Annotated in this window: 50 protein-coding genes (2 of these 50 cut by a window edge); 16 read left to right on the top strand and 34 right to left on the bottom strand. The window is 52.1% G+C overall.

The window, feature by feature from the left end; genetic code table 11:
* Positions 1-434 carry the beginning of a sigma 54-interacting transcriptional regulator gene (locus ACGG90_RS03190; protein ID WP_390405770.1) on the bottom strand. It extends 2,305 nt beyond the left edge of the window, so the window shows 434 of its 2,739 coding nt (coding positions 1-434); it begins with the start codon at positions 432-434; the stop codon falls past the left edge of the window.
* A gap of 301 nt (positions 435-735) precedes the next feature.
* Between ACGG90_RS03190 and ACGG90_RS03185 the strand changes: the two genes are divergently transcribed.
* The 4 genes from ACGG90_RS03185 to ACGG90_RS03170 all read left to right on the top strand — a co-directional run bounded on the left by ACGG90_RS03185 (position 736) and on the right by ACGG90_RS03170 (position 4,716).
* Positions 736-1,230 carry a PTS system mannose/fructose/N-acetylgalactosamine-transporter subunit IIB gene (locus tag ACGG90_RS03185; RefSeq protein WP_390405768.1) on the top strand — a complete coding sequence of 165 codons (495 nt, stop codon included), beginning with the start codon at positions 736-738 and terminating at the stop codon, positions 1,228-1,230.
* 2 nt (positions 1,231-1,232) lie between these two features.
* Positions 1,233-2,111: a PTS mannose/fructose/sorbose/N-acetylgalactosamine transporter subunit IIC gene (locus tag ACGG90_RS03180; protein WP_390405765.1), complete on the top strand. Its 879-nt coding sequence runs from the start codon at positions 1,233-1,235 to the stop codon at positions 2,109-2,111.
* Positions 2,104-2,982 carry a PTS system mannose/fructose/sorbose family transporter subunit IID gene (locus ACGG90_RS03175; protein ID WP_390405762.1) on the top strand — a complete coding sequence of 293 codons (879 nt, stop codon included), beginning with the start codon at positions 2,104-2,106 and terminating at the stop codon, positions 2,980-2,982. Before ACGG90_RS03180 ends, ACGG90_RS03175 begins: the two co-directional genes overlap by 8 nt.
* 147 nt (positions 2,983-3,129) lie before the next feature.
* Positions 3,130-4,716, top strand: coding sequence for a glycoside hydrolase family 43 protein (locus tag ACGG90_RS03170; RefSeq protein WP_390405759.1), 1,587 nt, complete (start codon positions 3,130-3,132; stop codon positions 4,714-4,716).
* A gap of 201 nt (positions 4,717-4,917) precedes the next feature.
* Here the strand turns inward: ACGG90_RS03170 and ACGG90_RS03165 are convergent, their stop codons facing one another.
* Positions 4,918-6,456 carry a multicopper oxidase family protein gene (locus tag ACGG90_RS03165; protein ID WP_390405757.1) on the bottom strand — a complete coding sequence of 513 codons (1,539 nt, stop codon included), beginning with the start codon at positions 6,454-6,456 and terminating at the stop codon, positions 4,918-4,920.
* A gap of 133 nt (positions 6,457-6,589) precedes the next feature.
* Here ACGG90_RS03165 and ACGG90_RS03160 point away from each other — a divergent pair, with 133 nt between their 5' ends.
* On the top strand, positions 6,590-6,763 hold the full coding sequence (locus ACGG90_RS03160; protein WP_390405754.1) for a hypothetical protein: 174 nt from the start codon (positions 6,590-6,592) through the stop codon (positions 6,761-6,763).
* Positions 6,764-6,765: 2 nt separating this feature from the next.
* Here ACGG90_RS03160 and ACGG90_RS03155 read toward each other — a convergent pair whose 3' ends face one another.
* From ACGG90_RS03155 to ACGG90_RS03105, 11 genes are all read right to left on the bottom strand, one after another.
* Positions 6,766-7,722 carry a beta-galactosidase small subunit gene (locus tag ACGG90_RS03155; protein ID WP_390405752.1) on the bottom strand — a complete coding sequence of 319 codons (957 nt, stop codon included), beginning with the start codon at positions 7,720-7,722 and terminating at the stop codon, positions 6,766-6,768.
* Positions 7,703-9,568, bottom strand: coding sequence for a glycoside hydrolase family 2 TIM barrel-domain containing protein (locus tag ACGG90_RS03150; RefSeq protein WP_390405750.1), 1,866 nt, complete (start codon positions 9,566-9,568; stop codon positions 7,703-7,705). The genes ACGG90_RS03155 and ACGG90_RS03150 overlap by 20 nt, the downstream gene beginning before the upstream one ends.
* A 93-nt stretch (positions 9,569-9,661) precedes the next feature.
* Complete coding sequence (locus tag ACGG90_RS03145; protein ID WP_390405747.1) at positions 9,662-10,468, bottom strand: AraC family transcriptional regulator; 807 nt, start codon at positions 10,466-10,468, stop codon at positions 9,662-9,664.
* Between the two features lie 90 nt (positions 10,469-10,558).
* Positions 10,559-11,686, bottom strand: coding sequence for a glycoside hydrolase family 88 protein (locus tag ACGG90_RS03140; protein ID WP_390405746.1), 1,128 nt, complete (start codon positions 11,684-11,686; stop codon positions 10,559-10,561).
* Positions 11,687-11,700: 14 nt separating this feature from the next.
* Positions 11,701-12,390: a hypothetical protein gene (locus tag ACGG90_RS03135; RefSeq protein WP_390405744.1), complete on the bottom strand. Its 690-nt coding sequence runs from the start codon at positions 12,388-12,390 to the stop codon at positions 11,701-11,703.
* A gap of 89 nt (positions 12,391-12,479) precedes the next feature.
* Complete coding sequence (locus tag ACGG90_RS03130) at positions 12,480-13,355, bottom strand: carbohydrate ABC transporter permease (protein ID WP_390405742.1); 876 nt, start codon at positions 13,353-13,355, stop codon at positions 12,480-12,482.
* An 18-nt stretch (positions 13,356-13,373) separates the two neighbouring features.
* Positions 13,374-14,282 carry a carbohydrate ABC transporter permease gene (locus tag ACGG90_RS03125; protein WP_390405739.1) on the bottom strand — a complete coding sequence of 303 codons (909 nt, stop codon included), beginning with the start codon at positions 14,280-14,282 and terminating at the stop codon, positions 13,374-13,376.
* 127 nt (positions 14,283-14,409) lie between these two features.
* Positions 14,410-15,684, bottom strand: coding sequence for an ABC transporter substrate-binding protein (locus ACGG90_RS03120; protein ID WP_390405736.1), 1,275 nt, complete (start codon positions 15,682-15,684; stop codon positions 14,410-14,412).
* Between the two features lie 85 nt (positions 15,685-15,769).
* A complete protein-coding gene (locus tag ACGG90_RS03115) occupies positions 15,770-17,560 on the bottom strand; it encodes a DUF2264 domain-containing protein (protein ID WP_390405734.1) in 1,791 nt (596 codons plus the stop codon).
* Positions 17,557-17,949, bottom strand: coding sequence for a hypothetical protein (locus tag ACGG90_RS03110; protein ID WP_390405732.1), 393 nt, complete (start codon positions 17,947-17,949; stop codon positions 17,557-17,559). The genes ACGG90_RS03115 and ACGG90_RS03110 overlap by 4 nt, the downstream gene beginning before the upstream one ends.
* A 231-nt stretch (positions 17,950-18,180) precedes the next feature.
* The gene (locus ACGG90_RS03105) at positions 18,181-19,224 is read right to left on the bottom strand and encodes a LacI family DNA-binding transcriptional regulator (protein ID WP_390405730.1); all 1,044 of its coding nucleotides are present in this window, start codon (positions 19,222-19,224) and stop codon (positions 18,181-18,183) included.
* A gap of 223 nt (positions 19,225-19,447) precedes the next feature.
* Between ACGG90_RS03105 and ACGG90_RS03100 the strand changes: the two genes are divergently transcribed.
* The 5 genes from ACGG90_RS03100 (at position 19,448) to ACGG90_RS03080 (ending at position 24,157) form a co-directional block, all read left to right on the top strand.
* Positions 19,448-21,088: a hypothetical protein gene (locus tag ACGG90_RS03100; protein WP_390405728.1), complete on the top strand. Its 1,641-nt coding sequence runs from the start codon at positions 19,448-19,450 to the stop codon at positions 21,086-21,088.
* Positions 21,089-21,149: 61 nt separating this feature from the next.
* Positions 21,150-21,938, top strand: coding sequence for a hypothetical protein (locus tag ACGG90_RS03095; protein ID WP_390405727.1), 789 nt, complete (start codon positions 21,150-21,152; stop codon positions 21,936-21,938).
* A gap of 47 nt (positions 21,939-21,985) precedes the next feature.
* The gene (locus tag ACGG90_RS03090; protein WP_390405725.1) at positions 21,986-22,978 is read left to right on the top strand and encodes an aldo/keto reductase; all 993 of its coding nucleotides are present in this window, start codon (positions 21,986-21,988) and stop codon (positions 22,976-22,978) included.
* A 145-nt stretch (positions 22,979-23,123) separates the two neighbouring features.
* Positions 23,124-23,234, top strand: coding sequence for a putative metal homeostasis protein (locus tag ACGG90_RS03085; RefSeq protein WP_390405724.1), 111 nt, complete (start codon positions 23,124-23,126; stop codon positions 23,232-23,234).
* Between the two features lie 74 nt (positions 23,235-23,308).
* A complete protein-coding gene (locus tag ACGG90_RS03080; protein WP_390405850.1) occupies positions 23,309-24,157 on the top strand; it encodes a metal ABC transporter solute-binding protein, Zn/Mn family in 849 nt (282 codons plus the stop codon).
* Here ACGG90_RS03080 and ACGG90_RS03075 read toward each other — a convergent pair whose 3' ends face one another.
* From ACGG90_RS03075 to ACGG90_RS03040, 8 genes are all read right to left on the bottom strand, one after another.
* Positions 24,158-25,366: a glycoside hydrolase family 28 protein gene (locus ACGG90_RS03075; protein ID WP_390405722.1), complete on the bottom strand. Its 1,209-nt coding sequence runs from the start codon at positions 25,364-25,366 to the stop codon at positions 24,158-24,160.
* 159 nt (positions 25,367-25,525) lie between these two features.
* Positions 25,526-26,218 (bottom strand): L-ribulose-5-phosphate 4-epimerase, encoded by a 693-nt coding sequence (locus ACGG90_RS03070; protein WP_390405720.1) that lies wholly within the window; start codon positions 26,216-26,218, stop codon positions 25,526-25,528.
* A gap of 9 nt (positions 26,219-26,227) precedes the next feature.
* Positions 26,228-27,637 (bottom strand): L-arabinose isomerase, encoded by a 1,410-nt coding sequence (araA, locus tag ACGG90_RS03065; RefSeq protein WP_390405718.1) that lies wholly within the window; start codon positions 27,635-27,637, stop codon positions 26,228-26,230.
* Between the two features lie 11 nt (positions 27,638-27,648).
* On the bottom strand, positions 27,649-29,226 hold the full coding sequence (locus tag ACGG90_RS03060) for a xylulokinase (RefSeq protein WP_390405716.1): 1,578 nt from the start codon (positions 29,224-29,226) through the stop codon (positions 27,649-27,651).
* 235 nt (positions 29,227-29,461) lie between these two features.
* On the bottom strand, positions 29,462-30,532 hold the full coding sequence (locus tag ACGG90_RS03055; RefSeq protein WP_390405714.1) for a substrate-binding domain-containing protein: 1,071 nt from the start codon (positions 30,530-30,532) through the stop codon (positions 29,462-29,464).
* Positions 30,532-32,715, bottom strand: a complete 2,184-nt coding sequence (locus ACGG90_RS03050; protein WP_390405711.1) for an alpha-galactosidase — start codon at positions 32,713-32,715, stop codon at positions 30,532-30,534. Before ACGG90_RS03050 ends, ACGG90_RS03055 begins: the two co-directional genes overlap by 1 nt.
* Positions 32,716-32,842: 127 nt before the next feature.
* A complete protein-coding gene (locus tag ACGG90_RS03045; protein WP_390405709.1) occupies positions 32,843-33,469 on the bottom strand; it encodes a sugar O-acetyltransferase in 627 nt (208 codons plus the stop codon).
* Entirely contained in the window at positions 33,466-34,263 is a 798-nt protein-coding gene (locus ACGG90_RS03040) for a Cof-type HAD-IIB family hydrolase (RefSeq protein WP_390405707.1), read from the bottom strand. Before ACGG90_RS03040 ends, ACGG90_RS03045 begins: the two co-directional genes overlap by 4 nt.
* A gap of 457 nt (positions 34,264-34,720) precedes the next feature.
* Here ACGG90_RS03040 and ACGG90_RS03035 point away from each other — a divergent pair, with 457 nt between their 5' ends.
* On the top strand, positions 34,721-35,626 hold the full coding sequence (locus tag ACGG90_RS03035; RefSeq protein WP_390405704.1) for a LysR family transcriptional regulator: 906 nt from the start codon (positions 34,721-34,723) through the stop codon (positions 35,624-35,626).
* On the opposite strand, the gene ACGG90_RS03030 is transcribed toward ACGG90_RS03035, so the two are convergent.
* The 13 genes from ACGG90_RS03030 to dnaA form a co-directional block, all read right to left on the bottom strand.
* Positions 35,627-37,042 (bottom strand): MFS transporter, encoded by a 1,416-nt coding sequence (locus tag ACGG90_RS03030; RefSeq protein WP_390405702.1) that lies wholly within the window; start codon positions 37,040-37,042, stop codon positions 35,627-35,629.
* 109 nt (positions 37,043-37,151) lie between these two features.
* Entirely contained in the window at positions 37,152-38,252 is a 1,101-nt protein-coding gene (locus ACGG90_RS03025; protein WP_390405700.1) for a DUF3800 domain-containing protein, read from the bottom strand.
* A 937-nt stretch (positions 38,253-39,189) separates the two neighbouring features.
* Positions 39,190-39,426 (bottom strand): 30S ribosomal protein S18, encoded by a 237-nt coding sequence (rpsR, locus tag ACGG90_RS03020; protein ID WP_225049327.1) that lies wholly within the window; start codon positions 39,424-39,426, stop codon positions 39,190-39,192.
* Between the two features lie 24 nt (positions 39,427-39,450).
* Positions 39,451-40,023 carry a single-stranded DNA-binding protein gene (gene ssb / locus ACGG90_RS03015; RefSeq protein ID WP_390405697.1) on the bottom strand — a complete coding sequence of 191 codons (573 nt, stop codon included), beginning with the start codon at positions 40,021-40,023 and terminating at the stop codon, positions 39,451-39,453.
* A 39-nt stretch (positions 40,024-40,062) separates the two neighbouring features.
* A complete protein-coding gene (gene rpsF / locus ACGG90_RS03010; protein ID WP_390405695.1) occupies positions 40,063-40,359 on the bottom strand; it encodes a 30S ribosomal protein S6 in 297 nt (98 codons plus the stop codon).
* 139 nt (positions 40,360-40,498) lie between these two features.
* Positions 40,499-41,203 (bottom strand): MgtC/SapB family protein, encoded by a 705-nt coding sequence (locus ACGG90_RS03005; RefSeq protein WP_390405692.1) that lies wholly within the window; start codon positions 41,201-41,203, stop codon positions 40,499-40,501.
* A gap of 437 nt (positions 41,204-41,640) precedes the next feature.
* Positions 41,641-44,244: a DNA gyrase subunit A gene (gene gyrA / locus ACGG90_RS03000; protein ID WP_390405689.1), complete on the bottom strand. Its 2,604-nt coding sequence runs from the start codon at positions 44,242-44,244 to the stop codon at positions 41,641-41,643.
* 298 nt (positions 44,245-44,542) lie between these two features.
* Entirely contained in the window at positions 44,543-46,504 is a 1,962-nt protein-coding gene (gene gyrB / locus ACGG90_RS02995) for a DNA topoisomerase (ATP-hydrolyzing) subunit B (protein WP_390405686.1), read from the bottom strand.
* Between the two features lie 18 nt (positions 46,505-46,522).
* Complete coding sequence (gene recF / locus ACGG90_RS02990) at positions 46,523-47,641, bottom strand: DNA replication/repair protein RecF (RefSeq protein ID WP_390405684.1); 1,119 nt, start codon at positions 47,639-47,641, stop codon at positions 46,523-46,525.
* On the bottom strand, positions 47,638-47,853 hold the full coding sequence (yaaA, locus tag ACGG90_RS02985; RefSeq protein ID WP_390405681.1) for a S4 domain-containing protein YaaA: 216 nt from the start codon (positions 47,851-47,853) through the stop codon (positions 47,638-47,640). Before yaaA ends, recF begins: the two co-directional genes overlap by 4 nt.
* Before the next feature lie 194 nt (positions 47,854-48,047).
* Positions 48,048-49,373, bottom strand: a complete 1,326-nt coding sequence (locus tag ACGG90_RS02980; protein ID WP_390405678.1) for a hypothetical protein — start codon at positions 49,371-49,373, stop codon at positions 48,048-48,050.
* A gap of 137 nt (positions 49,374-49,510) precedes the next feature.
* The gene (gene dnaN / locus ACGG90_RS02975; protein WP_390405675.1) at positions 49,511-50,650 is read right to left on the bottom strand and encodes a DNA polymerase III subunit beta; all 1,140 of its coding nucleotides are present in this window, start codon (positions 50,648-50,650) and stop codon (positions 49,511-49,513) included.
* Positions 50,651-50,826: 176 nt separating this feature from the next.
* Positions 50,827-52,182, bottom strand: a complete 1,356-nt coding sequence (dnaA, locus tag ACGG90_RS02970; protein WP_390405671.1) for a chromosomal replication initiator protein DnaA — start codon at positions 52,180-52,182, stop codon at positions 50,827-50,829.
* 613 nt (positions 52,183-52,795) lie between these two features.
* On the opposite strand from dnaA, the gene rpmH reads away from it, so the two are divergent.
* From rpmH to mnmE, 5 genes are all read left to right on the top strand, one after another.
* Positions 52,796-52,936: a 50S ribosomal protein L34 gene (gene rpmH, locus ACGG90_RS02965; protein ID WP_003568442.1), complete on the top strand. Its 141-nt coding sequence runs from the start codon at positions 52,796-52,798 to the stop codon at positions 52,934-52,936.
* A gap of 858 nt (positions 52,937-53,794) precedes the next feature.
* Entirely contained in the window at positions 53,795-54,151 is a 357-nt protein-coding gene (rnpA, locus tag ACGG90_RS02960; protein ID WP_390405654.1) for a ribonuclease P protein component, read from the top strand.
* Positions 54,152-54,184: 33 nt separating this feature from the next.
* Entirely contained in the window at positions 54,185-55,021 is an 837-nt protein-coding gene (locus ACGG90_RS02955; RefSeq protein WP_390405652.1) for a YidC/Oxa1 family membrane protein insertase, read from the top strand.
* 564 nt (positions 55,022-55,585) lie between these two features.
* The gene (jag, locus tag ACGG90_RS02950; RefSeq protein ID WP_390405650.1) at positions 55,586-56,323 is read left to right on the top strand and encodes an RNA-binding cell elongation regulator Jag/EloR; all 738 of its coding nucleotides are present in this window, start codon (positions 55,586-55,588) and stop codon (positions 56,321-56,323) included.
* Positions 56,324-56,427: 104 nt separating this feature from the next.
* Positions 56,428-57,671, top strand: the 5' portion of a protein-coding gene (gene mnmE / locus ACGG90_RS02945; protein WP_390405648.1) for a tRNA uridine-5-carboxymethylaminomethyl(34) synthesis GTPase MnmE. It continues 178 nt past the right edge of the window; only the first 1,244 of its 1,422 coding nucleotides appear in the window; its start codon is at positions 56,428-56,430; the stop codon falls past the right edge of the window.

Below are 57,671 nucleotides of genomic sequence, written 5' to 3'. Positions count from 1 at the left end.
TTGGCTAAATGGCTTTTGCCGACACCGGTACTGCCAGACAAGATGAAAGGCAAGCCATTAGGCGGATAAGCCAAGGCGGTAATGATCCGCTCGATGTCTTCTTTCATGCTTTGGTCGCTGCCAATGAACGACTTGAAGACATTGTTATGGCTGATCTGTTCATGCGCCAACTCATCTAAGGAAGCATACACATCCAGCTTTGGCACAAAGAATTGCGCGGCAAAAGCCTCCCGATCGGCAAAGTACGTCGGCCGCGACTTGATTTGAATAACAGTGCGCTGCTTAAGCAGCTCATTTAAGTACTGACTGGTGGTGTTGCGACTAAGCTGAACCGTCGCTGCGATTTGTTCGGTGGTGATGCGTGTGAGATCTTGTAAACTCGACGCCGCTTGTGTTTCCCGCCGCACTTCTTCTTGAACTGCTGTGATTGCCATGGCGTCCTCCTTCGACACATTTAAATTCTAGCAATATTCTGTCGAGGCCATGATAGCATTTATTTACTGATTCACAAAGTTTTTTCTGCAAGCGATGCCATATTTTCTTGATAAAGCCTGTCGCATCAACGATTGCCAATTACTCGCCGCATCTTGGCATTCTTTTTGCTTATTTCTTCATGCAAGCTTACTCACGAGCAGCACTGATGTGTCGACAGAACTTGGCATCAAAGTTGCTTATGAGTAAATGTAGGCGGTTACGCCAGCAATCATTATTGATACTCACATTGGAGGCATACATATGATCAGTATGGTACGAATCGACGATCGCTTGATCCATGGTCAAGTGGCCGTACGTTGGTCCAAAGAACTTGGAATCAGCAGGATCATCGTGGTCAGCGACACCATCGCAACCAACGAGATCCAGAAAAGCGCACTGCAAATGGCAGCACCATCTGGCGTCAAAGCAGCAATTATGCCCTTAGCCAAAGCGGCTAAGACTTTAAATGATCCGCGCGCCAAGAACTTAAAGATCTTAGTCCTAAGCAACGAGCTCAAATACATCACAGACCTGCTGCCACTGTTAAACGACAAGAACCCACGGCTCAACATCGCCAACTATGGCCGCATCGGCGGCGCATTAAGCGATAAGCAGAAAATTACGGACACGGTTTATCTCACCAATGATGATAAGAAACGGCTTGAACCGTTGTTTGCCAACGGCCAAGACTTCACCTATCAACCATTGCCAGAAGACGAACCGCAATCTCTCAAAACCTTGATTGGAGGTAATTGATCATGCTCGTTAACGCGTTAATTGTCGGCTTCGTTGTCGCCTTTGCGAAGTTCTTCGACTGGTGGTTCTCATCCATGCTGTCACGACCGATCTTCGTCGTCGCCTTGTTAGGGGTCTTGCTTGGCCATCCTAAAGAAGGAATCATCTTAGGCGCTCAGCTGGAACTGATCTTCTTAGGGAATGTCTCTTTAGGCGGCGTGATGCCGACTGACTTCACCTTAGGTTCAATCTTCGGCGCCGCTTTTGCGATGACTTTGGGATCCAACTTGAACACCGCCATCGCCTTGGCCGTACCAATCTCCATGCTGGGCACGTTATTGTACACGGTGATGAAGATGGTCATCACCGCCTTAGTCCCACGCTTTGAGAAACTCATCAAAGAAAAGAATATCAAAGGTTTCAACCGCCTATGGTTCTTTCAGATGTGCGGCTATGAACTGGCTTACTTCCTGCTTGGTTTCATCGTGATCATCGCTGGTTCTGGCGCAATCAAAGCCTTAGTTGCGAACATTCCGGCTTGGGTCCAAAGCTCCATGACCGTTGCTTCGACGATGTTGCCAGCGATTGGCTTGGCCTTGTTGCTTAAGATGCTGTGGAACAAATCGCTGGCTCCGTATTACTTCTTGGGCTTTGGCATGGGCGCATTCTTCTTATATGACAAAGCCACAACTGGCACGATCGCCAAGCATGCCGTAACGCTTGCTTACACTTCGACGAAATCTTTGACGCTGGTTCAAATCGCCTTCTTCGGCTTCATCATCGCCGCTTTAGTGACGATGAGCGAATTGCACAAGCAAAAGAAGCTCGACGATCAACAATCAAATCAAAATCACAGCTCCAAAGACGATGATGATGAAAGTGAGGACTTCTTCAATGACTAATCAACCTGCTACTACCGATAACGGTAAGATCAGCTACAAACTGACCAAACAAGAACGTAAAGTCATGTGGAAAATGTTCTGGCGCAACAACTACCTGATGTTTTGTACCAGTTACACGAAGCAGCAAGGAATCACCTTTTCCTGGATTATGGAACCTTTCTTGGAAGCGATCTATGGCAAAGGAACTGATGAATTCTACGCTGCCATGGCCCGTCACCAAGACTTCTTCAATGTTAACACTGGGATGAACGGCTTTATTTCCGCCTTGGTCTTAACTATGGAAGAAGAAAACAAGTACGCCAAAGATCATGGCGAGGCCTTCGACGAATCTTCGATCACCGCCATCAAAACGGCCTTGATGGGTCCCTTAGCTGGGATCGGTGATTCAATTTACTTATCTGTGATCCGCGTTGTTGCCACTGGGATCGCCTTGGGCCTTTCTGAACAAGGCAACATGCTTGGCCCGATCTTGTTTCTGCTGGTTGCCAATGTACCAAACACGTTGATCCGCTGGTACGGCCAAGTGCTCGGCTACAAAGCCGGCGGCAACTTCATTTCCAAAGCGATGAAAAACGGCACCTTCGCTGCCATCACTAAAGGCTGCACAGTCTTGGGCTTAATCATGACCGGCGCGATGACCGCGCAATTCGTCACCTTCACCACCACCTTCAAGGCCAAGCTCGGCGGCGGCCAAGTCTTCGACTTGCAGAACGTCTTAAACACGATCATGCCAGGTCTGCTGCCACTTGCTTTGACCATGATCTGCTTTGGTTACTTGCGCAAGCATAACCGTCCAGTACTCGCAATTGTCGTGGTCTTCGTGGTTGCCGTTATCTTAACGGTGCTGGGGATCACTGGTGGTGCGGCATAAACAGGATCTTCGAATCATTAGTAAAGTCGTGCGCTGAGCACGGCTTTTTGTTCACCCCAAGCCTGCTGATCACCCGCTGTACACCGCCGCAATCTGGCATTATTCTTGCTTGTATGGTGATGTGCACATCTGAAAGGTGGTAACACAATGTCCAATACTTATACCAATCCGATCCTGCCTGGCTTTAACCCTGATGCCTCGATCCTGCGTGTCGGCCACGATTATTACATTGCGACTTCAACTTTCGAGTGGTGGCCTGGCATCGAAATCTATCATTCAACTGATTTAATCAACTGGGCACTGATTGCTGAACCAGTTTCTCGGACCAGCCAAGTGAATTTATTTGGCAACTATAATTCTGGCAGCCTCTGGGCGCCGGCTTTGAGTTGGTGTGCCGGTAAATTCTATTTGATCTATACCGACGTTAAAACCACCGGCACCTTCAAGGACACCTTGAATTATCTTATTGAAGCGCCTGATATTACTGGTCCATGGAGCGAACCGGTCTTCTTGAATGCCAGCGGCTTTGATCCGGCGTTATTTCATGATGACGACGGCAAACATTATTTAATGAACATGTTATTCGATCACCGCCTCGATCACCCTAATTTTGCCGGCGTCGTGTTGCAAGAATACGATTTGGCGCACCACCAACTCGTTGGCCAGCGCCACCGCATTTTTCAAGGGACGCAGTTGGGGGTAGCAGAAGGACCGCAGATGCTCAAGCGAGATGGGTATTACTATCTGATCTGCGCCGCTGGGGGCACCGGTTACTCTCACGCCGCGACTATTGCCCGTTCGAAAGATATCGGAGGACCGTATGAAGTCGCGCCTAACACGCCGCTGATGACCACTAAACCACACCCTGACAGTCCCTTGCAAAAGTGCGGTCACGTCAGTTTGGTGCAAGTTAGCCAAGCTGAATGGTATGCGACTTTTATCACTGCGCGACCGCTTAAACTGCAACGCGGCATGTGCCCTTTGGGTCGAGAAACCGGTTTGACACCGCTGGTTTGGCACAACGGCTGGCCGTATCTGGCTAACGGCAGTGAGGTGCCAGACGTGATCAATCCATTACCATCGATTGCCCATGGTGTCACGCAGCGCCGAGACTACTCAGAAGCCACAGACTTCACAACGGTTAAGACGATTCCCTCAAGCTTCAAATCATTGCGCGGCCCAATCGGTATTCATGCTTTGTTGACGCCTGAAGGGCTGCGGCTCAAAGGCGGCCAAAGCCTCACCAGCCTTCATCAACAAAGTCTGCTGGCGCGGCGGTGGCAGCATTTTCAATTCATCGCTGAAACTGAAATGACTTTTGCGCCGCAAAGCTTTCAACAAATGGCTGGTTTGGTGTTATTCTATGACACTGATAACTGGTTTTATCTGTATGAAAGCGCCGATGAACAAACCCAGCAGCGCTTCTTGCGCGTGGAAGTCAATGCCGCCGGGCAAGCGCGTTATGCCTCCCCTGCTGTGCCGCTCACGACAGCGCGCATTCAGCTGCGCGCCTGCGTGGATCATGCCCAAGCACAGTTTTTCTACCGTCAAGCGCATGACTCGTGGCAGCCGATCGGCACGGTTCTGCCGGCAGATCAGCTGTCTGATGACTGGATCAAAGCCCAAGGCAAGCTGGCCTTTACCGGCGCAATGGTCGGCATCTGCGCCCAAGATCTCAATGATCACACAAGTAGCGCAACATTTGCCAATTTTACCTATCAAGAAATGCACTAACCACGAAGCCAGTCAAGCATATCCTTACAGGATGTTCTTGCCTGGCTTCGTGATCGTTAAAATTGTTTCACGTGAAACAATTGGCTTTATCCCAGTCACATCAAAGGTTTGATGAGTCCTGGGCCCTTTTAAGATCACCAAAAAAGCGGCTTTGCCCACCTGAAGTTCAGGGGCCAAGCCGCTAATTTTGATTGGGGAAAACTACATCTTCATGCCCATCTTCTTATATGAATCCATCCCTGGCATCCACATGGTCATGGGATCAACGCCGCGCTCCTTGGCGAAGGCGTTCATCAAAGTCTCCATATCCATGAGCTTGTAAGTCGGCATTGGCTTGTTTGGATCATACGACTGGATCTGAGCCATCATGCCGCCGTCTTCGTGCTCGATGATGTGGCAGTGATACATGTAGACGCCTGGCAAATCAAAGCGCACCAAGATGCGCACGGTTTCGCCTGGATTGACGCCAACTGTGTCCTTATAGCCGTGCTCATTAGGATAAGGGGCCCCGCCATTGCGGGAAATCACAAGAAACTGAGTCCCGTGCACATGGAAGGGATGGACCATGCCGCCGTCCATGGTGTTGGTATTGGTGATGTCCCAGTATTGGGCAAGCCCGATCGGTTGCGTGGCATCGATGCGCTGCATGCTGAACTTCTTGCCGTCAATGGCCACCGCCTCGTCCATTCCAGACATGACGATCTTGCGCACCGGCGTCGTCTTAAGCACTTGAGGTGCGTGAATGTCGAGCAAGTGCTCAGGCAGCGCGCTGTGATCCGGTTTGAAGGCGTGAATCCGAAACTTGACGATCGGCACGTCATCGGAAAACAGCGTCACAACGTCGCCTGCTTGATAGTCCTTGAAGTCAACAATGATCTCGGCGCGCTCGGCACAAGTCAGCATTAGATGCGTGAGGCGCACCGGCTCAGGCAGCAAGCTGGAATCGCTGGCGATTTGCGTAAAGGCCAAGTCGTCGGAAAAATGCAGCCGCCATTCACGCCGGTTGGCCCCATCCAGAATACGCAGGCGCAACTTTTGCGTGGTGACGTCAAATACCGGATTCACGGTACCGTTGATCATCGCCGTTGGCCCTTGCACGCCGTCTGGATCGTAATCGGCTTGATAGTCCCACTGATTGTCTTCGTGAAAACGCCGGTCTTGCAGCACCAGCGGAATGTCGTCAACCCCATACGTCCGCGGCAGCGGCAAGCTGGCTTCATGCTGGTCGCGCACGATCACCATCGCCGCTAAGCCATGCCACACCTGTTCTGCAGTTGAAGGACACGGATGGGCATGCAGCCAAGTTGTCGCAGCCGGCTGATCAAGGGTAAAGTCGATTTGTTTGCTTTCGCCAGGATAAACCGGCGCATGGCAGCCGCCATCAACATATGGCCCAGACACCGAAAGCCCATGCCAGTGAAACGTCGTCAGCTCATCAAGGGAATTCTTCAAGGTCACATGAATGTGTTTACCCACTTCAAAAGCCAAAGTCTGACCCAATAGCGCCGCATTGTAGCCCCAAGTCTTAGTTTTCGCACCAGGCAATAGCTGTGTTTCACCTTTTTGAGCTTCCAATGTGAACCAGACGTCTGTATCTGTTTGCCGATCAGGTTTAAGCAGCGGCGGGATCGTCAACTTGGACTCTGGCGCGTCAGCCACGACCAGCGGGACATAGCCGCCATCATGGATGTTGTACGCCGGTTCATCGAAAAAGTAATCTTCATACACTTGTTGTGCCATTATTATTCCCCTTTCTCAGCCAGTAAGGATTTTTCGCCTTACCTAAGTTCTTCCTCATTTTAACACTTTCACCCTTGCAAGCGGTGTAAAATAGAATCGTTACAATGAGTATGAGATTTGGGGAGGATTTAGCATGTCGAAAATTTTTACTTGGTTAATGTTGTTGGCCAATGTCGGCTTGGTGTGGATGGTCTTCGCCACCAACTTGAGAATGAATATGGTGGCCATGACCCACGCCATGTGGCTGATGGCGCTCATCATGCTCGCTGATTCGCTTATGGCCGTGTACATGATGTATAAGAAGTAGCATCAGCCCACCTTGAACCGGAAATCGATTGCCTCTTGCCCGTCGATGCGATAAGGCGCAGTGACATCAGCGCCCCATGAATCGATCCCACCGACGCCGCGCACAGCCCCGTATATGGTCAAAACCGTGCGATGTACCGGCGGCAGTTCGCTGTGATGCGTTGCGTTCTCCAACTCTTCTGGCAGATAAGGCAAACATGAAAAGGCAAAAGGCTGATCATCTGCCGCCCACTGCAAAGTAAACGGGGCTGCATCGCGGTCTGCGTTGTTTAACGTGCGCTGGCGCGTAATCGTTAATGCTGTGGTTGCCATATGCATGCCGCAGTCTTGCGGCACCAAGTATGGGGTGACCGGTAACCCTGCCACGTGATATGTCCCGGCAACGCCACCGGCCATCCGGTCTGGATAAGTCTCGCCAGACAAACCGGTATAATCAAACCCCAGCGCTTCTGTTGGCATCACCCACCGCAAGCCAAAACACGGCAGCTCTGGCAACCCAGCGCCACCTGCATAATGCACCTGTACTGCCAAGTCGCCTGGTACAGTCACCGTATATGCCACTGTCACAGTTGTTTGCGGAATCGTCAGGGTCGTGAACAAATACGCCAGCGTCACCATTGTTGCATTTTCTTGGCCAGTTTGATGGTTATTGACCGGTGGGATCGGCAATTCAGACAAGGTTGTCCCATCAACCGTGATCGTCGGAGCGGCAACATCGATAAACTGATCGGCCCCTAGCCATTGAATGGCCCGTTTGGGGAAACCATTCCCGCGATCATTATCGGTAGTGGCTCGCCAGAAAGCCGGCTGCGGTGCGCGATACAGCCACTCTTTGCCATGATCGCGCAAGGAGATCGGTCCCCCTTTGGCATATGAGAACAAATATGTGCGCGGGCCACAAGTCACGCCTAAGCCGCTGTCGCCATAAACCAGTGCTAATTTATTTGGTGTATCGGCCATAATAATAAGCCACCTCCTGCATCGCGGGCTTCTCTTGGCGGTTGGCAAACAACAACCCGTCGCCAGAGAATTCCCAATCCGTTGGACGATCATCAAAGTCGCCGCCATAGTCGAACTCAGTTTGCTTGGTCACAGGATCGACCACCACCAAAGCTTGATCAATAAAGTCCCAAATAAAGCCCCCGGCAAACCCTTTGTACCGGTCGATCAACGCCATGTAATCGGCCATTCCGCCTAAAGAATTGCCCATATCATGCATGTACTCACATAAGATGAATGGTTTTCTGGCCCCTTGTGCGAAATACGCCGCAATGTCTTCGGGTTTGGTGTACATTTGACTTTCAAGATCTGAGATCTGCGTTTCAAACTCGCGCCGGTGCACCACACCTTCATAATGCACCAAGCGCGTATCGTCATGCGTCTTGAAATAACGGTTCATCGCAGCGATCCCGGTACCGGCAAAGGATTCATTGCCCAATGACCACCATAGGATGCTGGGATAATTCTTGAAGGTTTGATAATTGCTGCGGGCGCGATCGACCACCGCCGCTTCCCATTGCGGCAAGTCGCCTGGCACGTTGTAAGTGGGCCAGGTGCCGTGGGTTTCCAGATTGGTTTCGGCCATCACATAGATCCCCGCTGCGTCACACAACGCGTACCATACTGGCTGATCTGGATAATGACAAGTTCGCACCGCATTGATGTGGTTGCGTTTGAAGGTTTGGATATCTTGGTGCATCTCGGCTAAGCTGACGCAGCGCCCGCCAGTCGCACTCCATTCATGGCGGTTGACTCCGGTAATGATCAAACGCTTATGGTTTAAGTACATCACCCGATCTTTGATCTCAATGCGCCGAAAGCCGAACTGCTGCGGCACAACAGCCAGCAAGCGCCCTTTGGCATCTAACGTCTCGATATAAGCGATGTATTGATAAGGGTCATCATGATCCCACAAATGCACCGAAGCAAAATCGAAACCGTTAAAATGCATCGCAGCCAAAGCCGGTTGCCTTTGTTCACCTATTACCGTTCCTGCGGCGTCTTGCACCACCACCCGTACCGTTGACCCAGCCGCAACTGGCGCCAAGCGCAGATCCAGCGCTAATTGACCTGTTTGCAGATCCTCTGCCAGCTGAGGGCGCAGCTTAATGTCTTGGATCTGCGTAGGCGCGCTTGCCCATAACGCCACCTCGCGGAAAATCCCGAAGAAGCGAAAGAAGTCTTGATCTTCCAGCCAAGAAGCCGTGCTGCGCTTAAACACCACAACAGCTAAACCGTTCTCGCCAGAATGCAAATATGGCGTCAAATCAAAAGCGGATGGGGTAAAGCTGTCTTCGGCGTAACCGACAAACTGCCCATTGCACCAAACATACAGCGCAGTTTCAACACCGCCAAAGCGCACCTGTACCGGGAGATCTAGAAAGTTATCAGGCAAAGTGAATGATTTATAGTAACAACCCACGGGATTATCAGGCGCATCAGAAAACTTGCCCACGCCCAAATCGGTGGCCCCGTTAACGAAAGCCGGTCGCCGATAGATTCTGCCATCCCAAGGGTATTGGGTGTTCACATAATTCTTCTGCGCATGATCAGCCAGTTCGATATGTTGCGGCACCTGAATCGTGGTAAAGTCAGCTCTTGGTGCACTAGGCTGTACCCAATCCCAAGTCAACTGGGTTGGATCTGGCAGCAATTGAAACGCCCAAGTCCCATTTAGCGACTGCTTGAAACTAGATGTGCCGTCAAATTCTGCATAATCGGCATACCATTGGTGATCGCTGACTGCCGGCAGTTGATTAACGCGAAACACTTGCGGGTCATCAAGCCACGTAAGTTGTGGTTGCATTGTATCGCTTCCTCTTCATTTTGACTCAACGATACCACGCTGCTGCCGGCAAAACATGACCCAAAGTGCGCACAAAATACCACAAAATGAAACTCAATCGTACAGTTGCCGAAATTGCTTCGGCGTGACGTGTTCACTGCTTTTGAATTGGGCAATAAAGTAACTGACTGTGGCAAAGCCGACTGCTTGGGCCACTTCACTCACGCTTAACTCTGGCTGATTCAACAGCAGTTCCTTGGCATGACGCACCCGCACCTGCGTCAATAGCCGATGCGGCGTCACGCCATAATAGCGGCGAAACACTGCGGTGATATATTGTTGGCTGTAATGCGTTAATGCGACAAAATCCGCATTACTCAACGGTGTCGCATACTGTGCTTCGATCAAGGCTTTGATTGGTGTGATGATCGCCGCGGCCACTTGCGGCTCAACGGTCTGGCCAAGCTGTGCTTGTTTGATCAACAAGAGAAACTGGTATACCAATGCCGAACTCGCATATCGCGCAGTCGGCGCCGCAGCTTGCATGGTGGGTGCATTGGTGCGAATGAAGCCTTCCAGCACTGGCGATAATACCGGCACAAACAAGTATTGCCGCACCGCTAATGTCGTTAATAACGCCTTGACTAAAGCACCACCGAAAGTAAAATACGCCGTTTGCCAATCCGGCGTTAATGGGGAATAGCTGTGCGGTACCCCGGCATTGATTAAGATCCCAGCATGCGGCGCCAAGGTGAAGCGATTGCTGCCGACTTGCACTTCACCTGTACCTTGTTCAGTTTGCAGCCAATGAACATACGGGTAACCGTTAGCCCGATGCATGGCGTCTTGGGCCCATGCGTAACCGACGCTGTCAACAAACAGCGGCAAGCTTTGATCTGGTGTCTGGAACAAATAGCGCATTTGCTTCACCTCCCTCACCAAGATTACCACGAATGCATAGAAAAATCGTTACCAGCATTATCTTGCCGGTAACGATCATCATAAATTGATCTACCACAGATCAAGGGCTTGATTGGTCAACTTCATCAACGCTTCGATAAAGAAATAATCGCCATACACAATCGGATACTCATGCGTTGGCTCGTTATATTGTGCTGAACAATGGGTCAAGAATGCGTCATGCTCAGGGTCCCAATCCACCCCTTCATTAGCCAATGTTTGCAACAAGCGCAGCGCGGCATGCGTGTAAACTGCCGCATCTGCTTGCGGCAGATAACCGGCTAAACTCAACAACCCAGACGCGGCGATCGCAGCGGCTGATGAATCTTCAAGCGCCGGTGTTTTCGGCTGCCGGAAGTCGATTGGAATATGGCCATTGGCTGGTATGTTGGCAATAAAGTAATTGGCGATTTGCTGCGCAGTTGCCAAGAAGCTGGCGTCTTTGGTATAGCGATAACTCAAGGTGAAGCCATAGATCCCCCAGGCCTGCCCGCGCGTCCAACTGGAACCATGCCCATAACCTTGCCCTCCTTGGGATTCAAGGTATTCCCCTGTGGCTGGATCAAACACCACAATATGCTTCACCGAACCATCAGGGCGCACCATGTTGGTTTGGGCCATTTGCGCGTGGGCAATGGCGATTTGCTTAAAGCGCGGATCTTGTTCTTCGGCACTGGCCCAATAAAGCAGCGGCAGATTCATCAAACAATCAATGATCGCCAAGTTGGCCCGATTGTTGCCGGATTCGTCGTTCCAAGCGCGAATATAATGCCCCGCCAAATTGAAGCGCCCGGCCATGTTATTCGCCGCTAGTAACGCGCGGTTATGCGCCACTGGATCATGGTCTTGGCGATAATGTGCCACTGCCGTCAATGACCACTTAAAGCCATTATCATGGTCAAGTTTCTGGGCGTTGTGTAAGTTGTGATCGAGGTGATCTTCAACTTTAATGGCGCTGGTTTTATAAATCACCTCGCCAGACAAGGCGTACAGCTGCCACAACAACCCGCCCCAGAAACCATTGGTCCACCAGTAAGGATCAACTTGGCGCATGTCGATATAGTGATGATCTGCGTCTGTGGTATACGGGATAATATCGGGATTACGCGCCATCACGGCGGTCATTTTAGCTTGCACCCGCGTTAAGGCGGCATGCGCAAATGCCTGAGTCTCTGTCATCTTCACTTACTCCTTCAATTCACTTCTTTAGGATGCTTCTGCCAAAGCTGCAACTTACCCAAAAATTCGCAGTTTAAGTAGATCAACAGCAGCAACAAAGCTGGCGTGACCACCATGCCAAATTGCGGCTTGATGATCATCAATGTCGGTACCGCGGCGATCAACACCGCGTTAAGCGCCGCAATATACCAGCGTTTAACCAAGTAATACACCGCTAACTTGAACACCGCACGCTTAGTTGCTTCAGGATTGCGCACCTGCAAGTAAAGCAAATTCACCACTAAACCCAACACTGTGATCAATAACACGGTCAAAAGCGGCATCAAGAACTTGCCCAACTCCGGGTGAATGATGTTCCACGCCATATCAGTGACGAGGATGATCACCGCCAACAGCGTCGGTACCCAATACGCCAAGCCGCGCGTAAAGTACTTGATCAAATAGCGCGCATAATCTTTAGCCGGGGCGAGCCCTTTCTTAGCGATAAAGTCATCGACCACTGCCAGCCCTGCAAGACTGGCACTGCCAAAGGGGATCAACGCGATCAGAAAGAATGGTAAATTGCGCACATCGACTGCCAGAAACAACGCACACATCACCAGCGGCAAGTTGGTTAAGGCAAACAAGAGGCTTACCGTCAGCCCATCATAGGCCCAGTTCATGACCTTCATAAACGGGTTGTTAAGAAAATCGTGCTGCTTCATGATTTACCTCCTGTGGCTGGCGTATTTTGTCATACAACGTGTGCAATATTACTGTTATGCTGTTACATCCAATTGATCCGGTGCCTTCATCAGTTCTTCATCCCACTGGTGGCGATCCCTTGCACGAAGTATTTCTGCAACAGGATAAATACCGCCGCTACTGGCAGGATCGATAACACCGACGCCGCCATGATGTAGGCATATTGGGTATCATATAACCCGACGAACATCTTCAAGCCTAACTGCAGCGTCTTGTTTTCCGTTGAAGACAAGTAGATGAATGGGCCCATGTAGTCGTTCCAAGTGTTCACGAAGGTGATGATCGTCAAAGATACCAAAGCCGGCTTGGTCAAAGGCAAGATAATGCGCCGGTAAATGCCCCATTCAGATAAACCATCGATGCGGGCACTTTCACACAAGGAATCAGGGATACTTTCGTAGTATTGCTTCATCAAGAACACCCCGAAGGCATTGAAGGCCTGCAATAAGATCAACGACATCAAGGTATCAGTCAAATGCAGCTTACGCATCATGATGAATTGCGGGATCATGTAAGATTGCCATGGCACGGCAATGGTGCCGATATACATCAGAAACAAGGTGTCGCGGCCGCGAAAGTGCATCTTAGAGAAGCCATATGCGGCAAAACTTGACGTCATCAGTTGAATAAAGGTGATCACGACACTTAAGATGATCGTGTTCTTAAAGAATGTGGCCAAAGGGATCTGACTCCAAATGATCGAATAATTCTCCGGGTGCCATTCTTTAGGGATCCATTTGATTGGGACGGTGAACACGGCGTTATTGGTCTTGAACGACGCGCTAAGCATCCACAGAAACGGGATCAAGGTCAGCAGTGCTAAAGCGATCAACAGCAGGTATAAACCGACTTTGCCTAACACTGATAGTTCTTGGCGGTGCTTCTTGCGGGTCTTGGCGGCTTTGATTTCATTAGTAGCATCCATGCTCAATTCCTCCTTCCGCTATCCGCGCTTGCGTTCCCAAGTGAATTGCAGCACGGTGATACCTAAGACGATCACGAACAAGACTAAGGCGATCGCACTGGCATAACCGAAGTTGAACTTCACAAAGGCTTCAGAATAGATCTCATACACTAACACGTTGGTCGCGCGGCCAGGGCCGCCATCAGTCATGACTTGCACCAGATCAAAGATCTTGAAACAGTTGATCATCAACATAATGGTGACAAAGAAAGTCGTGGGCCGCAAACTTGGCAGCGTCACATTCAAGAATTGCTTCCACTTGCCGGCGCCATCCATTTCAGCGGCTTCATATAATTCCTTCGGCACCGACTGCAACCCAGCCAGATATAAGATCATGTAATAACCCATGAAGCGCCAAATCGACACGATGATGATCGCCGTCAGCGCCCAATCAGAACTGGTTGCCCAGCCAGGCGGGTTGGTGATGAAGTGGCGCAGGAATTGGTTGATCGGGCCCATCGTCGGGTGAAACAGCATGTTCCAAACCACGGCGATTGCCACTAGCGACGTGACATAAGGGAAGAAGAACGCAGTCCGGAAGAACTTCACCCCGGCCAGCTTCTTGTTCAACAGAATGGCCAACCCCAATGAGCAAACCAACGTCGCCGGCACCACCCCTAAGGTATACAAGAAGGTATTTTTGAATGAGATCCAGAATGTGGTATCGTGGATCATTTTGGCGAAATTGGCCAGGCCGACGAATTTCGGGGTTGCAAAGGAATCCCACGACATGAAGGCCAACACGAAGGAGAACACCACCGGGATCAAGGTAAAAATGAAGAACCCGACGAAGTTTGGTGCAATGAACGAATAGGCCGTCAAGGTGTGACGCCGCTGCAGCTTGTGGGCTTGCTTGGAGCGTGATGGATTTGAGGATGTAGCTTGCATATTAGACAGGGTGATCGATAATCACCCCTTCCTCCTCTCTATTGTTAAGACGGGTGCAGGTTGCGTCTTGGATAGAGCCGAGCAGACTCGGCTCCATTAAGACGCAATCTGAAGTTAGTGCACAGGGTTATTGTTCCTCTTCTTTGACCCGTGATTCCATGTTCTTGACCGCTTGCGTTGGTGTTTCATCACCAGTCATGATCAAGTCATGTTCTTCTTGCAAGATCTTGTCGATCGCCGGGCCGTCTTTAGCAACAGGGAATTCAACAGCAACTTTGTCTGGTTCGAAGGCTTTCTTAGACAAGCTGTCAGTCGGCATGCCTTTAACTGCGAAGTATTCTTTGTTGATGGCATCGGTCCGATAAGACGGCACGATCCCGATCTTAGCTAACACTTCGGCACCTTTCTTACCAGAAGCGAAGTCGAGGAATTCTTGGGCGATCTTTTGGTTCTTGGACTTCTTGTTGATGGCAAAAGCCGTTGGTGAGCCAAAGGTCGTGACCTTCTTAGCGCCAGTCTTTTGCGGGATCGGCGCAATGCCCCATTCAACATTGGTCTTGCCGGCATTGATATTGGACAACAAGCCGCCCATGTACCAAGTGCCCATGTACATCATGGCCGCTTTCTGATCTTCAAATTGTGATTGGTAAGTGACCTTAGTGGACTTAGCGGTACCATAGTCCATTTGGGCCTTGGCTTTTTGCAGTGCTAAAGCGTTGTCATAATATGGCTTAACAAAATCATACGACGGCTTCAATAAGTTCTTGCCATTCTGCGCTGCGGCGATGGCTTGGATCGTAGAGCGCCAAATGTGCTGGTAAGTCCCGTATTGGCCTTTGGAGCTGTCAGTCAGCTGCTTGGCATATTTCACATATTGATCCCAAGTCCAAGTGTTTGGATCTGGAATGTTGTTTTGTTTGAATAATTTCTTGTTGTAATACAAGACCCAAAAGTCGGTCCGGTAAGGCTGCGCGTAAGTCTTGCCTTTGATCTTGTACATGGCATACGTGTCTTTAGCCGCAGAAGTGTCGAGCTTCTTCAAGTGACTGGATTCGTCAACTAATTGATCACGCAAGGCATAATTGGAATAAGACAACAGGTTCTTCATGGTCAAGATATCAGTGGTATCACCAGAGGACATCATCGTGGTGACTTTCGTATCATAGTCATCTGATGGAATATCGACTTGTTGCACATCAACATTAGGATGTTCTTTCTCGAAGGCCTTGAACAATGCCCCAAATTCAGGGGTCGTGTCGTAGTTCCAAGTCGTCACCTTCAAAACCGTCTTGCCGCCTTTGGTGGTGGAACCAGTATCTTTCTTGCTATTGCCACAAGCTGCTAACGCCAACGCCGCGACGGAAACAGCGAATAATGAAGCCACTTTGCGCCAGGTTTTCATTGCATTATCCTCCAATACTTAAGGCTTGATTCGTGCCAACGACCTTTGCCCACAGTTGGGTGGGCCTTTTGACCAGCTCATCTTGTCACCCCCTTAATAAGATCGTCTTATCTAAGACTTGAACGCGGTGCTCATCCACTGTAATCACCGGCAAGGCCACCGCCTGCTTGGCGCCTGTGATCGCCGATACCAACACATGACGGCCTGGCGTGAGGTGTTGGTATAAATAAGGCAGCACCGTGCGCGGATATAACAAATTGGTATTAGGCTCTGGTTTGACCAGCCCGCCACGGGCAAAACCTGCAATGTTGGCCACTGCCACATAGCCAACTGGGCTTTGATAAGCCAGCGCCGATTCATCATAAGGCGCCTCGATTGGCGCTGAGAAGCCGCCGTCATAAGCATCAATGGCCCGCGCGGTGGTGATTTCATGCACCCGCAAATGCCAGCCGGCAAAAGGCACGATCGTTGAGCGGATCTTCACGTCTGTCCAAGGCGTCCAGTCGTGGATCACCCGATCGGCTTGAATCTCATAAGCATCATCTAAGGCTTTGCTGCGAAAATCATGATCATCTTCAGCCAGCGCTAAGCAGTTGTCATAAGCACCTTCGTAATACCAATACGTGGCTTTCGGCACAGAATTGCCAAAGCGCGTCGAATACACGAACTTGCTGTATTTGGCACAGGCGTGATTTTGATTATTGACGAACTGCCCGGCTGGAAAACTCAAGGTGTGGGTCCCTTGCTCGCTGTGTTGATACAAGGCGCGGCCGGCTTGGCTGACCACCAACCCGTCAGGTGCTTGATAAGGTACGACTGGTGCTTGCCAGAACGGATGGGTCTTGGGAGTGGCCAACAAGATGAAGGTCTTCATCGCCCAATAAGGCGACCCTGGCCCGTTATAGCCTTCTGCAAACACCAGATCTGAGTAGTGATAACCCACACTTAAAACCCCGGCGTTATCAAAAATCGGCTGGCTGAACCAAGTATGTAAATTCCGTGCCAACAAGCCTTTGATCTCGCCCCAAGGCAAGGCTTCGACATCAGCAAACACCAACGCCGAGAAGAATGCCGCTTGGGCAAAGCGATAACACAAGCTGCGGCCAAAAGGCAAAGCTTCCCCTTGTGCATCGAACCAATCGCGATAATGCTTGGCAAAAATCGTCGCGCGCTTAATGAATTCGGCGCTGCGCTTGGGATCATCTGCTTTGGCAAAAGTCGCATACAACAAGCCGTAATAATGCATCGCAAAGGCAATGTAGTAGTCGCGCTGGGTTTGGTTGCCATCAAAATACCACCCATCCCCAACATAGAAATCATCGATGCGCTGCAGATCCGCGGCGATCATCTCAGGCGAATAGGCTTGACCTAACGCCTTCAGCGCCAAGTTGACCAAGACCCGAAAGAAATGCCAATTGTTATCCGGCAAGGTATGGTCATTGGCTTGGCGCAACCAAGCTGCTAATTGATCCACTGCCGCTGAGCCAAGCTGCGTTTGCACCGCTTCGGTGTTCAACAAGATCGTGGTGGCTAAAGCCGCCATTTCCACGATCAGCTGATCGTTATCGGTGATATCGCCCCAATATGCCGCGTCGCTAGGATCTGTGGCATGTTGGATCCCTGCCAGAAACTGCGGCCAATACACATTATCTGGATGGGCATGCGTGAAGGCACCTAAGCCCCATAGCGGCCGCAAGAACGCTTCAACTTCGCGAGTACTTGCGGAATACACCGTGCCATGATCGCCTAAATGCAGCCTGCCGGTAGCCCCTAGTGCGCTTAACGCCGGCTGCAGCGGCTGCATTAAATCGTTAAACCCGCGTTCATAATCTGCCAATGCCGTCCACTGATTTGCCGCTAATCCTGCATGGATCATTGTTTTGCCTCCTGATCGATAACGTACCCTTTGACGAATCCGTAATACTCACCATATACCGTGACGGTTTGCCCTAATCGCACCGGTGTTTGCGCTTGATGGAAAACTTGGACCTTGAGCTTGCCGCGTTGTAAGACAAAGCGGTCGCCTTGGCGGATCTGAGCCGTCGCGGCATCAGTCTTAACCACTTTGCCCACCAAGCGCACATAGCTGTGAGCCGGGATCGAGGCGCTTTGATAAGCCGCTTGCGAGTAGGTCTTGGCCTTGCTGCGAATGCCTGAGGTGGTTTTTTTAGTAAAATCAGCCGCTTGGGTCTGATTTTGGTGGCTGCAGCCGGTACTGACCACCGCTAAAGGTGTTAACAGCACTGCTATCATTAATTTTTTCATACTTGTCTCCAAAATTATGAAGCGCTTTCTTACTACCCACAGAATAACGGCTCGGTGGGGTGCTGTCAATCTTTTTACTAAAATTAATTATTTTACAAAAACAAATCGGGACGCGATATGCCCTGATGCTTCTTGCAAAAGCCACCACTCGCTTGAGATGTTGACGTTACCATAAAGATATCGATGGCATTAAAAAAAGACACATTTTCATGTGTCTCTCACCTTGTTCACTTACTTGAGTTTGCGCGGCCGACCAGTTGAACGCCGCTTGATCAACTTGGTGCTTAAGGTGATGCGCTTGGCGATGGTTGGCTGATGGATCCGCGCCACCAAGGTGTCTAAGCCCACCGCACCCATTTCTTCAGTGAAGACTTTCACCGTGGTCAGCGGCGGGTCTAAATACCGCGCCATGGATAAGTCGTTGATGCCCATCACCGAAATGTCTTCCGGCACCCGCAAATGTGCCTCATGTAAGACATTGATCACCCCGACTGCCATCAAGTCGCTGCCGCACAAGATCGCCGTGGGCAGCTGCTTGCCCCATTCGTCTAACATCCGCCTGGCTAAGCTGGCGCCGGTTTGCACCGACAAGTTGGCATTCTGGTCAACCGCAAAATAACGCTCATCAAAGGCTTGATAATACCGCATCACATCGCGATACGTGTTGACCACCGGAGTTTTATACGTGCGATAGCCATACATGCTGTCGCGCTCTTCGGCCCCGATGAAGGCGATTTTGGTGTGGCCCAAGGCAAACAAATGGTCCAGTGCTTGAGTGGTCGCCTGCACGAAATCACTGTTGATGGTGTCGAAGTTCTCCAAGGGAAAGTTGGTGCCAATAAACACAGTGTTGGGGCTGACGGTTAAGATCTTGCGAATCGTCGGTTCATCAAATTTTCCGATACACAAGCTGCCTTGCACGTCATTGAGCACCGCTTCATCAGTGGTGGTGGCTTTGATCAAGTTGTAGCCCAACTCTTGGGCGCGCTTTTCCACGCCGATGCGGATCGACAAATAGTAAAGATCATCAAGTTCTTCAGTGTCGTTGCGCCACTGGAAGAAGGCAATATTATTGTCTGTTGGCTGCTTGGCTTTGGCCTTGCCTTTGTGCTGTTTTTCTTTGTATTTGGTGTAATTTAAGGCTTCAGCGGCTTCAAAGATCTTGCGCTTGGTTGCTTCAGTCACCGCCAGGCCTTCATCGTAATTCAGTACCCGCGATACCGTCGAAATCGAAACGCCTGCGCGGTGGGCGATGTCTGTAATTGTTGCTGCCATATTCCTCATCCTTCCCGGCCACTATGAATTACGTCAAGTATAGTGGCGCCGCTGGCAAAATAACAGATATTTTTTGCCTAAAAAATTCGGCATATTTGTCATAAGCGGCTTTGCCACGCGATTAAAGCCCGGAATTGCGGGAATATATTTTTAGTAAAAAAAGATTGTACGATTGGCGATGACTGCTTATACTGAAGGCAAATCAAATAAAGAAGGGGCTTTCATGACAACTACTGCGACTTTGATCCAAGCACTGCATGATGCTGCTACTCAAGAAACGACTGTGGCACCGCTGAGCTTTGCCGGCTTACAAGCTTATCTTGACTCAGGTGATCGGCTAACTTATGAGAATCAATACTTTGCCAGGCGCAAACAATTGGCGGTGTTAGGCCTCAGCCAATACCTGGCGCCAACTTCGGCCAAGCGCGCTTTGCTTGAAGAAGTCATATGGGCGATTTTAAACGAGTACACTTGGGCCTTGCCGGCGCACCTGCCGCAAACTGGGACAACTTTTGGCGAAGCGGCGCCGCAATATTTGGATCTGTTCAACGCCGAAACCGGCTCGGCCTTGGCGGAATTGAAGTTCCTGCTGCAAAACCAGCTGGCGCCTGAGTTGATCCAGCGCATCGATGGCGAATTAGAGCGGCGCATCTTAACGCCTTATGCCGCACGAGACTGGTCTTGGATGCACAAAACCAACAACTGGAGTGCGGTGGTTGGCGGCTGCATTGGCATCACCGCCTTGTATCAATTACCAGCCGGTCCGCGCTTGACGCAATTCATCAACCGCTTGGATGTGGCGATGACCGCTTATCTCAGCAGTTTCGGGGCAGACGGGGCTAGTGTCGAAGGCGTCAGTTATTGGGCATATGGCTTTGGCTATTATGTGTATTATGCAGATTTGCTGGCCAGCAGGCACCATGATGACCACTTGTTGACCTCGCCCAAAGTGCGCGCGATCGCAGCGTTTCCGGCTGCGGTACAGCTCAGCGTGCAAGCAACAGTGCCGTTTTCAGATTATGATCCCATTGAATTGCCCACCGGTTTGTTGACGTATTGCCGCCAGCATTTTGGCGTCGCCACCCCGCCGATCACAGCCATGAATACCGTTGACTTTGATCCGTGTTACCGCTTTGCGCAATTGTATCGCAACTTGCTTTGGGCCCCTGACCACTTCGATGCGCCAGCACCACTGGCGCCGGCTGATCATTATTTCCCCGATTGTCAGTGGTGGGTCAAGCGTGATCACGACTTGGTGTTTGCGGCCAAAGGCGGACGCAACGACGAAAGTCACAACCATATCGACTTAGGCCACTTCGTCTTCGGTACGCCCAAGCATTTGTTCCTAGATGATTTAGGCGCCGGCGTTTACACCAGAGACTATTTCGTGGAAGCCAAGCGCTACAAGTATTTCCCGCCGTCTGCTGCCGCCCACGCTTTGCCCGTGATTGGCGGCTTTAGCCAACAACCTGGCCCAGTAGCCGCCCATGCGCATTACACAAAAGAGCAACTGACCTTGGATCTGCATGAGACTTATCCGCAAGCCGCAAAGCTTACGGCATTCACACGCACATTCAGCCTAAGCAAGCGCCAATTCAGCTTGCATGACCACATTCAAACGCGATCTGCCAGCAGCTTGCAAGAGTGTTTCATCACCAGGTTCAAGCCGCGTATCGCATCAAACCAAGTTATCTTGACTGCCGGTGATGAAACCTGCACCTTAGCCCTGGCCACAACAGACATCCAATGCCACACCATCACCTATCTCGACCACCAAGGCCAAGCGGCAATCGCCTATCAGATCCAAGCCGCCTATGCACCAGCTGCGGTGCATGATCTCGCCATCACTGGCACCTTAAGTTGACCCTTCGCCATTAACTGGCATGTTTGTTGCTTGTATCTGCATAAACGCTTAGGAGGCCCTTATGCCGATTTCATTACAATTAAAAACCGCTACTGAAACTTTAGCCGAACATACCGCCAACAATGAAGCCTATCTCGCGTGGCGCCATCAATACGCGCAAGGCGACTATTACGAAATCACGGTGGATCACGCGCCTTGCTTCATTGTTGCGCGCTTAGATGGCGCGCTGCCGGAAAGTTTGGTGTATTTAACCAAGCCCACTTGGCAATACCAGATTCCTTTTAACACGCAACGCGAATCGCCTTATCCAGATGGGGCGTTCATTGGGCAACACCATTACGCCAGTGTGCGCTTGGCCACGCCAGCTGAAATTGGCGGCGATCGCAATTTAGCCGTCAACGCCCATGACCAACACGCCGCCACTTCTGTGTTCCCCCATGCTTTTGCCAATGCCGAAACACGCAACGAAGCGGCCTTCTTTGCTAAAAACGCCATCGACGGCGTGCTGGCTAATGCGGCTCATGGCAATTACCCCTTTGCGTCATGGGGCGTGGCGATGCGCGATGACGCGCAATTCACCCTGGAATTCGGCCGGCCGGTGGTGATCGATCAAGTCGTCTTGTACTTGCGCGCCGACTATCCGCATGACAGCTACTGGACCAATGCTACGCTGATTGGCTCGGATAACAGCAGACAAACCCTGACGCTGCACAAAACTGCCGCGCCGCAAGTTTATGCTTTTGCCCCGCGCACCGTTGAATGGCTGCGGCTGCAGCAACTTGTCAAAGTCCCTGATTCGTCGACTTTTCCGGCCTTGACGCAAATCCAAGTATTCGGCCATGAGCGATAATGGTATAATGACGGCGCTTACTCATTCTGGAATTTGAGGTGAACGCCATGTATCAAGCATCAACCACGCGTTATGATGAAATGATTTACAACCACGTCGGTGCAAGCGGCCTAATTCTGCCGGCGATTTCTTTAGGCTTCTGGCACAACTTCGGCTCTGTTGACCCGTTAGCCAACCAAGAAGCGATCGTTGAAGCCGCCTTCGACCACGGCATCACCCACTTTGACTTGGCCAACAACTACGGACCGGAGCCTGGCAGTGCTGAACGCAATCTAGGCCGGATCTTGCACACGCAACTGGCCAGCTATCGCGATGAGCTGATCATTTCCACCAAAGCCGGCTACCGCATGTGGCCTGGGCCTTATGGCGAATGGGGCTCACGCAAAAGTTTGATCGCCAGCCTTGACCAAAGCCTGCAGCGCCTGCAATTAGATTATGTGGATCTGTTCTACCATCATCGGCCGGATCCCAATACGCCGCTGGAAGAAACCGCCGCTGCTTTACACGACATCGTGCAAAGCGGCAAAGCCTTATACATTGGTATTTCCAATTATCAACCGGCTGATGCCTTGCGCATGGCGCAGTTGCTGCGCGCCAGCCACACGCCTTTTGTGATCCAGCAAGAACGCTACAACATGCTTGATCGCCACGCTGAAGATAACGGCTTGTTTGACGCACTGCAAGAAGCCGGGTTAGGGGCCATTACCTTCTCGCCGCTGGCGCAAGGGTTGTTATCGGATCGCTACTTAAACGGCATCCCCAAAGACTCGCGGGCAGCGCGGCCATCCAGTCCTTTCTTGCATCCGGATCGCGTTGAGGCAACCTTGTCTACGGTGCAGCGCTTAAACGCCATTGCCCAACAACGCGGCCAAAGCCTGGCCGCAATGGCTTTGGCTTGGAACCTGCGCCAACCTGCTGTATCCAGCGTCTTGATCGGCGCTTCAAGAGTCAGCCAACTCGTTGCCAACCTGGAAGCCTTGCACAACCTTGATTTCTCCGCCGAAGAACTGGCGGCGATCGATGCTTGCTTACCAGCTTGATCAACACAACTTCAGCCCTTGCACCGCCATTGTAATGAATGGTGGCGCAAGGGCTTTTTGGTGCGGCGAGTTGTTGACAGCAACCGAAGTGTTACGCTATACTATTTTTCGTTATTCGTAACGATTACGATTAAGGAGAAAGCTCATGGAGAAAACTGATCGCGCCAGCGCCCGCCGCCGTTTGCACAGCCCCAACCGCAAAACCAAACAACGCGCCTTGGCCCTGTTACACAAAGCCAAACAAACTAAACGTTAATGCGCCTCAGTCATTAAGAAAGCAGGTTTATTGTGCACTTTACGAGAAAACTCAGTACCGTTATCTCAACTTTAATGCTCACTGTCATATTAGCCGCTTGCAATACGGCTAAACCCGCTGCGCCAAAGTCGCTCAATGTCGTCACCAGCATGGATTTCTACGCCGAAGCCGCCCAAGCCGTCTTAGGCGATCACGGCCATGCCACCGCGATCATCAACCAGCCCAATATCGACCCGCATGATTACACCCCCACCACAGCTGTGGGCAAGCTGGTGGCCAAAGCCGACGTGATCGTCGCCAATGGCGCAGGCTATGACACTTGGCTAAACAAACTTGTCAAAGGCAGCGGCACCGCCAGCACCATGGTTTCTGTCGCTTCTGTCATTGGTGTCAAAACCGGGCAGAACGAACATATTTGGTACAAGCCGCAAACCATGCCGAAGCTGGCCAATCAGTTGGCGCAGACTTACAGCAAACGCGATCCAAAGCACAAAACGGCTTATACCCGCAATGCCAAGGCCTACATCGCGTCGTTAAAACCCTTGTTAACCCTGATCGATCAACTCAAAGCCAATGCCCATGGCCAATCGGTGGCGGTTTCTGAACCGGTGTTTAATAACGCCTTGCAATACCTTGGCTACAACATCAGCAATGTGCATTTTGCCAATGCAATCGAAGAAGGCAGTGACCCTAGCGCCGCTGATGTCCGCCAATTGCAAGCTGACATCGCCAACCACAAGCTGGCTTTCTTCGTGCAGAACACGCAAGTTGACAGCAAATTGATCAATAACCTCGTCAAGCAATGCCGCCAAGCCAACATCCCTGTCTTAAAAGTCACCGAAACTTTGCCTGCGCATCAAACCTACACCCAATGGATGACATCACAATATAAGGCCCTGGCAAAGATCCAAAACGCCAAGTGATCACGCCAGCACATTGCGGCTGAAATTGGTCAGTCCCATAAACGTCCAGCGCTGCTTGGCAGTGGTTTCGATTACCGTCGGCTTCGTGAATACCGTTTGGCTGATGGTTAAGTCCACCGCGTCATCGATCACCAACAGCGGCGCCGCTTGCGGCGGGGTGATGCGGCATTGGGTCAAGGTCAACGCCACCCGCTGCCCGCGCCCTTCCACAACACTGGCTTCAGCCAAGCCATCAACGACCACATCTGTTAAACTCAGCGCATCAAGCGCCGCGCCATCTTGCAACAAGTCTGCATCTCCGCGGCGATACATGATCAACCGCGCCAAGTTGCGCAGTTGTAAATTGGCATAGGCCAAATCAGATGCCGCTGGCCGATTCGCGTCACAAGCCAGCGCATAGTATTTTGCCAACGCGTGGGTTTCATGCGTGCCCACCGCCAGATGCGCATAGCGGCCTGGGCCGACTAACTGGCAATCACGCAGCTGAATATGCTGGCCACTTAACCCGGTGACATTGCAGGCAGTGTTCAGCAGACAATCGGCGATCAGCACATCAGCGACATCATACCCGGCGAAACAATCATCCCCACAAGCCAAGTGACAGTGTTGAATGGTGACGTGTTGACTGTGATGCAAGTCAAAGCCGTCATGCCCGCCAAACACGGCAACGTCTGCGACTTGCACGCCATCGCACGCGGCTAACGTATGCGCCCAGTTACTGCTGTTTACCACCGTGTAGCCTGTGAGGCGGACATTCTTGACGCGGTTGAACACAATGCCCATCGGCCCGCGAAAACCTTCTTCGCCAGCCGGATCTGTCACAGCGGCACCATCGATCACACTGCCAGGCTCGCCGACAATGCTCACATCTTCTGCATCGAACGCACTGATCAGCGCATGAAAATAATTCGGCGGCAAATGCCACGCCGTAATGTAATGCGCCTCATACAAATACGCGATGGGACTAGGCTGGTGAAAGTCGCTGTAGTCTGTCAAAGCTTGGCTGCCGCGCAATACCGCCGCTTGCGCCAGGTGCAATTCAATATGGCTGTACAGCCGCAACGAACCGCTAATAAACACCCCTGCCGGAAGCTCTACCACCCCGCCGCCAGCGTCTCGGCACGCATCGATCGCCGCTTGCAGCGCCTGAGTTTGCACGCGGCCGCTATTGGCCACTGCCCCATAATCTCGTACGTCAAAAGTTTGCATCATATTACCTCCCTGCACTGCGTTACAAGCAAGCAGCGTGCCAAGTTCTGGGGCTTTGGCTAACGGCACCACCAACGCGCAGTCCGCCACCTGGTCACTCAAAACGCCCACCACCAAATTTTCGGTGACGGGCGTTTTGTTGCAGATCAACCCAACGTTTTACTGCTGTCCGTAATACGCTTTGGCGCCATGCTTGCGGAAGTAGTGTTTGTCTAACAAATACTGCGGCACGCGCTTGGCACCATCGAGTTGTTGGGCGTGATAAGCGATATTAGCGCAGACTTCTAAGACCTTAGCGTTGTACACCGCTTGTTTAGGGGTCTGGCCCCAAGTGAAGGGCCCATGTTGACCCACCAAACAACCTGGCGTGGCCATGGGATCGATGTGGCGCTTGGCCAAAGTCTCGACGATCACATTGCCCGTTTCCAACTCATAAGCCGATTCAACTTGAGCTTGCGTCAATGGGTCAGTCACCGGGATATCATCATAGAAGGTATCCGCATGCGTCGTGTTCATTGCCGGGATGTCTTTTCTAGCTGAAGCGAAAGCCACCGCCATTTCCGAATGGGTGTGCACGATGCCGCCAATTTGCGGATAAGCATTGTACAGCACCATATGCGTCGGGGTGTCGCTGGAAGGGTTAAGCTTGCCTTCCACCACATGGCCTGCCAAGTCGACGACCACCAAATCCGCTGGCGTCAGCTGGTCATAAGCGACGCCAGACGGCTTGATGACAAATAAACCGGCTTTGCGATCGATTCCTGAGACATTGCCCCAAGTAAAAGTCACCAAACCCAGCTTCGGCAATTGCATATTGGCATCATAAACCGCTTGTTTCAATTGTTCGAGCATAGACGCCTCCTATTGCAGCCACTGCAGGTCAATGCCATACAGCGTGGCTAAGTCTGCCACTTGTTCGGCACTGGCGGCAAATGAGAACACGGTATGGTGCCCGCCGCCGGCTTTGATCCAAGCCGTGGCGCCTTGTTTTAAGCCCATGCTTGGCGTCCACAATTGCTTAGCTACTGGCAGATGCGGCGTTGGGGCTTCTGGCTTATGGGCATCAACAGCGTATCCGATCAATGAGAACCCGCTGCGGAAATCCGACAGCGTGATATCGATCGCCGGCCCCACTGAACCGGTGAAAACCAACCGCGCCGGATCGGCTTTGCCGCCAATGTCTAACGGATGCACTTCCACCCGCGGCTTGTCGCTGGCGATAGTCGGATCCACTTCCAGCATATGTGAGCCTAGGATCGCTTCATGCCCGGCGCGCAGATCCAAAGTGTAATCTTCCATGAATGCCGTTTGGCGGTTATGCGTCAACACTTTCAACACGCGCAGCAATGCCGCCGTTTTCCAATCACCTTCGCCGGCAAACCCATACCCATCGCGCATCAATAACTGTGCCGCCAAACCTGGTAATTGGTCTAGTCCCCATAAATCTTCAAAATTGGTGGTGAAGGCTTGGTAATTGTGCTCAGTCAGGAATTGCCGCAATGCCAAGTATTCGCGCAGCTGATAGCGGATGCTTTGGGTATTAGTCGACGCGATCGTGTAAGCTTGCGCCAGCTGCTCGTATTCAGCATCGATTGCCGCTTCTGAGATCCCGTTGACCAGCGCCACCAAATCGCCGACACCATAATAATCGACGGTCCAGCCTAACTTGATCTGCGCCTCAACACGATCGCCATCAGTCACTGCCACGTTGCGCATGTTGTCGCCAAAGCGCGCCACGCGCGTGTGGAAGGATTCGTTATACGCCACGGCAACATCTTGCCAAGCGGCAATTTCTGCTTGTACCGCAGCGGTTTGCCAATCGCCGTACACGATTTTGTTGTTGATACCTAAGCGTGCGTTGATATAGCCATATTCGCGATCGCCATGCGCGCTTTGATTGAGGTTCATATAATCAAAATCGATCGTCGCATACGGAATATCATTCCCGAACTGTGTCGCCAGGTGCAGCAAAGGTTTCTGCAGCAGCTGCGTGCCGCGGATCCAATTCTTCGCCGGGCTGAAGGTGTGCATCCAAGTCATCACCCCGGCGACTTGCGGCTGGTAATTAGCCTCTTTCATGAAGGCGGTGATATTGTCAGCTGTGGTCAACACCTGCTTAAACACCACCGGATAAGGCAGCAAGCCGCTTTGGTTCAACGCCTTGGCCATGGTTTGGCCGTCTTGGGCCACTTGGTCTAACACGGCTTGGCCGTATAACGGCTGGCTGCCGATCACAAACCAGAATTCATAAGGTTGCGTGAGTTTCAACATAGATCCTCCTTCTAACGATCTTGGACGACTGCACCAGCCGCTTGCGCCAGTGGCAGAGCAGCCGCATAAGCGTGACTAAACTGTTCAAAACTTGCCATGCCTGCAGGCGTTGGTGCCATTTCGCTAACTGGCGCCTGGGCGAAAAGGTCATCCAACCAATCCGCTAGCGGCTTCGTTGCGCCACTGGCGGTATATTGGGCCAATAACGCCATGCCATAAGGGCCGCCAGCTGCGGCAGTGGTCATCACCGCCACCGGCACCTGCAAGGCATCCGCCAAGGCTTGCTGAGCGATTTGCGGCGTTTTCAACAGCCCGCCTTGGGCAATCAAGTGCGTCACTTGCAAAGACTCGGCTTGTTGCAAACGCTGATAGCCAATGGCCAGCGGCGCATAAGCGGCATACAGCTGGGCCAACATGAAATTGCCCAAGGTCAATTGCGCATGCGGACCACGGACCAACAACGGCCGCCCGGCTTGCACAGCGGTGATGTTCTCCCCAGATAAGTTGGCATAGCACAACAGCCCGCCGGCGCCTGGTTCAGCTTGCAAGCTGGCACGCAGCATTTTGCCATACAGTTCGTCTGGCGTCACGGTGGCGCCAAGCGTGGTGGCCACCGTTTCAAACAACCCCAGCCAGGCGTTGAGCTCTGAGGTGCAGTTGTTGGCATGCACCATCGCCACCGGCGCGCCAGCAGGAGTGGTGACCAAATCGACATCGGCCACGTTGGCTTTTAGCGGCTGATTCAACACCACCATCGCAAATGCCGACGTGCCTACGCTGACGTTGCCGCTGCCAGGGCGCACGGCGTTAGTCGCCACCATGCCAGTGCCTGCGTCTCCTTCAGGCGGCGCCAACACACATCCAGCAGCCAGCACGCCGCTTGGATCAAGCAAACGCGCACCCGCGGCACTTAACCTTCCGGCCACAACCCCTGCAGCCAACGGCTTAGGCAGCAAATCGGCGATGCGCCACGAATATTGCGCAACTGCCGGCAGCGCCGAATACGCCGCCAATAAGTCGGCGCGATAAGTCTGTTGCGTCGAGTCGATGGGAAACATCCCCGACGCATCCCCCAACCCTAAGACGCGCTGGCCCGTCAACTGCCAGTGCACATACCCGGCCAGTGTCGTCATGTATGCCAAGTCAGCCAGGTGCGGCTCGTGATCCAACACCGCTTGATGCAAATGGGCGATGCTCCACCGCGCCGGAATATTGACCCCAAACAACTTGCTTAACGCCGCGGCAGCAGGCAAGGTGTTGTTGTTGCGCCAAGTACGAAAAGGCACCAGCAGCTTGCCAGCAGCATCAAAGGCCAAATACCCATGCATCATCGCCGACACGCCGATACTGCCAATGGTCGTCAGCGGCTGGTTGAACCGCACCGCTACCGCAGCAGCCAATTGCGCATAAGCATCTTGCAGCCCAGTCCATACATCTGCCAGGGCATATGTCCACAAGCCGGCTTCCAATCGATTGGTCCACTGATGCACCCCCACCGCCAAGACTTGCCCAGATGCATCGATCAGCACGCATTTGATCTGAGTTGACCCCAGTTCGATGCCTAAACTTGTCGCTTGCCAATCAGGCATGCTCATCATCTCCTTTACTAAGCGTTTAAAGAATAAGCCGGGAACCTTGGCCACGCCAAATTGATTTGATTGATTCGCATCAATCAAATCAATTCTGACTGGTGTTATTTCATCGTCCATGATTGCAATTGTTTCACGTGAAACAATTGCGATTCAACTTGTAATGACGCGTCTTTCAGCGGCTTAGCGCAAACAAAAAGACTCAACATTTTGCAGTTGAGTCTAGTTTCGCCTGTTATTGAATTCTTTCGGCTACTGAGTCGCGCCACACCAATTCGACTGGGTATTCAAAACTCGCCGGTTGCTGGTGGCGCAACATGGCCAACACCATGGTCGCGGCGCGCTCGCCCATTTGGCGCTTAGGATGGCGCACCGTGGTCAAGCCAGGCAGGCTGTAGCGGGCCAATTCGTAATCATCAAAGCCCACCACTGACACTTGTTTGGGCACCGCGTAACCCATTGTAACCAGATCTGACATCACGCGGATCGCCAAGCGGTCGTTATAACATGCCACCGCAGTTGGCGGATCGGCACTGTGCATCAGCGCCGCCAGCTTCTGTTGCAACAGCGCATAGTTGTCACTAGAGCGGTACATGATCAACAAACTTTCCGCTTTCAACGCCGGCTGTGCTTGATACGCCTTGATAAAGCCGTTCATCCTTGCCACGCCTTGGGCATCATCCACTTGGAAGATACCTAAGATCCGCTGGTGCCCCATTGCCAGCAATCGCGTCACCAACTCATATTCCGCTTGCTTATCGGCAGTAGTCAAGGCTGGAAACTCGCTTAATTCCGGGTAGCGCGCGTTAATGAACACCACTGGCACGCCAGCATTACGCAAATGGCGGTACAAAGCTAAATTGGGATTGGCCAAGGCACTTTGGGTGGGTTCTACGATCAAGGCATCCACTTTGCTGGCTTGCAGCATCTGCACACTATGCGCCTCAGCGTCGAAGCGGTTATGGGTGTTGGCTAACATCACCGCCGCATCTGACTGGGCCAACACTGAGTCGATGCCGGAAATAATCGGCGGAAAGATGTAATCGGCAATATGGGTACAAACGACCCCCACCACCAGGCGCTTGGTACGCGGTTGGGCGTGCAGCAAAGGGTCAGCAACAAAATACCCGCTGCCTTGCACCACAGTGAGATAGCCTTGGTCACACAACGCCGCCAAGGCCTGACGCAGGCGGTAGCGCGACGTGTTAAATTGGGCCATTAGCTGTTTTTCTGTCGCTAATTTGGTCCCTAAAGGCATTTGCACCAGCAACTGGCGCAACGCTTGCATCAAGGTCATTTTGTCCATTAAGTCACCTGCTCAAACTGCCAACGGCTGCTGTCAAAATCCCCTCGCGGCTGCGGGATCGCCACGCCGATGGTCATCAAATATTCGGCTGAATACACCTGACCGCTTGCTTGTGATCGCCACTTGGTATGTAGCGGCAAAGCACAGGCCTGCAGCCGTTTCATCACCGTATTCGGCTGCGCCAAAATGTTCACATGATCGATCACTAACATGGTGTCTGATAATTTCTGCCAAGCATATTCATTCTGCGGGTCATGCACGACAAGCCAATCAAGCTGGCCAAACTGCAAGACTTGACGCAGCCTTTTGTATTCGGCGATATCGGCTTTGAGCTGTGCTAATTCTGCAGTGGAACAAGCCCCTAAGTCCAGCTCGTAACCAAATGCGCCCATTTGCGCCACCTGGGTGCGCGTGGTTAAAGGCGTAATGCGATGCACTTGTTCGTTAGGCGCAAGCGACACATGACAGCTCATCGCTTGCGGCGGATACACCAAGCTGGTGCCGCGCTGGATCGGCAAGCGGGCAATTGCATCGGTATCATCTGACGTCCAAATTTGCGGCGCATAGGCCAGCATGCCAGCATCAAAGCGGCCGCCGCCACCGGCGCACCCTTCCACCAACACCTCAGGATGCGTATGCGTCAATGCGGCTAAGACGCGATACAGTCCCAAGATGTACCGATGGCGACACTCGCCTTGTTGGCCGGCTGGCAAGACTTGGCTGAATACATCCGTTAAATTACGGTTCATATCCCACTTCAAGTAACTGATGTGATGAGCGTCTAATAACCCCACCAGCGTCTTGATCAAATAATCCTGCACGACGCGCTGACCTAGATCCAATACGTACTGATTTCTGGCCAATTGCGGCGTATGGTCTGGATCGGCAATGATCCAATCAGGATGAGCGCGATACAGATCCGAATCCGGCGACACCATCTCCGGCTCCACCCATAAACCAAATTGCAGCCCGCGCGCGTTGATCTTAGCGATCAAACTATCCAGCGATCCGCCGAGTTTGGCTTCATTAGGCCACCAATCACCCAAGCTGCTGCGATCATCATCGCGCCGGCCAAACCAGCCGTCATCTAAGACGAACAGCTCCACCCCGATCGCCGCCGCTTGATCCGCCAGTGCCAAGAGTTTTTCACGATCGAAGTCAAAATACGTTGCTTCCCAGTTGTTGATCACCACTGGCCGCGGTTTAACCGCCCAGTACTTAGGCAACAAACAATCCGTGTACGCCCGATGATAGGTGTGGCTAAGCTCACGCAAGCCGCCGTCAGTTGCCACGATCACCGCTTCAGGCGTGGTGAAGCTGCTTTGCGCCGCAAGCGCCCAATCGAAGTCAAAAGGCGCGATCCCCACTTGCACCCGGGTATTTTGGTGCATGTCGACTTCTGCCGTGGCGCTGAAATCTCCGCTATACACCAAACTGGCGCCCAATACTTGGCCTTGTTGCCAATCCGTGTGCGCGTTAGCCAAGGCGACAAAAGGATCTTGCCCGTGACCGCTGGCGCCGCGCTTAGAATCAACACCTTGCATGCCAGGCTGCAACGCGCGCCGATTGGTATGCATCTCTCGCCCCCACGCCCCGCTTTGCGTAATGATATCATACTGATCGTTTAATAAGTCCCATGACCAAGACATCGCACGGGTCAAATGCAGCGGCGTCGTACCAGTATTTTTGATCACCACATGTTGCGCAAAGGTGTCATGCTCCACATCGGCGCTGATGACCAAAGTCACCGTGACCCCCGCCTTTGAATCGGCTAGCGTTAACGCCAAAGTCTGCATTCTGGCCGCTGCCCGCAGTGCCGGTAATCCGTCAGGCAGCGGTTTAGTCGTCAACCATTGGGCAGATTGGAAACGCAGATCCAACACACTGCTGCCATTGGCGCGGCGAATACTGATCGCAGGCGTGCGCATATCCGGGGTCCCAAACGCCGGATACACCAGCGGCAGCTGCTCCAAGCGCAAGTCATGAATGCCGTCTGTATCGGCCAGATAACTGGCGTGGCCGAGCTCTTGAATCACCCCAGCCAAATCGGTACCAGCAGGCATGCGCGCGCCAAGATGCAGTGCCACCACATGGCCACTGGCCAACACCCCGATGCTCATTTGCGCATGCGCGGTGATCAAATCGAACTGTTTCACTAATTGCTTCGCCTCTTGTGCATTCATTGACTCATCCTCCACTAGCTGACTACAAGCAAGAAACATGCCAAGATGCGGTGAGCCATCAAGATGCTGATTTCACACCCTGCCGACATCAAAAAAACAAGGCCAACATGATGACCTTGTTTGCTGACTATTTTCCATCCGTACTGAACAATGCTGGGTCAACGCGGTGTTTTCTGAAGTAAAACTCGCGATCATGTTCGTTCACTTCCCGCATTACCTTAGCTGGCGTGCCAATAGCCACCACATTGTCTGATAAATCATGCGTCACCACGCTGCCAGCGCCGACGACCACGTTATCGCCAATCGTAATGCCAGGCAACACGATCACCCCAGCGCCTAACCAGCAATTCTTCCCGATCTTGATCGGCGCGTTATACTGCAGCCCTTTGGCCCGCAAAGATGGTTCGATTGGATGGCCAGCAGTGGCCAAAGTCACATTCGGTCCCAACATCGTTTTGCTGCCAACATAAATATGGGTGTCATCAACCAGCGTCAGGTTAAAGTTAGCATACACGTTGTCGCCAAAGTGGACATGCGCCCCGGCGAAACTGCTGTGAAAAGGCGGCTCGATATAACAACCAGTGCCGATTTCAGCAAACATATCCTTTAACATGGCTTGCCGCTTGGCACCTTCAGAAGGACGAGTTTGATTGAAATCGTAGAGTTTTTCCAAGCACTGTGTTTGATAAGCGGCTAAACTTGCCTCGCCTGGATCATAAAGCGACTGATCATGCATCACATCTGGTTCTTTCATGCGCGTTCCTCCAATAATTGCTCAATATAAGTCAACACACCGCTGTCAATATTCGTCCCGCAATGCGCATCGGCGACCGCAGCGACAGCTGGCTGGGCGTTGGCCATCGCAACTCCCAAGCCAACTTCTTGCAGCATCTCTAAATCATTGCCGCCATCGCCAAACGCCGCCATTTCATCTAGCGTGATCCCCAGTTGCGCGCCTAACTCGGCTAACCCGGCTGCTTTATGCACCCCTGGTTGGATCAAGTCAATATCCCCATGGCCGCTGGAAGTCGGCTGCGCCAAGCCTGCCAACGCCTCAGTTAATTCATCGACCAGCGCTTGGGTGCGTGCGTCTGCGCAATTGATGGCGAATTTCAAGATCTTATCGTCAACCTGGTCATAATCGGCCACCACAGCCAGGCGATGATAATAATGCCGCATCCCCGCCACATACGCAGGATCCGTCGTGGCCAAGGTGTAGGCGCTATGTTGGCCGCACACCAACACTTTGATATCAGCGACCGTTGCCAACTTGGCCAAGATCTGCTTAACGACATCGGGTTTGAAGCTGTGCAGCGCATAAACTTTTTGCAAGCTGCGAATATAGGCCCCATTTTCTGCGACGAAAATGGTTTGCGGATAGTCGGCAAAATACGACAACAGCTGATAATATTGATTGCCGCTGGCGACCACAAAGCGAATCCCTGCGGCTTGCAGACGCTGGTGCAAGGCGGCGAAGCGCTTGGTGTCATATGTTTGATCCGGCTTCAAGAAAGTCCCGTCCATATCCGTTGCAATTAGTTTGATCATATTAACCTCCGGTGCGTTTCTTCAAGCATACCATCTTGAGCAAGCGCTGACACGCCTAAATGAAAGCCTTATCGTACATTATTCTTCACGATTGTAAAGGGTTATATTTAAGTGCGATTTTATTATAAATAACAGCTTGACAACCAAGCAAAATGCCTGTAAGGTTAGCGATAAATTTATACTTCAACACGTTGACAAGAAGAGTAAGCGTCGATGCCGTTCAGAGACCCCCGTTGAGTGGAAAGGGGGACGGCAGAACCGCCGAAGATGAGCTTCGAGTGTTGTTAGACGGTGTCGTGCTGTCGCCACGGGTGTCTCCGTTAGCAGACTAGGTATCAAATGGTACTGAAGTGAGGCGCAATTGTCATGGTTGCGTGAAAATGGGTGGTAACACGCGAAAGCGTCCCTTTGCATAGTTTGTGCAAAGGGACGCCTTTTTTGTGAAAGAAGGAATCTTATGAGTATTCAACAAATGCGTTATATCTTAGCGGTAGCAGACAACGGGAGCTTTCACGCCGCAGCCAAGAAACTGTATGTCTCACAACCCAGCTTGTCGCATGCAATCAAAGAGCTCGAGCGTGATTTAGGCACGACGCTGTTCACCCGCACGCGCCAAGGGGCGACACTCACCGGCGCTGGAGCGGTTTTTGCCCAGCGCGCACGCAAGATCTTAAGCGAAATCGATGACTTGAACCACTACTTCGTCCCGCAGCCTTTTGGCAACGACTACTTCTCCATTGCCGGGCAGCACTACGATTTCATGGCTGATGCCGTATGCCACACCATGGCCAGCTTCCCGGATTGCCAATACCTGCGGATCTTTGAAGGCACGACTTCGCAAGTGATCGAAGACCTCAAAGCCGGCAAAAGCGAAATCGGCTTCATCTTCGCCAATCAAACCAATCAAGCGCGCTTAGGCAGTATCTTAGACGAAGGGCATCTGGCTGCCACTGATTTGGGCAAATTCCGCACCCACATCACCTTGCGCCCAGACCATCCGTTAACGCACAAAACCACCTTGACCAAGGCCGACTTGATCGATTATCCGCAGGTGCGCTTCACTCAAGATGCGGTGTACGCCGAACTTGCCGAAGACCCGCTGGCAGCGCCGAGCACCGGGCAAGTGATCGCCACCACCGATCGGGCCACCATGATCAAGGTGATCAACCAATCCAACGCTTATTCCAGCAGTTCCGGCTTATTCACGCGCTTAGATCAGCTGGGCTTGACCACCCGGGTGCTGGAAGGCGAGCCGGAGAATCACATGCTGCTGCTGCACCACACCGACGCCGCGTTGTCACCTTTGGCCGATTGCACCATCGACGCCGTCAAAACCTTCATGCACAGCGCCACGCCGCAATGATCACTGCTGGGCCCATTGCTGCCACAAGCTCACTGTGCGCCATAATACCAACGCCGCCAGCACGATCAACACCGAAGCAACACCCATCGCCAGGTGCATGCCGCTGATGAACCATTCCGGATGCGCCGTAGGATATGTCGCGATGCGCGCACCAGCGAGTTGACTCATACGCCCAAATTGTATCGTCGTTGCGACACTGGTGCCTGCCACCATGCCCAGATTACGCGCCAAGGCATTGAAACTGCCGGCAATGCCGAGCTGCTTGGCATCAGCCACTGACATCACAATGTCGCCGATCGGTGATTGGAAAATCCCGCCGCCGGCACCTAACAACATCGTGATGCCTACAAACCAGCCTAAGTTGGTATGCAAACCTAAGCCCAGATACCCGACACTGCCACAGGCAATCAGCAGCACCCCGCCTAAGGCCACGCCGGCCACATTATGCCGATCGGCCAAGATGCCGCCTAATGGTGCGCAAAACACCATCATTAGCGGATACAACGTCAACAACGCGCCTGCCAATCCCGGCTTCAAGCCCAGCGCATCTTCCAGATAGAACGGCATTAATACGGTGGTGAAAAACTGCGCCATAAACACCAGAAACACCGCCAACACCCCTAATGAAAACAATCGCTTGTGAAAAATGGCCATTGGCAGCAGTGGCGTTTGCGCATGCCGCTCCCGCCAGAAAAACCACCCGCCTGCCAAAACCGCCATCAGCAACGATCCCCACACCAACGGCGCAGCAAAACCATCAGTTTGACTGAGATTCAACCCCCAAAAACCGGCGGTAATGGCAACGGCTTGGGCGATCGCGCCCCACCAATCAAACGCCTGCTTTTGACCAATGCCATCACCCATCGCCCATAAGGCCAACCCTAACGCCACCAGTCCAAACGGCACGTTGATCCAAAACAGCACCGGCCAATGTGCCACTGACAACACCAAGCCGCCGACTGCCGGTCCAGCCACGCTGCCTAACGCCACGAACGTCCCCACAAAACCCATCGCTTTGCCGCGTTCGCGCGCCGCAAAGCTGGCCGTCACGATGCCGTAAGTGTTCGCCAAGGTCATCGCCGCGCCGCTGGCTTGCACGATCCGCGCAAAGATCAAAAACACAAACCCCAAATCGATCCCTGCCAACATCGACCCCAAGATGAACCCCGCCGTACCCCATTTGAAAATGCGCGGTTTGCCGATCAAGTCGCCAAGCTTGCCAAAAGGTAGCAGCAGCGCGCTTAAAACGATCAAATACACCGAAGTCGCCCACACCATGCGACTAGCCGGCACCGCCAGGCTTTTGGCCATCACCGGCACCGCAATGTTAACCACTGAGCCGTCCAAGTTGGTCATAAATGCAAAGAAGCCCAGCGCCGTCAGCGCCCACCACCGCCGTTTGCTCGATACCTCCATTGCTGCCACCTTCTTTTGTTTTGAGGCCATTGTAGCAAAGGCCGCTTGCCCACACGAGTCAAACCGGCAAAACGCCGAGCTGGCGCGCAACGTTGGCAGCTAATTACGGTTAAGATTGGGTCGGCTGATTCGGCACAATATTCAGATCGCGCCGCAGCCTATCAGCTAGTCCTTGCAATGCAGGTGGTAAGCTAACTGCTTGCCGCATCTGCATCAATAGCGCCAGGCGCTTGGCCAAGTCAGCATAATCACGTGGTTTAGGCATCATTCGCCACTGGTACTTAGTGTGTTTGGGCAGAGTATTTTGCCAACGTTTCAAGGCTTTGGGGATCGGATCCAGTAACGGCAGCGGCTGGATCGTCAGTGACAGCACCCGGTTCACCAGCTGGGTCAAATTAGATAAGGTCGCCGTCACCGCTTGCGGCAACACAGGCGCTTCAATCACTGCTGTTAACTGTTGCATCAGTGTCGGATCGTACGGCATCACAGCAACACCTAATCCGGCCAGCTCTGCATCACCAAACCGATGCAAGGCACTAGCCGTGAAGTCAGCCGCTTGGATACCCAAGCTCCGCCGAGAATTCGCAAATGTCAGCGTTAGTTGCAAGCGCGGCTGATCCGGCAGCGTTAACTGTTGGATGAGTACCGCTGCCGCTTGCACGAAATCAGCCCGTCGATATTCACTGCGTGCATCAAGCACAATCACTAACCGCTGTGTTTGCGGCGCTTGGCGCAGCGCCGTGATAATCGCCAGCAAATACGGCAATAAAATGGCTTGTTTGGCGGCGGCTTTTGGCAAATGGTGAGCAGGTATCTGCAGTACCCCAAGCCACAAAACATCCAAGTGTAAGGCTGTCAGCAGGGCTTGGATCCGCTGCTTGGAGGAATCTATCGCCTTGTGCTCTTCGTTGCCAGACCAACCATTCGGATACAGTGTCCGAGCAAACTTTGGCACCCGCGGCACCTCAGTGATCACCACGCTAACTTCCATGATATCTGGCTCATAGCGCTCATCCAAATACAGATACGTCGTTGGCGGGCGCTGCTTGAAGAATGCTTCAAGCTTGGCGCGGGTCGCTTTGGCGGGACGTCTGCCATCCAACAGTCGATTCAACGTAGTAGGTGCGATCATGATCTCCCGACTCAACGCCGCTTTTGTCAGCCCATCTTCTTCCAAGATCCGCTCCAGCAAAATATCATAATCTGGCATGTCGTGCTCCTTTGTCTGTGAATATTCAAACAGAATGTTTCACGTGAAACAATGGCCGCAATGCCTTGTCCAGCAAGGGCTAAGCACTCCGATCCCACAAGTTGCATCACACATTAAGCAATATCAGTGTATCCTCTCAACAGCAAAATCGCTAATATTTCGCTGTGAGATTCTTGGATTGCTAAGCTGAACCGATTGACTCTCTGAAAGATAACGGATCAATTTGCAGGTAAGCTTATCGACAGTGCTGATTCGGGATCCACACCTTGCTCTGCATATTTCTCCAGTTTTATCACAAACCTTTTACTAGATATGCCCCCTCTGATTAGTCATTTGTCCTGCCATTTCGTAGCCTCACTCGAACACCAGAGGACAGGCGTTGCGTAGGCGCGCGGGGCAAGCGGCGGTCAGGCCGTGAAACGATCAGCGTCGTGAGACAAGCGGGCTTTGCTTGGCTCACGACGCTGATCGCGGCAAGAATTGAGACAAGCAGGTGAGCAAAGCGAGCGTTTGGCTCAATTCTTAGGCAGAAAACGCGCTGCACTTTGCGCGGTTGGCGCCGGCCGCACTGCCTGCACCGCCGCTTGCCCCGCGCGCCGAAGCAATGCCTGTCCGGGGGGGTGAGCAAGTCCCCCGCTTTAGACGCTGTAGTCTTCGTCGAGCTGCGCAAAGCGACGCGATTGTGTATAAGCCATCCCGAGTCCATGGCCAAGACCGCCATTGACTCAGGCTGTCTTATACACATCGCTAAATACGCTTTGCTCCGCTCTGGGGTTCTTCGTCGAGCTGCGCAAAGCAACGCGGCGTGATATAAGTCGTGACGCCACCAAGGCAAAGACCGCCTTTGCGTCATCCCGCCTTATATCCACCGCTAAGAGCGCTTTGCTCCGCTCTGGGGCACAAAAAAAGACCCGCCAAGGCGAGTCTTTTGACGCAATTAGTCTTCTGCAACGAATGGAAGCAAGCCCATGATACGGGCGCGCTTGATCGCAACAGTCAGCTTGCGTTGGTTCTTAGCGCTGGTGCCAGTCACACGACGCGGTAAGATCTTACCACGTTCGGAAACGAAGCGTTCCAACAAGTTCGTGTCTTTGTAATCGATATATTCGATATGGTTAGCGGCGATGAAGTCGACTTTGCGACGACGACGGCCACCACGGCGTTGTTGTGCCATGAATGTCACTCCTTTTCAAAGATTCTAGAATGGTAGGTCGTCATCCGAAATGTCGATCGGTTGGCCATTATTGGCAAACGGATCAGCATTGTTATTGGTGCCTGAGTTGTTACCACCGAAAGATGGTTGACTGTTGGCATTGGATGACGGGGTAGGTTGGGCATTACCGCCGAAACTGTTCGGGGCCTGCTGTTGTGGCTGGCCGCCAAAGTTGTTCTGACCGTAACTTGAGTTCTGATTGCTCCCAGCAGGTTCTTGCGGACGTGCTTCAGTCGTCGCACGTGATTCCAACAAGGCGAAGTTCTCCACGACTACTTCAGTCGTATAAACTGTCTGCCCTTGAGCATTGGTATATTGACCGGTTTGGATATGACCCATGACCCCGATCAAAGAACCTTTGCGCGTAAAGTTCTTCAGGTTCTCAGCACTTTTACGCCAAATCACGCAATTGATAAAATCACTTTCCCGTTGCCCATTGGCGCTGGAAAATTGACGATCGACAGCGATTGTGAAACGTCCAACAGCGATCCCGCTTTGGGTGTAGCGCAACTCGACTTCCCGCGTTAAGCGGCCGGTTAAAGAGACACTATTGATCATCGCTTAGCCCTCCCTTGTTAATTCGCGATAGATAACGAATTAGTCTTCGCGCTTAACGATCATATGACGCAGAATGTCGCCAGAGATCTTGGATAAGCGGTCGAATTCGTTGATCGCAGCAGCAGTATCTTCAGTTACGTTCACAACGTGATACGTACCTTCAGTGTAGTTGCCGATTTCATATGCGAACTTACGCTTTTGCCAATCCTTAGAATCAATGATGGTAGCACCATTATCCTTCAAAATATTGTCAAAACGTTCGACCAGTGCAGCTTTGCCTTCTTCATCCATATCAGGACGGATGATGTAGGTAATTTCATACTTGGTTTCAGCCATTTGACGATTCACCTCCTTATGGACTTTGGCCCGCAGTCACCTGCGAGCAAGGAGTCGATGGCCTAAAAAGGCCACATACTCACAAACTATGATACTATCATAGGTCAGCAGATAATACAAACTTTTTCTGTAAACAAGGCTACAAGCTGACCGTCTGAATGCGCATGATGTTCTTATTCAAAGAGATATCTTCGATGATATCCGGTAAGTTCAACTCCCGCGGCACGCTGATCTCATAGATATTGACGTAAATCGACGTGTCGCCATCTTGCGTGACACTGAAGTTTACATCGTTGACCTCGATATGATGCGCCTCGAAATAATCTTGAATGAATTGCTTGGTTTCTAACTTATGGCGATATTGGATCTCAATGCGCTTCATCGCATTGACATGCACGATCTGCTTGAGCAAAGTCAACACCAGAATTACGGCCACAGCGCTTGGTACAGCGATTTGGTAATCACCCATCCCGATGGCCAAGCCTAAGCCCGCCACCGCCCACAGGCTGGCTGCAGTGGTCAATCCGCGCACGGTGCGGTGCTGGACAATGATCGTGCCGGCACCAAGAAAGCCGATGCCAGATACAACTTGGGCAATCAAGCGTGCATCATCAGCCCGCAACACCCCAGACAGCTTCGGATATTGCAGTGCCGTGTTCAACGCGTTAAAGCCGATCTCCTTTTGTACTAACGCCATGATACAAGCGCCTAAACACACCAGCACATGCGTCTTCATCCCCGCCGGGCGGTTCTTGTGCTCTCGGTCATAACCGATCACCGCCGACACGACAATGGCTAACGCAAGGCGGCCAATGATCTCCCATAAACTTAATTTAAATTGCATATTACCGCCTTTCTTTCTTGGGCTTTCGTCGAGCTGCGCAAAGCAACGGGCTTGCGTGTAAGCCATGACGCCGCTTGGGCCAAGTGCGCCCAAACGTCCTCCCGTCTTACACTCCGCCTTAAATGCGCTTTGCTTCGCTCTGATTTTTTCGTCGATCTGCGCAGCCCAACGCGATTGCGTGTAAGCTGTCCCGAGCTTATGGCAAAGCCCGCCATTAGCTCAGGCCATCTTACACACATCGCTAAGTACGGGCTGCTTCGCTCTGGTTTTTTCGTCGAGCTGCGCAAAGCAACGCGGCGTGATATAAGTCGTGACGCCACTTGGGCCAAACCCGCCCAAATGTCATCCCGCCTTATATCCACCGCTAAACCCGCTTTGCTTCGCTCTGGTACACAAAAGCCAAGGACCCAAATTCAGGTCCCTGGCTCAAGGTGGCGCTATTCGTCGGTATCAGTGTCGCTATCGTCAGTTTGATCAGTCTCTGCACGACGCAAGAGCTCATCAACTTGAGCATCGGCATCGCCGGCTGGCGTTTCGTTATCGCCTGCAGTGCTGTCAACAGCAGCAGTGCCTTCAGCAGCTGGCTGTGCCGGCGTTTCGTCAGTGTCTTCTTCCTTAGCCAACTTCGCCACGGTAACGACCTTGGTGCCGTCATCGACACGCATCAGGCGTACCCCTAAAGTGGCGCGGCCGGTTTGCGAAACCGTATCGATGTTGAAGCGGATCATCACCCCGGCGTCGGTAACCGCCATGATATCTTCATCACCATCAACGGTGGTGACGATTGCCAAGCCGCCGTTCTTCTCGGTGACATTAGCCGTCTTGATCCCTTTGCCCCCGCGACCTTTGATCGGATATTCAGCAGCGGCAGTGCGCTTGCCATAACCTTTCTCAGATACCACGAAGACTTCTGAATCAGGCGTTAACACGTCTGCGCCGACAACGTAATCGTCATCACGCAAGCGGATCCCACGCACCCCAGTGGCGGAGCGGCCCATGGAACGGACATCAGATTCCTTGAAGGTCACCGAGTAGCCGGCATGTGTCCCAATCAGAATGGTGTCATCACCAGTTGTGGCGATCACGCGGCTGAGCTCATCGTCTTCTTTCATGTTCAAGGCGATCAAGCCGTTCTTGCGAATGTTTAAGAAGTCGCTGACTGGCGTGCGCTTAACCACACCATTCTTGGTGACGAAGAACAAGAAGTCAGCACCTGAGCCGCCTTGTTGCACGTTGATCACGGCTTGGACCTTCTCGTTGTTATCGATCCCCAACAAGTTGATGATCGGGATCCCTTTGGCGGTGCGGCCGTATTCAGGGATTTCATAACCCTTCGCGCGATAAACCTTACCAGAGTTGGTGAAGAACAGCAGCACATCATGCGTGGACGTGGAGATCAAGTGCTCCACAAAGTCGTCATCATGAACGCCGGTGCCTTGGATCCCGCGACCGCCACGGTTTTGGGTCTTGAATTCATCAGAAGGCAAACGCTTGACGTAGCCGTTGTGGGTCAAAGTGATCACAACGTTCTCTTCTTCGATCAAGTCTTCGTCTTCGATGTTCAAATCTTCGCCGACTAACAGCTCAGTGCGGCGCTTGTCGCCAAACTTGCGCTGGGTTTCCAACAATTCGTCGTAGATGATCTGATGGACACGCTCAGGCTTGGCCAAGATATCTTGGTAATCGGCGATGGCGGTGCGAATGTCTGACAACTCATTTTCGACTTTGTCACGTTCCAAGCCGGTCAGGCGCACCAGCCGCATGTCCAGAATCGCTTGGGCCTGCTTATCAGACAAGGCATACTTGTCCATCAAAACGACTTTGGCCTTGTCGCCAGTTTCACTTGAGCGAATGATGCTGATGATGGCGTCGATATGATCCAGCGCGATCTTCAAGCCTTCCAAGATATGTTCGCGCGCTTGGGCCTTCTTTAATTCATAGGCGGTGCGCCGGCGGATGACTTGTTCTTGATGTTGCAGGTAATACTGCAAGATCTCTTTGAGGCTCAACGTCTTTGGGGCACCGTTGACAATGGCGACCATGTTGAAGGAGAACCCGGTTTGCAGCGGCGTCAACTTAAACAAGTTGTTTAACACGACTGAAGCTGACATGTCACGGCGGATGTCGATGGTGATGCGCATCCCGTCACGGTCAGATTCATCGTTTAAGTCAGTGATGCCTTCGATTTTCTTCTCGCGCGCCAATTCAGCAATGCGTTCCACTAGCTTGGCCTTGTTGACCATGTATGGAATCTCGCTGACGATGATGCGTTCGCGGCCGGACTTCTCTGTGACGATTTCCGTCTTGGCCCGTACCGTGATGACGCCTTTACCGGTTTCATAAGCGCGGCGGATGCCGGACTTGCCTAAGACCAACGCCCCAGTCGGGAAGTCAGGCCCTGGCAAAGCTGTCATCAAATCAGCCGTGGTCGCTTCTGGGTTGTCCATCAGAATGTGCAGCGCGGAAATCACTTCAGACAAGTTATGCGGCGGAATGTTGGTGGTCATCCCCACCGCGATGCCAGTCGCGCCGTTGACCAACAAGTTCGGGAAACGCGCCGGCAACACAACTGGTTCCTTCTCGGTACCATCGTAGTTATCTTGATAATCGATGGTATCTTTGTTGATGTCGCGCAGCATTTCCATGGTGATCTTGCTCATCCGCGCTTCGGTGTAACGCATCGCAGCGGCGCCATCACCGTCGACTGAGCCAAAGTTACCATGGCCATCGACTAACATGTAGCGATATGAGAAGTCTTGCGCCATGCGCACCATGCCTTCGTAAATCGAAGAATCCCCGTGCGGATGGTACTTCCCCATGACGTCCCCGACGATACGCGCAGACTTCTTGTATGGCTTATCCGGGGTCACCCCGAGTTCATTCATCCCATACAAGATCCGGCGTTGTACCGGCTTGAGGCCGTCGCGCACATCGGGCAAAGCCCGGGCGACGATGACACTCATTGCGTATTCCAGAAACGATGTCTTCATCGTCTTGGCCAGATTAACAGTTGTGATCCGGCTTTCTTGGCGGTCATCCATTGACGCTTGTCTCCCTTCAAAAATGGTACAGTTTATCGCGCAGATGCGCGGTGATTGGTTGTGAATAGGAAAATGTTAGTTTGCTGAGTTTAGTAATACGAAGCCGTCCCGATATTTCCCAGCTTTTATGCACAATTTCCATACACGCTCTGCATCCGAGAAGCATGTTCACAAAACAGGCAAAATATATTGCTGATTGCAAAATGTAGGATCGGTATTGCGGAGGTGCGCGGAGGCGGCCCAACGCGGCGTGATATAAGTCATGATGCCGCTAAGTACGGGCTACTCCGCTCTGGTTTTAGGCGTCGATGTTCTTGGCGTCGACGTACACTGCGTTGTCTTCGATAAACTTGCGGCGTGGTTCGACCTTGTCGCCCATCAACATCTCAAAGATGCCATCAGCGGCTTCGGCGTCTTCAGGCGACACACGCAACAAGCGGCGCTTATCTGGATCCATCGTGGTTTCCCACAGCTGGCTGGCGTCCATTTCCCCTAACCCTTTGTAACGCTGGATCTCAGGCTTGGGACTTGGTTGCAAGGTGCCTAACACTTCTTCGAGTTCTTCATCCGAATCGATGTAGCGCATCATTTTGCCTTGACGCAGGCGATACAACGGCGGCTGGGCGATGTAGACAAAGCCGGCATCCAATAACGGCCGCATGTAGCGGTAGATCAGCGTCAACAACAGCGTGCGAATATGCGCGCCGTCGACATCGGCATCGGTCATGATGATCAGCTTATGATACCGGGCCTTGCTGACGTCGAATTCCTGACCGAAGCCAGTGCCCATCGCCGTAAACAGCGTGCGGATTTCTTCGTTGGCCAAGATGCGTTCCATGGAGGCCTTCTCAACGTTTAAGATCTTCCCGCGAATCGGCAAAATGGCTTGCGTCAAACGGCTGCGGCCAGACTTGGCTGAACCGCCGGCGGAATCCCCTTCGACAATGAACAATTCAGAGATCTCAGGGTCTTTGCTGGAGTTATCAGCCAGCTTGCCTGGTAAGTTGGAAATTTCCAAGCCAGACTTCTTACGCGTCACTTCACGCGCGCGCTTGGCAGCGGCGCGTGCCTTGCTGGCCAGCAAGGACTTGTCAACCACCTGGCGCGCTTGCGCCGGATGTTCCATCAAGTACTTGGCAAAATGCTCAGAAAACGTCCGGTCAGTAACCGTCCGCGCATCTGCGTTGCCTAACTTCGTCTTGGTTTGGCCTTCAAACTGCGGATCCGGGTGCTTAACGGAAACCACCGCAGTCATCCCTTCGCGCACATCTTCCCCAGACAACGCGTCATCAGACTCTTTGAGCTGGCCGGACTTGCGCGCATAATCGTTGATCACCCGCGTCAGCGCCGTCTTAAAGCCGGTTTCATGCGTCCCGCCTTCGTAGGTATGAATGTTGTTGGCAAAAGTCATCAAGTTGGTGTGGTAGTCGTCGGTGTATTGCAAAGCAACTTCCACGGTGATGCCTTTGGCTTGGCCTTCAACGTAAATCGGTTCTTCGAGGACCGCCGTTTTGCCTTTGTCCAAGTAATCGACGTATTCTTTGATCCCGCCTTCGTAATGGAACACCAATTTCTCATGGGTGTCGGCACGCTTGTCGGTGAATGTCAAGCGCAAGCCTTTGTTCAAGAAGGCCAGCTCACGAATGCGCTGGGTCAAGATCTTGTCGTCATACGTGGTGGTTTCAGTGAAAATATCCGGATCCGGAACAAAATGCACCTTGGTCCCATGCGCATGTTGTGGCGCATCGCCAATGACTTTCATCTTGGTTTTGACCTTGCCGCGGGTGAAGTCCATGTAGTAATACTTACCACCATGGGCCACTGTCACATCCAAAGTCGTCGACAAGGCGTTAACCACTGAGGCGCCAACACCATGTAAACCACCGGAAACCTTATACCCGCCGCCGCCGAATTTACCGCCGGCATGCAGAATGGTAAACACGGTTTCCAACGCTGGCAAACCGGTTTGCTTTTGAATGTCGACAGGGATCCCACGGCCATCATCAAACACAGTGATGGAATTGTCAGGTTCAACGGTCACATCGATGGTTGAAGCAAACCCAGCCAACGCTTCGTCGATCCCGTTATCGATAATTTCCCACACCAAATGATGCAGGCCTTGGCTGCTGGTGGTGCCAATATACATCCCCGGCCGCTTGCGTACCGCTTCAAGGCCTTCCAGCACTTGGATCTGGCTGGCATCGTATTCCGCGGCTTTCTCTTCTTTGGCTTCGATTGCCGCTTCTTGTTTATCAGTCACGCTGATTCCTCCCGTACACTATTGTTCTTGCGTCAACTGCCCGCCAACCACCCGGTACACAGCCGGCTGAGCAATGATTTCTTTAGCGATACCATCCAAACTGGTGGTGGTCAGAAAAGTCTGCACTTTATTCTGAATGGCTTTGAGTAAGTGCGTTTGCCGATCGTCATCAAGTTCTGACAACACATCGTCAAGCAACAGCACCGGATATTCGCCGGTTTGAGCTTTCATCAAGTCGATTTCCGCCAACTTCACCGCCAAAGCCGTGGTCCGCTGTTGGCCTTGGCTGCCGAAATTGGCAACATTTTTGTCGTTAACCAGAAACGCCACATCATCACGATGCGGACCTGCCAACGTCGTCCCCAGCTCTAATTCGCGCTTCTGGTGTTTGGCCAGCAGCTCGCCCATGGCCGCATAAGCTTGTTCCACATCTTGTCGCGCACTTTCTGGCACCTGGCTTTGATATTGAAAGGTCAAAGTTTCCTTGCCCTTGGTGATATCTGAGTGGATCGTTGCGGCAAAAGTGGCCATTTGTTGCAATAAGCTGGCACGCCGCGTGACGATTTCCGCGCCGGCGGCTGCCAGCTGATCACTTAAGACGTCCAAGAACACCATGTCCTTGGCCTGATGAAATTTTAACTGTTTCAAATAGGCATTGCGCTGGCGCAAAGCACCGCGATACTCGCTGAGTACCTGTAAGTACTTCACACTCATTTGACCAAACTCCATGTCGATGAAGCGCCGCCGGTTGGCTGGGCTGCCTTTAACGATCGCCAAGTCTTCCGGGGCAAACAACACAACATTAAAATGGCCAATATACGCCGACAGCTTCGATTGCTCGATGCGATTGTAACGTGCCTTCTTGCCTTGCGTAGAGATCACTAACTCCAGTTGGTTGTTGCCTGTAGCCCGCGCAACCGTGCCAGTGATCCGCGCAAAGTCGCTGCCGAAGCGGATCAGTTCCTTATCGTTATTGGTGCGGTGGCTCCGCGCTAACGCCAACACGTACACCGCCTCCAACAAGTTGGTCTTGCCTTGAGCATTCTCGCCGATCAAGACGTTGATCTGCGGCGAGAAATCGGTGTCCACCGTCGCATAATTGCGATAATTCTTCAGCGTTAGATGCGCCAGCCTCATTGACTGACGATGGTGACTTTAGTGCCATCAGGAAGCGTCACCGTATCATCAGCCCGCAGCTTGCGCCCGCGCCGAGTATCAAGTTCACCATTGACCAACACAGAATTTTCTTGCAGGAACCATTTGGCTTGGCCCCCACTATCGATCACACCGGCTTCTTTCAGTAACTGTCCTAATGTGATGTACTCAGTCGAGATCGCAACTGTTGCCATGAAACGCCCACTTCCTTTGCTACGAGTTTTAATACTACCTATATATGATAGCATTTTCGCGTGTGAAACACAATGCAAATCGCCATTTTAAGGCGGTTTAAGCCCGTTTGGCAGTTAATCAGTCCCCTGCACCCACTTACCATCAAAATCGTAAGAATCGCCGAATTTGGGCGTTGTACTAAATTTGGCCATTCTCACGGCCCACTGATCAGTGTGAAAAGGATCGTCCCTTCATACGCGCCGGCCAGCACATTGACTTGCCGATGAAACAGCCATTCAGCCTGTGGTATTTGTGCACCATTAAGCAATATCCGCACCGCATGCGTCGGTGTCACCTGCTCACCGTTGGACAAGACTAACGCAGCATCCAAGTGCGTACCGTTTGCTGAAAGCAGTGGCGTCATTGTCACATCAAGATATTGTTGCCCTGTCACCGCCAGTGCCGGCAATGTGGCCGGTACCCGCACGTCGCCTTGGATCAGGTCTTTGACGGCAATGTGCCTGAGGCTGCGCGGTGCAGCGATGAACTGATAATTCACGTCTTCAGAACGAATGGTCGCTGAATAATTGTTGGCAGTATCGGTGTAAGTCAACTCAACATAAACTTTGCCATTGAAGTGCGGCAGCTTATCAGCTGGCACAAAAGGTTGATCACTAGTCACAACACTGGCCGCCGCCCCGGTAAACGTCCACTTGAACGTCAACTTGGTGCCTGAACGCGGCTGATAATACCAAGCACCCAAGGGCATCGCCTGGCCTTCCCGGCCGATCATTGGCGGGATACCAATATAGGCTGTCGTGGCAATAGTCGCAGACGGTATATTTGATTGAACTGGTATGGTTGCAGAAATCAGCCTAGCTGCGGCTGTGGATACAGTCTGATCTTGAAAAGAAATCCCTGGCGTTTTGAAATAAACCCCTGCGTTTCGGTTCCAAATATTAGTATCTGTGCCAGGGAGTACTTGATTGCTCATATTGATGGCATATCGGCGCTGACCGTCATCTAGCCAATAAACATTGATTGGATACGCGGCTAAATAATATTGTTGGGCAACATTAGCGACCAGCCGTTGCGGTAACACCGAAACGAAATGCACGCGAATCGTCCTGATGATCGAAATACCTCCGGAAGTAGTTAACTTAATTGTTAAATCAGCCTCATCAGTTCTGGTCGATAACAACATAAATGAATAATTACTTGCCAATCTGCGAACTTGGCCAAATTGACCAAAATAAATCCAGCTGTTTGAAGTGAGTGTCTGAAATGTCGAATTGATTTGTACTTGAAATGATGCCGTAATTGAACCGCCTAGAAAGCCGTGGGCAGCATACGTGAACGGAATTTCAGTCGTTTGATTAGTTTGCACCCATATCTCATCTGGCGGATCAAACACCAGCCCGCCTTGGGCCGGATCGTAGCCTGGATAATTGGGATCAGCTTCTCCTGCCGCATGCACTTGCTGGTTGGCCAACAACCACAAGCCAATCAATGCCGCAACCATCACCAACCATTTTCTCATTGCTGCGCCCTCCTTTAGCCGCGTATGGTCCATTACTTAAGGCATACGCGATAAAAAGGGCCGATCCGTTTGCGGCCACAAAAAAAGTTGCACATCATTGCGCAACTTTTAAAGAATAGAAAACCATTTAAATAACACTAGAATGTCCGTACAGGAGTGATCAATTGAATAAAGTGCTCATGATCTTCTGACGGAACCAAGGTGAATGGCCGCAACGGTGCGGTGAAGTCGATTTCGATGGCAGTTTGGCCAAAACCTTGCAGCGCATCTTTCATGTAGTCAGGGTTAAAGGAGATCTCCAGGCTTTCACCGGCCAAGCGGGTGAAGTTCAGCGCTTCTTCAACATTCCCTAATTCCGGAGAGTTCCCGTAAATCGTGGCCGATTGTGCATCAACATCAAGGTTCAAGCGCACCACGTTGTTAGAACTTTCGTGACTCAACAAGCTGGCCCGTTGGATCGCAGCCAACAAGACTGGCGCGTCGAATTCGATTTGGGTGGTGCTTGACGTTGGAATCAAGCGGCTGGTATCTGGGTAGTTCCCTTCCAGCAAGCGGGAATAGAAATTGATTTGGCCAGCAACGAATAATACCTGATTTTCGGCGAAGCGGATCTCGACGTTATCAATGTCGTCAGTCAAGGTGCGGCCAAGTTCAACCAAGCTCTTGCCGGGAATGATCACATTGTAGGAAGCGTCGCCTGCTTCTGGCAATTCGATGGTGCGCTGCGCCAAGCGATGCGAGTCGGTGGCCACTGCCAGCAGCTGCCCATCAGAAATTGCCAAATGGACCCCGGTGAGGATCGGCCGGTTCTCTTGGTTGCTGACGGCGATAACGGTTTGGCTGATCAACTGTTTCAAGACATCGGCTTTAACCGTTAATGGTTCGTGGCTGACGATTTCCGGCAAGCGTGGGTAGTTGTTGGCGTCTAAGCCGTTGATGGTGAATTCACTGGAGCCGCTGGTAATGACGGTTTGGAAGTTTTCTTGGACATCCAAGGTCATTTTGGCTTCAGGCAAACGCTTGACCACTTCGTTGAACAAACGTGCCGGCAGAACGATGCTGCCAGTAGATTCGATTTGCAAGTCATTGGTCTCAGCGTTGGCATCGATGCGAGATTCGATGGAAATGTCCGAGTCGCTGCCGGTCAAAACCAAACCATCATCGCTAAGAACCAGCTTAACGCCGGTCAGGATCGGAATGGTGGTTTTGCTTGTGATCGCTCGCGAAACGTCACCGAGAGTTTTGAGAAATGTAGCGCGTGTGATGGTGAATTTCATGATGACCTCCTGGTGGATGAGTTTATATATATAATAAAAGCTTTTAAGTAATAGTAGTAGGGGCTGGGGGTTCTGTGGATAACTGTGTGAAACAAGAAACCGCAACTTTTTCCACTTGTGGATAACTCAATGGCACAAGTCAGCCAGTTCTTCACAGTTGTCCACAATGGCCAAAATCAGCCGCGATTCTTCAAGCGGTTCTTCAGCTCGATGATCTCGGATTTCAGTTGTTCGTCCAACCCAAGCTGCTCGGCAATTTTCTCATGGGCGTGGATCACTGTGGTGTGGTCTTTGCCGCCGAATTCCATGCCGATTTTCGGCAGCGAAGCATCAGTCATTTCCCGCGACAAGTACATGGCGATTTGGCGCGGCATGACGATTTGCTTGACGCGTTTCTTGCCTTTGAGCTCCGACACCGTGACTTGGTAGTATTTAGAAACCACTTGTTGGATCTGGCCGATCGTCAAGGCGCTGTCTTTGTCAGACAACTTGAGACTCTTTAAAGCATCGGCGGCCAAGCTGGTGGTGATATCGGAATGATTCATCGTCGCATAAGCCTGCACGCGCACCAAAGCGCCTTCCAGCTCCCGCACGTTTGAATCGATTTGCCCGGCGATGTAAGACAAGGTATCGTCTGGGATCACCAAGTTCTCTGCGTCGGCTTTGTTGCGCAAAATGGCGATCCGCGTTTCCAGATCCGGCGGCGTGATGTCAACCGATAGCCCCCACTTAAACCGCGAAACCAAGCGTTCTTGCAGCTTTGGAATCTCGTTAGGCAGCCGATCTGATGTCAGCACGATTTGTTTTTTGTTCTCATATAAGGCGTTGAACGTATGGAAGAATTCTTCCTGCGTGGCTTCCTTATCACCGAAGAATTGAATATCGTCGACTAACAACAAGTCAACGTTGCGGTATTCTTGCCGGAATTGTTCCTGCTTCTTGGTTTGGATCGAGTTAATGAAGTCATTGGCAAAAGCTTCGCTCGTCACGTATTTCACGTTGGCGTTGGGCTTGTACTCCAGCAGTTGATGCCCGATCGCCTGCATTAAGTGGGTCTTACCCAATCCCACGCCACCATAAAGAAACAGCGGATTGTACAAAACGCCGGGTTCTTCAGAAACGACCAACGCTGCAGCATGGGCCATTTGATTGCCTTTGCCGGTAACGAACGTGTCGAATGTGTATTTGGGGTTGAGATGCGTCTTTTCCTTATAGGTTGGCACGACCACCCGCGCAGTCGGCTGTTCGATCTGTTCGCCCATGTCTAAGGTTTCTTCAGGCACTGCGCCGGAGATCTCAATGACCGGACTGAGCTCAAGGTTGTTGTACGCGTAAGCCCATTCGACGACTTTAGTGGCGAGGTTCTTCTCCCAATAGCTTTTGTGTAATTCTGAAGGGACGCCGATCGTTAATGTGGTATCTGTCAGGCGTACAGGCTTGGCGTCTTTGATCCAGGTGTTGAACCCGACCGGCGTCAAGCTTGCGCGGAATTTATCTTGTAAATACGCCCACAGTTCTTCAATAGTTGGCACCCTAAACCCTCCTTCCACACACCTGTTGATGCAGGTGTGGTGTTGCTTGCCCCACGAGGGCGTTTTGCGGCGATGAATAAATATGCATTCGCCTTAACGAAGCCGCAATGCGCGCATGGTGTCACGGTTTTTAGTGTAGCATTTTTGACAAAAGTTTTCCACAAGTGAACGTGTTTTCCACACCGTGCACAACTTGAGGATAAATCCATCGACAAGCTTGTCACTAACTTATCCACAAGGCCGTGGACGAGCCAACCGCCTATGCAATAATCGGTGAGTTACGCACAGTCAAACAAGTGTCCACGTTAGCTTAACCATGCATGTTTCACAAGTTATTAACAAGTTAAAAACAGCCTGTGGAAAACTTACAGACACGGGTGTGAATTGCGAACAACTCGGCGGACAGCCTGTGGATTGTTGATAAAACCGAATTGCTGTCTTTCACAAGTTGTCCACAGATTTTGCGCAAATTCGGCTTTTCTGTGGACAAACATCTTGCAGAAAATTTGCGGCAGATGCTTGACGGCTACCGGTGCAGCCCGTATAATGGGACAATGTTTGATAAGTAAATCTCGTTACTGAAAATAGTAATTAATAAAATAGGAGGTGCACTATGACCACTAAACGGACTTTCCAACCTAAGAAACGTCATCGCGAACGCGTTCATGGTTTCATGAAGCGTATGAGCACGAAGAACGGCCGTAAAGTTTTAGCTCGTCGTCGCGCTAAGGGACGTAAAGTATTATCTGCCTAACAACTCCACTGACCGCGTCAGTGGTTTTTTTTTGCTAACCAGAGCCTCCAGAGCGGAGCAGCCCGTATTTAGCGATGTGTGTAAGATGGGATGACGTTTGGGCGTACTTGGCCCAAGCGGCGTCACAGCTTACACGCAATCGCGTTGGGCTGCGCAGCTCGACGAAACCCCCAGAGCGGAGCAGCGCGCTTTTAGCGGGTCGGGTAGCCTAGCTATCAAGCTTGAGGCGTTCTTTGCCTCGAGTTTGATGGCGTAGCTAGCCGCACCCGCGTTGCGCCACGCAGCTCGACGAAGAACCCCAGAGCGGAGCAAAGCGCTTTTAGCGGCTGATATAAGATGGGATGACGCAAAGGCGGTTTGTGCCTTGGCGGCGTCACAGCTTATAGCACTGCCGCGTTGCTTTGCGCAGCTCGACGAAGACCACAGTCGTATAAGGCCCGGGCCAGTGAGACTCCGGCGCGCGGGAGCGCTAGACGGCGCAGGCTGTGCGGCCGGCTTCAGCCGCTGCGCGTCTTACGCCTAAGTTTAGAGCCCCGCATCGCTTTGCGCTGCATGGGTCTCTAAACTTGCCGCGTGTGACGTCGAGCAAGCCTTGCATCTAGCTGCGCTGCGCTTGCGTCGATGTAAGTCTTCCTGGACGTCACACGTTTCACGGCCTGACCGTCTAGCGCCCCCGCGTGCCTGCGCCTCACTGGTCCTACGTGGTTCGAATCAAGAAGGGCTAGTTTAGTAGAAATCAAGTTAGCGTAAGACAGTACGTACGACTTAAATCATGACATTACATAGGAAATATCTTTAAACAGGTGCGCCGCATGGCTGCATCTTGTATACTTAAAAGCAGATTGTGAGGGAGAACTCGTGCGTAAATCATATCGCATCAAAAAAGAAGCAGAATTTCAAGATGTGTTTGATCACGGCCAGTCCGTAGCAAACCGAAATTTTGTGATCTATCATGTGCGCCGTGATCAACCGCATTTTCGCGTCGGCATTTCTGTCGGCAAGAAAGTCGGGCATACTGCGGTGATGCGTAATCAGATCAAGCGTTACATTCGCCAAAGCCTGTTGGAGCTTAAACCGCAACTGGATCCGCAAGCCGATTTCTTGGTGATCGCCAGGAAGAACGCAACGACTTTGGATATGGCAGAGACCAAGCAGAACTTGGTACATGTTCTAACCTTGGCGGGGCTGCTGGATCCGGATATCGACATCATCTAATACGCCTAAGCGCAGATTGAAAGAAGGATACTCGTGAGTAAGAAAACCGTTAAACGCTTGGTGGCTAGTCTGGCCATTGTGCTGTTAGCCGTTGGGCTGACGGCGTGCGGGACCAGCACCGTAACTTCACATAGCACCGGCTTCTGGGATCGTTACGTTATTTACAACGCCGCGCAATTCATCTTGTGGTTGGCGAAGATCTTTGGCGGCAACCCTGGGGTCGGCATCATCGTCTTCACCTTATTGGTGCGGGTGCTGATCTTCCCATTGAGTTACATCTCACTGAAGAGCATGGGCAAGCAACAAGAAATCGCCCCGCAACTCAAGGCCTTGCAGAAGAAATATCCATCTAAAGACCAAGAGACCCAACACAAGCTGCAAGAAGAAACGCAGAAGTTGTATGCCGAAGAAGGAATCAACCCGATCATGGGTTGCTTACCGATCCTCATTCAGATGCCGTTTCTGTTCGCCTTGTATCAAGCAATCTATCGTACCGATGCGTTGAAGCAAGGGTACTTCTTGTGGATGAACTTGGCCAAGCCTGATCCATATTGGGTAATGCCAATTCTGGCAGCGCTGTTCACCTTGTTGACCAGTTTGGTATCAACGATGGCGCAACCGACGCACAACACGATGTCATGGGCAATGGTCGTGATTTCACCGATCATGATCTTGGGTATGGCGTTCACATTCCCAAGTGCCTTGGCGATTTACTGGGTTGTCACCAACGCCTTCTCCTTGTTGCAAACATTCTTGATCCAGAACCCATTCAAGCTCAAGCGGGAACGGGATGCCAAGCAGCAAGCCGAGAAAGATCGCGAACGCGCTAAGCGTAAAGCCCTTAAGCGTGCCTTGCGCAAACGTTCCTAATAGTTGATCCATGTGGCGCTGGTAGCCGTACTCACGCTGCCAGCGCCATTTTTTAAAACCAGAGCGGAGCTGCCCGGGCTTAGCGGTGGATATGAGATGGGATGACGTTTGGCCGGTTTATGCCCACGCCGCGTTGCGCCACGCAGCTCGACGAAGATCACCGCATGTGCAGTCCCGGACAGCCATTGCTTCGGCGCGTGGGGCCAGCAAGACGGCGCAGGCGGTGCGGCCGGTTCCAACCGCGCAAGGGACGCGCGTTTTCCACCTAAGTTTGCAGCCACGCGCTCGCTTCGCTCACCTGCGCGTCTGCAAACTTGCCGCGATCAGCACAGCAAGCCAAGCACAAACCGCTTGTCTCACTGCGCTGATCGTTTCACGGCTTGACCGTCTTGCTGGCCCCACGCGCCTACGCAATGCCTGTCCTCCGCTTATGAATCAGCTTAATGATCAGTTGGATGTGAGTTTGATGCAGTACCAGCGGAGTGGATTCGATAAATCAGTAACAATTAATACTAGAGTTAACAGAGCAACACGATGATTTGACTGGGGAGGAATGGAAAGAAAATGCCGACATTTCAAGGGGCCACGATTCAAAAAGCGATCGATGCCGGGCTTGCGACTTTAGGGTTAGCACGCGATGCGGTTAGCGTCGATGTGATCCAAGAAGGCAAGAAAGGTTTGTTTGGACTGGGTCGCAAAGCCGCGATCGTCAACCTCAAGCCACTGGCGGATGAACCAACACCGGCGCCGCAACCGGTTGTTGAACCGACAGCCGAAACAACGCCTCATTTGCCGCATCCGCATTTGCATCACCAAGAAGCCGCTCAAACCATTAAGCGCGATGATCAAACGGCCATTGCCTTGGTGCAAAGCTATCTTGAAGATATTGTGCGTGAATTGGATATCCCAGCCACGATCGATAACAAGCGCCATGGCGATAAGGTGTGGTTTGTGATCAACACTGACAAAGAAGCGCAGTTGATCGGCAAGCACGGCAAAATCATCAACGCCATCCAGTATCTGGCCCAGACGGAATATAATCGTTTTGGCAAATCGAAATGGACCATCATGTTGAACGTTGGCGATTATCGTGAACGGCGCGATGCCGCGGTGCGGCGCTTGGCCAACAAAACGGCGCGCGAAGTGATCGCGCGTGGGGCGGCAGTATATTTAGACCCGATGCCGTCTTTTGAACGCAAAGCGATCCATGCGGCATTGGTTGACAATCAGTATGTCGAAACCCACTCAGAAGGCGTTGATCCAAGGCGTTATGTGGTGATCACGCCAAAGCGGCGGGTTTGAGTTTTGACAAGTGGTGTCCAATTAGCTAGAATAGCTAATGAAAATTGATCGATGAAGTAGTCAAAGTGCTTTGTCCATGTTCTGCGCGCTTTTTTGCGTGCGGCATGGATGGCACTTTTTTTATTGCAAGAGAAGAGGAGCTTATCGTGGCAACGACTATCACGGAATATGACACAATCGCGGCGATTTCAACGCCGCCTGGCGAAGGCGCCATCAGCATTGTGCGCTTGTCTGGCGAAACGGCGGTGGCAACCGCGCAACAATTATTCAAAGGCAAAGACTTGACGCAAGTGGCCAGCCACACCATCAATTACGGCCACATCATCGACCCGGAATCCGGTGCGGTGGTCGATGAAGTGATGGTCAGCGTGTTGCGCGCGCCTAAGACTTACACGCGCGAAGACATGGTTGAGATCAACTGTCATGGCGGCATCGTGCCGACTAACCGAATCTTGCAGCTGCTGTTAGGCGAAGGCGCGCGTTTGGCCGAACCTGGTGAATTCACCAAGCGCGCTTTCTTGAACGGGCGCGTCGACTTGACACAAGCGGAATCGGTCATGGATCTGATCCGCGCCAAAACAGACCGGGCCATGCAAGTGGCAGTTGATCAACTCGATGGCGATTTGCGGCGGTTGATCACGAATTTGCGCCAAGAGATCTTGGAAGTCCTGGCGCAAGTCGAAGTTAATATCGACTATCCAGAATATGACACCGATCAAATGACCACCCAAATGCTTAAAGAAAAGGCGCAAATGGTGCTGGCTAAAGTTGATGAGCTGTTGCAAACCGCCAACCAAGGCAAGGTCTTGCGCGAAGGCTTGGCCACGGCGATCGTCGGCCGGCCAAACGTCGGCAAGTCCAGCTTGCTCAATCACATGCTGCATGAAGACAAGGCAATCGTGACTGATGTGGCTGGGACCACGCGTGATGTATTGGAAGAATACGTTAATGTGCGCGGCGTGCCGTTGAAGCTGGTGGATACCGCCGGCATTCGCGACACCGAAGACAAAGTTGAAAAAATCGGCGTAGCGCGCTCGAAGAAAGCAATCACCCAAGCCGACTTGATCTTACTGGTGTTAGACGCGTCACAACCGTTGACCCAAGAAGATCATCAATTGTTGAAGCTGACTGAAAACAAACAGCGCATTGTGGTGTTGAACAAGCAAGACTTGCCGGTGCAGCTGACCCTTGATGGATTGGTGCCGGCTGAGCAAATCGTGCGCACGTCGATCACCACCGGTGCCGGCGTGGATGCGCTGGACACGAAAATCGCTGATTTGTTTAATGGCGGCATCGAGAACTCGCAAACCATGCTGATGGTGTCCAACAGCCGCCAAATCGGCTTGTT

The organism is Lacticaseibacillus jixiensis (genome assembly GCF_042847315.1).
Lineage (GTDB): Bacteria > Bacillota > Bacilli > Lactobacillales > Lactobacillaceae > Lacticaseibacillus > Lacticaseibacillus jixiensis.
Note: the sequence above shows the minus strand (reverse complement) of the source record. Positions and strands in the feature narration are given on the sequence as shown.

Excerpts from the sequence above, each read along its gene's own strand:
- ACGG90_RS03050 (WP_390405711.1), bottom strand. The coding sequence starts at position 32,715 with ATGAATGCACAAGAGGCGAAGCAATTAGTGAAACAGTTCGATTTGATC.
- ACGG90_RS03095 (WP_390405727.1), top strand. The coding sequence starts at position 21,150 with ATGCCGATTTCATTACAATTAAAAACCGCTACTGAAACTTTAGCCGAA.
- ACGG90_RS03165 (WP_390405757.1), bottom strand. The coding sequence starts at position 6,456 with ATGGCACAACAAGTGTATGAAGATTACTTTTTCGATGAACCGGCGTAC.
- ACGG90_RS03075 (WP_390405722.1), bottom strand. The coding sequence starts at position 25,366 with ATGCAAACTTTTGACGTACGAGATTATGGGGCAGTGGCCAATAGCGGC.
- ACGG90_RS03125 (WP_390405739.1), bottom strand. The coding sequence starts at position 14,282 with ATGCAAGCTACATCCTCAAATCCATCACGCTCCAAGCAAGCCCACAAG.
- ACGG90_RS03175 (WP_390405762.1), top strand. The coding sequence starts at position 2,104 with ATGACTAATCAACCTGCTACTACCGATAACGGTAAGATCAGCTACAAA.
- ACGG90_RS03060 (WP_390405716.1), bottom strand. The coding sequence starts at position 29,226 with ATGCCTGATTGGCAAGCGACAAGTTTAGGCATCGAACTGGGGTCAACT.
- ACGG90_RS03055 (WP_390405714.1), bottom strand. The coding sequence starts at position 30,532 with ATGGACAAAATGACCTTGATGCAAGCGTTGCGCCAGTTGCTGGTGCAA.
- araA (WP_390405718.1), bottom strand. The coding sequence starts at position 27,637 with ATGTTGAAACTCACGCAACCTTATGAATTCTGGTTTGTGATCGGCAGC.
- rpsR (WP_225049327.1), bottom strand. The coding sequence starts at position 39,426 with ATGGCACAACAACGCCGTGGTGGCCGTCGTCGTCGCAAAGTCGACTTC.
- ACGG90_RS03080 (WP_390405850.1), top strand. The coding sequence starts at position 23,309 with ATGCTCACTGTCATATTAGCCGCTTGCAATACGGCTAAACCCGCTGCG.
- ACGG90_RS03155 (WP_390405752.1), bottom strand. The coding sequence starts at position 7,722 with ATGGCCGATACACCAAATAAATTAGCACTGGTTTATGGCGACAGCGGC.
- ACGG90_RS03130 (WP_390405742.1), bottom strand. The coding sequence starts at position 13,355 with ATGGATGCTACTAATGAAATCAAAGCCGCCAAGACCCGCAAGAAGCAC.
- ACGG90_RS03115 (WP_390405734.1), bottom strand. The coding sequence starts at position 17,560 with ATGATCCATGCAGGATTAGCGGCAAATCAGTGGACGGCATTGGCAGAT.
- ACGG90_RS03035 (WP_390405704.1), top strand. The coding sequence starts at position 34,721 with ATGAGTATTCAACAAATGCGTTATATCTTAGCGGTAGCAGACAACGGG.
- ACGG90_RS03170 (WP_390405759.1), top strand. The coding sequence starts at position 3,130 with ATGTCCAATACTTATACCAATCCGATCCTGCCTGGCTTTAACCCTGAT.
- recF (WP_390405684.1), bottom strand. The coding sequence starts at position 47,641 with ATGAGGCTGGCGCATCTAACGCTGAAGAATTATCGCAATTATGCGACG.
- ACGG90_RS03110 (WP_390405732.1), bottom strand. The coding sequence starts at position 17,949 with ATGAAAAAATTAATGATAGCAGTGCTGTTAACACCTTTAGCGGTGGTC.
- ACGG90_RS03185 (WP_390405768.1), top strand. The coding sequence starts at position 736 with ATGATCAGTATGGTACGAATCGACGATCGCTTGATCCATGGTCAAGTG.
- rpmH (WP_003568442.1), top strand. The coding sequence starts at position 52,796 with ATGACCACTAAACGGACTTTCCAACCTAAGAAACGTCATCGCGAACGC.
- ACGG90_RS03135 (WP_390405744.1), bottom strand. The coding sequence starts at position 12,390 with ATGAAGCAGCACGATTTTCTTAACAACCCGTTTATGAAGGTCATGAAC.
- ACGG90_RS03090 (WP_390405725.1), top strand. The coding sequence starts at position 21,986 with ATGTATCAAGCATCAACCACGCGTTATGATGAAATGATTTACAACCAC.
- ACGG90_RS03140 (WP_390405746.1), bottom strand. The coding sequence starts at position 11,686 with ATGACAGAGACTCAGGCATTTGCGCATGCCGCCTTAACGCGGGTGCAA.
- ssb (WP_390405697.1), bottom strand. The coding sequence starts at position 40,023 with ATGATCAATAGTGTCTCTTTAACCGGCCGCTTAACGCGGGAAGTCGAG.
- dnaN (WP_390405675.1), bottom strand. The coding sequence starts at position 50,650 with ATGAAATTCACCATCACACGCGCTACATTTCTCAAAACTCTCGGTGAC.
- jag (WP_390405650.1), top strand. The coding sequence starts at position 55,586 with ATGCCGACATTTCAAGGGGCCACGATTCAAAAAGCGATCGATGCCGGG.
- ACGG90_RS03070 (WP_390405720.1), bottom strand. The coding sequence starts at position 26,218 with ATGCTCGAACAATTGAAACAAGCGGTTTATGATGCCAATATGCAATTG.
- ACGG90_RS03120 (WP_390405736.1), bottom strand. The coding sequence starts at position 15,684 with ATGAAAACCTGGCGCAAAGTGGCTTCATTATTCGCTGTTTCCGTCGCG.
- rpsF (WP_390405695.1), bottom strand. The coding sequence starts at position 40,359 with ATGGCTGAAACCAAGTATGAAATTACCTACATCATCCGTCCTGATATG.
- yaaA (WP_390405681.1), bottom strand. The coding sequence starts at position 47,853 with ATGGCAACAGTTGCGATCTCGACTGAGTACATCACATTAGGACAGTTA.
- ACGG90_RS03030 (WP_390405702.1), bottom strand. The coding sequence starts at position 37,042 with ATGGAGGTATCGAGCAAACGGCGGTGGTGGGCGCTGACGGCGCTGGGC.
- ACGG90_RS03025 (WP_390405700.1), bottom strand. The coding sequence starts at position 38,252 with ATGCCAGATTATGATATTTTGCTGGAGCGGATCTTGGAAGAAGATGGG.
- ACGG90_RS03005 (WP_390405692.1), bottom strand. The coding sequence starts at position 41,203 with ATGCAATTTAAATTAAGTTTATGGGAGATCATTGGCCGCCTTGCGTTA.
- ACGG90_RS03100 (WP_390405728.1), top strand. The coding sequence starts at position 19,448 with ATGACAACTACTGCGACTTTGATCCAAGCACTGCATGATGCTGCTACT.
- ACGG90_RS03160 (WP_390405754.1), top strand. The coding sequence starts at position 6,590 with ATGTCGAAAATTTTTACTTGGTTAATGTTGTTGGCCAATGTCGGCTTG.
- ACGG90_RS02980 (WP_390405678.1), bottom strand. The coding sequence starts at position 49,373 with ATGAGAAAATGGTTGGTGATGGTTGCGGCATTGATTGGCTTGTGGTTG.
- ACGG90_RS03045 (WP_390405709.1), bottom strand. The coding sequence starts at position 33,469 with ATGAAAGAACCAGATGTGATGCATGATCAGTCGCTTTATGATCCAGGC.
- ACGG90_RS03150 (WP_390405750.1), bottom strand. The coding sequence starts at position 9,568 with ATGCAACCACAACTTACGTGGCTTGATGACCCGCAAGTGTTTCGCGTT.
- gyrA (WP_390405689.1), bottom strand. The coding sequence starts at position 44,244 with ATGGATGACCGCCAAGAAAGCCGGATCACAACTGTTAATCTGGCCAAG.
- ACGG90_RS03180 (WP_390405765.1), top strand. The coding sequence starts at position 1,233 with ATGCTCGTTAACGCGTTAATTGTCGGCTTCGTTGTCGCCTTTGCGAAG.
- ACGG90_RS03105 (WP_390405730.1), bottom strand. The coding sequence starts at position 19,224 with ATGGCAGCAACAATTACAGACATCGCCCACCGCGCAGGCGTTTCGATT.
- ACGG90_RS03145 (WP_390405747.1), bottom strand. The coding sequence starts at position 10,468 with ATGCGCTATTTGTTCCAGACACCAGATCAAAGCTTGCCGCTGTTTGTT.
- ACGG90_RS03085 (WP_390405724.1), top strand. The coding sequence starts at position 23,124 with ATGGAGAAAACTGATCGCGCCAGCGCCCGCCGCCGTTTGCACAGCCCC.
- ACGG90_RS03040 (WP_390405707.1), bottom strand. The coding sequence starts at position 34,263 with ATGATCAAACTAATTGCAACGGATATGGACGGGACTTTCTTGAAGCCG.